This window comes from Pseudomonas entomophila, from assembly GCF_013523125.1.
Lineage (GTDB): Bacteria > Pseudomonadota > Gammaproteobacteria > Pseudomonadales > Pseudomonadaceae > Aquipseudomonas > Aquipseudomonas entomophila_B.
The window spans coordinates 1-54,313 of sequence record NZ_JAAMQJ010000036.1 but is presented as its reverse complement, the minus strand read 5'-3'; the positions used below and the strand labels follow the sequence as shown (position 1 = coordinate 54,313).

The window sequence follows — 54,313 nt, the reverse complement described above, 5'->3', positions numbered from 1 at the left end:
GCCTCCTCGAATAGGCCTAATACATAGATGCAACCGGGTCCCTTTGTTCAAAACAGCAGGAAAAGCGGGTAGACAATGTAGGCGAGTCCATACATAGGAGCGGCCCCTGTGCCGCGATTGGGCCCGCAGGGCCCACAGAGCCGTCAACGCGGTGAGGCCCGGGTCAACCTGGAGAACGGCGGCTGCTCACATTCACAAGCGACCGCCGCGTTGATGCATGCCTGGAAATCGATCGCCGCCAGACCTCAAACCCTGGCGACTATCGTCACGCTCTGCGCACGACAGCATGGCGGCGGAGCTGCATGCAGGGCGCTGCAAAAGTCCGTCACAGGTGTCCAGTGACGGTCACTTGCCCAGCCGCCGCAACTCATCCGACTCCACCACCCGCACACCGTCCTGCTCCTCCAGGGCCAGGCGCCACAACGCCCGCGCCAGGACGCAGGCTTCGATCCCGTGGTACTTGCCCGGCACCAGGCGCGACAGCGGTGCGGCGATGCGCTCGGCCAGGCGTGGCTCCAGGCGCTCGCCGATGAGCAGCGAAGGGCGAGCCAAGGTCAGCTGCGGCCAGCCCTGCGCGCGCAGCGCTTGCTCCATCTCGCCCTTGACGCGGTTGTAGAAGATCGACGAGTCCGGGTCGGCGCCGATGGCGCTGATCACCAGCAGGTGCCGGGCGCCCAGTGCACGCGCACGGGCGGCGAAGGCCACCACCAGGTCCAGGTCGATCGTGCGGAAGGCCTCTTCGGAGCCGGCCTGCTTGAGCGTGGTGCCCAGGCAGCAGAAGGCGATGTCCACCGGACCCTCGAGCTGCTCCAGGACCTGGGCCGGTTCGCCCACGGGGTTCTCGAGGTGAGGATGGGCGACCAGCGGGCGCCGGGTCGGGGCCAGCACACGACTGACGGTCGGCTCGTTCAGCAGGCGGTCGAGCAGGTGCTCGCCGGTCAGCCCAGTGGCGCCGGCGAGCAGGACGTGCTGAGGGATCAGGTGCATGGCGGTTCTCCCAAGGGGCGCAGCGCGGTCTAGCGGCGGACCGTGCTGCTCGCGTGTGACGGGGCCGGCGTCGAAGCAACGTTGCGCAGGGCGTCTTCGGCTTGCTGGTGACGCAGCCGCCGCCAGTGTGCGAGCACCGGCTCCGGTGCCCAGATCTGCGGTTCGGACGCTTCGAAACCTTCCTTCTGTTCCCGTTCGGCAACGCTCTGGCGCGCCAGTTCAAACGCCTGTTCGAGGTCGTCGGTCTGGTTCAGCGCCTGGGCGAACAGGGCATCGCCGAAGTAGGTGAAGTCCGCCTCTTCCGAGCAGCCGAACGACACCCGGTCGGCGCGTGCGGCGGTCATGATCAGGGTGTGTTCGTCCTTCAGTGGCGCCAGGTAGCCGCCCGAATAGCAGGCAGAAATCACGATCACCTTGTTGCGCGACTTGAGCGGCGCCAGGGCACTGGCCAACTGATCGGCCGACAGGTCGGCCAGTTGCAGGCGCGGCTGGTCCAGGACCAGTTGATGGTCGCTGCTGCCGTGGCTGGTCAGGTAGATGAACAGCAGGTCGTTCGGCCCACTGCGCTCGGCCAGGGTGCGTGCGGCACGGGTCAGGGTCTCGCGGGTGGCCATCGGGCGGTCGGCCAGGTGGTCGCGGTGGTTGACCAGGGTCACCTGGCTGCGCGCGCCGAAGCGCACCTTGAGCAGGTTGCTGACGTAGTCGGCCTCGCGCAGGAACACGCTCTGCTGGCCATCGCCGGCCACCACCAGGCTGTAGAGCTGGATTGTCTTGCCCGACCGGGCGACCGCGTTCAGCGCCTTGTCCAGCAGCGTGCCCTGGTTGAGCAGCGCCAGCTCGAGCGGGTCGGGCAGCAGCGCGCCTTTCTCGTCGCGCACGCGCACGCCATTGCGCCATTGCCCGCTCTCGACCCGCCCGTCGGCCAGCAGCAGGCGGCCATGGCCGTCATACGCGTCGTTGTCGAAGCCGCCGACATACTGGCTGCCGTCGGCCAGCTGCAACCGGCCTTCGCCGCTGAACCGCCAGTCGCGGAAACCGCCCTTGTAACGGCTGCCGTCGCTGCCGAGCAGTTCGCCTTCGCCGGTCAGCGCGCCATCCTTGAAGGTGCCGATCCAGACATCGCCGTCGGCATTCTCGTAACGGCCACGGCCTTCCAGGCGGCTGTCCTTGAACTCGCCGATGTACTGCTCGCCCTCGACACTGTTGTAGGTGCCGCTGCCCTGCAGCAGGCCATCGACGAACTGGCCGCTGAACTGGTTGCCGCTCGGGTCGCTGCGCATGCCGGTGCCGTTGGGTTTGCCGTCGCTGAACAGGCCCTGGTAGCGGCTGCCGTCAGCCAGATCGAGCTGCCCGGCGCCCGAGTACTGATCGTCCTTGAACTGGCCGCGGTAGGTCGCGCCATGTTCCTTGAGCGTGCCTTCGCCATCACGGCGCCCGTGCTTGAAGGTGCCCGCATAGTGGCTGCCTGGCGTGACCAGGTCGCCCAGGCCGTGGAACAGCCCCTGAGCGAATTCGCCGCGGTACACCTCGCCATTGCTGCCGTGCCATTCGCCCTGGCCGTGCCATTGGCCATTGACGAAGTTGCCGGCATACCAGCTGCCGTTGGGGTAGTCGATGCGCCCTGCACCCTGCAGCAGGCCGTCCACCACCTCGCCGCGGTAGCGGCCGCCGTCTGGCAGGCGGGCGTCGGGCGGCGCGAGCGACTCGCCCTCGCCACAGGCGGCGAGCAGCAGGATCAAGGACAAGGGCAGCAATGGGCGCATGGCGGTTTCCGGGCACAGGATGGCGCGAGTATGCCGCAGAACGGGCAAGCGCAGACAGTCACCGAACGTCTGGCGACGGCTGTGTTCGGACGAAGCGTGGCCTTGCCGTAAAGAAGGGAGGGCATGGTTATAATGCCCCGTCATGCGAAGGAGGTCCTCGATGCTGTTGCGCGGTCTGACATGGCTGGTGCTGTTCCAACTGGTGGGCACGGCACTCAACCACCTGCTGGTCCCGGTCTTGCCCGGGCCGATCCTCGGCCTGCTGTTGCTGTTGGTGTTCCTGATGCTGCGCGGCGAGGTCGGCACGCCGCTGAGCGAGGCTTCGGCCAGCCTGCTGCGCTACCTGCCGCTGCTGCTGGTGCCGCCTGCGGTAGGGGTGATGGTCTACGCTGCTGCCATCGCCGCCGACTTCTGGGCGATCGTCGGCGCGCTGGTGCTGTCGTGCCTGGTGACCCTGGTGTTCGTCGGCCTGCTGATGCAACGGCTGATGCGCCGTCACGCCCACCCCGAGGACCGCCCATGATGCTCGACTGGCAAGGCGCGGCGGGCGCCGTGACCCACCACCCCCTGTTCGGTATCGGCGTCACGCTAGGGGCCTATCAACTGGCCCTGGCGCTGTACGAAAAGACCCGCTGGATCTTCCTGCAGCCGGTGCTGCTGTCGATGCTGCTGGTCATCGGCGTGCTGCTGGCCTGTGGTATCGACTACCGTGAATACCGGCGCAGCACCGAGATCCTCAACATCCTGCTCGGGCCGGCGACGGTGGCCCTGGCCGTGCCGCTGTACCTCAACCTGCGACGCATCCGCCAGTTGTTCTGGCCGATCCTGGTCACGCTGGTGCTCGGCGGCGTCTTCGCCACCGGGGCCTGTGTGGCGCTGGGGTACGGGTTCGGCGCCGAGCACATGATCCTGATGACCATGGCGCCCAAGTCGGTGACCTCGCCCATCGCCATGCTGGTGGCCGAGCAGATCGGCGGCGTGGCGGCCCTGGCGGCGGTGTTCGTGCTGATCACCGGGGTGCTGGGGGCGATCTTCGGCCCGGCGCTGCTGACCCGCTGCGGCGTGCGCAGCCCTGAAGCGCGCGGCATGGCCCTGGGGGTGACCGCCCATGCGGTGGGCACCTCGGTGGCCCTGCAGGAAAGTGACGAATGCGGCGCCTTCGCGGCGCTGGCGATGAGCCTGATGGGCGTGGCCACGGCGGTGTTTCTGCCGCTGGCGGTCAGCCTGGCGACCTGAGGAATGACGATGAGCCTACCGCTGTTTCCCCTCGACACCGTGCTGTTTCCCGGCTGCTGGCTGGACCTGCAGATCTTCGAGGCCCGTTACCTGGACATGATCGGCCAGTGCATGAAGCAGGGCGATGGCTTTGGCGTGGTCTGCATCCGCGACGGCGAGCAGGTCGGCAAGGCACCGCTGGCGGTGGCGCCGGTCGGCTGCGAGGCGGTGATCCGCGACTTCACCCAGCAGGACAACGGTCTGCTGGGCATCCGCGTCGAGGGCCGCCGACGCTTCGAGCTGATCGACACCCAGGTCGACAAGCGCCAGCTGATGCAGGCCCAGGTGCGCTGGCTGGACGAGATGGCCGACAGCCCGCTGGCCGAACAGGACGACGACCTGCTGGCGCTGCTGATGGCCCTGGGCGAGCACCCGATGATCGAAGCGCTGGGCATGCCCACGGCGGTGACCGGGCGTCAGGCGTTGGCCAACCAGTTGGCCTACCTGCTGCCCCTGATGGACGAGGACAAGCTCGAGTTGCTGGCCATGGACGCGCCCGGGCAACGCCTGGACCGCATCCAGGCCTTGCTCGAGCGCTTGCAGGGCGAGCTGTTCGCCTGAGCTGCGTGGCTCAGGGCAGCGGCGCGTCGAGCAGCTCGTAGCGGTAGCGCGCCACCGCATCGGGCAATGCGTACAGCGCGAAGAACGACAGCAGCGCCACACAGGCCGGCACGATCAGCCACCAGACCCGCGGTGCCAGGGCCGGCAGCGGCTGGTGACGCTGGACCAGGGCCAGGCTGGTAGCGCAGACGCAACAGGCCAGCAGCGAGCCGGCGAGGATGTCGGTCGGCCAGTGCGCGCCCAGGTAGACCCGCGAGGTGGCGATCGCCAGGGCCGGCAGGCAGCCGAGCACGACCCAGGTCAGGCGCAGGCGCACCGGCTGGCTACGCCCGGCCAGCACTGCGATCGTCAGGAAGAACGCGAACGAGGCCGAGCTGTGGCCGCTGGGCATGCTGTAGCTGGTCAGCGGGTCGCTCAGCACTTCCGGGCGTGCGCGGGCGAACAGCCACTTGAGCGTGCCATTGGCCACGGCGGTACCCAGCAGCGTGCCGCAGGCGAACAGCGCGTGGCGCCATTGCCGGGTGATCAGCAGCAGCGCGGTGAGCAGGCCGGCCAGGACGAACTGGGTGCGGAAGTCGCCGAGCCGGGTGATCACCACCATGACCTGATCGAGCGTCTGGCGGCGATGCTCCTGGATCAGCGTCATCACGCCCTGGTCGAAGTGCAGCAGGTACGGCCAGCCCAGGAACAGCGCCGCCAGCGCCACCAGGCTGACACCGGCGATCAGGCGCGTACCATGCCGTTGATGGCGCACGCTGCTGTTGATGCTCAGACCGATCAGCACCGCCAGCACGCCGGCGATGGTCCCGGCTTGCAGCCAGAAGCCCTCGGGCAAGGGCAGGCGCATCGCCGCGCCAGTGGCCCAGCCGGGCAGCAGGTAGGCGACCGACCAGCCGGCAGCGGCCACCACGCTGACGCCGATGAAGCGTGCCAGCGGCATGTCGAACATCCCGGCGACCATGGGCAGCATCGGCCGCAGCGGGCCGATGAAGCGGCCGACCAGCAGGCTGGCGATGCCGTAGCGGTGGAAGTAGGTTTCGGCGCCGCCGATCCACTCCGGGTGGTCGCGCAGCAGCGGCAGTTGTCGGATGTTCTGGTGGAAACGCCGGCCCAGGGTGTAGGACAGGGCATCACCCAGCAGGCCGCCGGCGAACCCCAGCAGCAGGGTTTCGCTCAGCGACAGCGCGCCACTGCCGGCCAGCACCGCCACCGCGAACAGCAGCACCGTGCCGGGGACGATCACCCCGGCGATGGCCAGGCATTCGATGCAGGCCACCAGAAAGATCGCGACGCCAAGCCATTGCGGGTTGGCGCTGAGCCAACCCGTCAGGCTGTCGAGCCATTGGCCCATGTTCAGCTTCCTTGTTCGAGTATGAAGAAGTCCCGGCCTTCGACCTGGCCACGCCGAAGCGGGTTGCGCGTGCAATGGCGGGCGTACTCGGCATCGACGAAGCGGTAGGGCAAGTGCTCGTCGCGACCCTGGGGGATGCCCAGGCGGGTGGTCTGGATGATGCGTCGAACCTCGATGCCGCAGTCCTCGACGTAGAACCGCTCCGGGTCGAAGCGCTGGGCATCCCATTGCGGCACTTTCAGGCCCAGCGCCTTGCACAGCAGGGTCTGACCGGCACACAGGCGCTCGGGCGGGCGGACCTGGCCGCTGGCGTCCGGGTTGTTGAGCTGCATCCGGGCGAGGCTGTTGGCATCGGACACGGCATCGACCCACGGGTAGGCGGACTTGATCAGCACCGCATTGCCCGGGCCGTGGGCGCTGAAGTTCACCGAGTCGCCGCCGCGGGCGTAGTACATGTAGATGTGCCCGCCATCGAGAAACAGCGCCTTGCGCTTTTCGGTGTAGCCCAGCGACGCATGGCTGCCCTTGTCGGACAGGTAGTAGGCCTCGGTCTCGATGATCCGCGCCGCCAGCCACTGGTCGCCTTGGCGGTGGCGGATGACCTTGCCCAACAGGGCCTGGGCCAGTGTCTGGGCATCACGGTCGAAGAACGTGTCGGGCAGGGCGACCGCGGGGCAGGGGGCATCAGGCATACGGTCGGCTCGGCTGGGCGGTGTGGGGATCATAGCAAGTCGTCGGTGTCCGGTGGATGAGGTCTCGTGCGCGAAACGCGTTCAGTTGCCTAGACCGCAGGAGGTGGAAAAACTCACCGGGCCGATTGTATCGAGGCACGTCTTGGATGAGCGGCCCCACAAGCTGCTTGCGCAGCCATGCCTACATTGACGGCTGCAGAGGTCTGGGTGGGAGCTGGCTTGCCAGCGATAGGGCCCTGCCAGGCGCCGCATGCGATCGGGCGTGTACGGAGTAGAAAAGACAGTTGCTCCCCCAGGCGCCGCGACTGCCTGTCGCACGGCAGCGGATGGGCGGCCCCTGTCGGGGCGCCGGACCGGCTGCGGTTGGGCCGGCTGGGTTTCCCCTAGGCGTGATCCCACCCCGTTCAAGGAGGCGCTTCACGGTCTTCAGGTCAACCCCGGTTACATCTTTCATACAGATTATTCCTACACAACCTCTGCCATCGGCCTGCCACCGCTGGGCGTATACCCATGCGGCAGTTATAATCAGCCGCTTTCCCCATCGCCAAGACACAGAACCCATGACTGAGTCCGTTCTTGACTACATGGCCCGCCTCGGTCAGGCCGCCCGTGAGGCCTCCCGCGTGATCGCCCGTGCCAGCACCGCGCAGAAGAACCGCGCGCTCAACGCGGCCGCCGACGCCCTGGACGCCGACCGTGAGGCCTTGGCCGCCGCTAACCAGCGCGACCTGGACGCGGGGCGCGCGAACGGCCTCGACCCGGCCCTGCTCGACCGCCTGGCGCTGACGCCGGCGCGTATCGACGGCATGATCGCCGGGTTGCGCCAGGTCGCCGGGTTGCCGGATCCGGTGGGGGCGATCCGTGACATGAGCTACCGCCCGTCGGGTATCCAGATCGGCAAGATGCGCGTGCCGTTGGGCGTGATCGGGATCATCTACGAGTCACGCCCGAACGTGACCATCGATGCGGCGAGCCTGTGCCTGAAGTCCGGCAACGCCACCATCCTGCGCGGCGGGTCGGAAGCGATCCACTCCAACCGGGCCATCGCCGCCTGCATCCAGCGCGGCCTGGCCGAGGCCGAGTTGCCGCCCGCCGTGGTGCAGGTGGTCGAGACGACCGATCGCGAAGCGGTCGGCGCGTTGATCAGCATGCCGCAGTTCGTCGACGTCATCGTGCCGCGTGGCGGCCGGGGCCTGATCGAGCGCATCAGCCGCGACGCACGCGTGCCGGTGATCAAGCACCTGGACGGCATCTGTCACGTCTACGTCGCCGAGCACGCTGACCTGGACAAGGCCTGGCGCATCGCCTTCAACGCCAAGACCTACCGCTACGGCATCTGCGGCGCCATGGAGACCCTGCTGGTCGATCAGCGCGTGGCCTCGGCCTTCCTGCCGGACATGGCCCGCCGCTTCCAGGCCAAAGGCGTCGAGCTGCGCGGCTGCGAGCGTACCCGCCAGTTCATCGAGGCGGTTCCGGCCAGCGAGGACGACTGGAGCACCGAGTACCTGGCGCCGATCCTGTCGATCCGTGTGGTCGAAGGCCTGGACGCGGCGATCGAGCACATCAACCACTACGGCTCGCACCACACCGATGCCATCGTCACCGAACACCAGGGCCAGTCGCGACGCTTCATCGCCGAGGTCGATTCGGCCTCGGTGATGCTCAACGCGCCGACCTGCTTCGCCGACGGCTTCGAGTACGGCCTGGGCGCGGAGATCGGCATCTCCACCGACAAGCTGCACGCCCGTGGGCCGGTCGGGCTGGAAGGGCTGACCTGCGAGAAGTACGTGGTGATCGGTGACGGTCAGCTGCGCGGCCAGGAGCTCTGCTGAGGTGAGCGGGGCGCAGACGGTGCGACGCGTCGGGATTCTCGGCGGCACCTTCGACCCGGTGCACATCGGCCACCTGCGCGGTGCGCTGGAGGTGGCCGAGTTCATGGACCTGGACGAGCTGCGCCTGCTGCCCAACGCCCGCCCGCCGCACCGCGACACGCCACAGGTGACGGCCAACGACCGTCTGGCGATGGTCCGGCACGCGGTGGCGGGTGCCGAACGTCTGAGCGTCGATGCACGGGAGCTGTCGCGCGACAAGCCGTCGTATACCATCGACACCCTCGAGTCGATTCGCGCCGAGCTGGCCCCGGGCGATGCCTTGTTCCTGCTGCTGGGCTGGGACGCCTTCTGCGGGCTGCCGAGCTGGCACCGCTGGGAGGAGCTGCTGCAACACTGTCACATCCTGGTGCTGCAACGCCCGGATGCCGACGTCGAACCCCCGGACACGCTGCGCAACCTGCTGGCAGCGCGTTCACAGAACGATCCCACCGCGCTGCCAGGGCCGGCGGGGCACATTTCGTTCGTCTGGCAGACACCGCTCGCGGTGTCGGCCACACAGATCCGACAGCTGCTGGCCAGCGGCAAATCGGTACGGTTCCTGGTGCCGGACGCAGTACTGGCCTACATCGAGGCGCACGACTTGTACCGTGCGCCGAACTGAAGGCGCGCCACGCGCCTCATCCAATGAGTTGAACGAGTTTTTATGACCAAGCAGAACATTACCGGCGAAGAGCTGGTCGAGCTGGCCAAGTCGGCCCTCGAAGACGTCAAGGCCCAAGACATCCAGGTCATCGACGTGCGCGACAAGCACAGCCTGACCGACTACATGATCATCGCCACGGGTACCTCGACCCGCCAGATCAACGCGATGCTCGAAAAGACCCGCGAAATCGTCAAGCAGAAGGGCGTGCAGCCACTGGGCGAAGAAGGCAAGGGCGACAGCGACTGGGTCCTGCTGGACCTCAACGACGTCATCGTGCACATGATGACCGCTGCGGCCCGTCAGTTCTACGACCTCGAGCGCCTGTGGCTCGGTGCCGAGCAGAGCCGCGCGGCCGACGGCAAGCACCACAGCCCGGAGCACACCCACAGCTACGCCGACAACCTCAAAGATCGCGGCTGAGGACGGGTCGTGCGTCTACGCCTGATCGCGGTCGGTTCGCGCATGCCTCGCTGGGTGGAGGACGGTTGGCACGAGTACGCCAAGCGTCTGCCGCCCGAGCTGGCCCTGGAACTGGTGGAGATTCCACTCAACACCCGCGGCAAGAACGCCGATGTCGCGCGCCTGATCCGTCAGGAGGGCGAGGCCATGCTGGCCAAGGTCCAGCCGGGCGAGCGGATCGTCACCCTCGAAGTGCACGGCAAGCCGTGGAGCACCGAGCAGCTGGCGGTCGAACTGGACCGCTGGCGGCTCGATGCGCGCACTGTCAACCTGATGGTCGGTGGCCCCGAAGGCCTGGCGCCAGAGGTCTGCGCGCGCAGCGAACAGCGCTGGTCGCTGTCGCCGCTCACGCTGCCGCACCCGTTGGTAAGGATACTGATCGGCGAACAGCTCTATCGCGCCTGGACCGTGCTGTCCGGGCATCCTTACCATAAATGAGCCAATAAGCCTTCCCGATGTCGCAGCCGATTCGTCTCAAGGACCACGAGAAGGACGCCCGCCTGGTGCGCAATCGTGTCGTGGTCGGCGCGAGCGCGGTCATGCTGCTGGTGTGCGTGCTCATCGCGCGGCTGTATTACCTGCAGGTGATCCAGTACGACTATCACTCCACGCTGTCGGAGAACAACCGGGTGCACGTGCAGCCGATTCCACCGACCCGGGGGCTGATCTTCGACCGCAACGGCGTGATCATCGCCGACAACCGGCCCAGCTTCAGCCTGAGCATGACCCGCGAGCGGGCCGGGAACTGGCAGCAGGTGCTCGACGTGATCGTCGAGGTGCTGGAGCTGACCGAGGACGATCGCGCGCTGTTCGAGAAGCGCATGCGCCAGGGGCGCCGGCCGTTCGAGCCGGTGCCGATCCTGTTCGAGCTCGACGAAGAACAGATCGCCCGCGTGGCCGTCAACCAGTTCCGCCTGCCCGGCGTCGAGGTGGTCGCGCAACTGGTGCGCCATTACCCGCAAGGGGCGCATTTCGCCCACTCGGTCGGCTACGTCGGGCGTATCAACGAGAAGGAACTCAAGACCCTCGACCCGGTGAACTACAGCGGCACCCACCACATCGGCAAGACCGGCATCGAGCGCTTCTACGAGCCGCAGCTGCATGGCCAGGTGGGCTACGAAGAAGTCGAGACCAACGCTCGTGGTCGTGTGCTGCGGGTGCTCAAGCGTACCGATCCGAAGCCCGGCCAGGACATCGTCCTGAGCCTGGACATCAAGCTGCAGGAAGCCGCCGAGGCCGCACTGGCCGGCCGCCGGGGCGCCATCGTCGCCCTGGATCCGCGTACCGGCGAGGTGCTGGCGATGGTCAGTCAGCCGAGCTTCGACCCCAACCTGTTCGTCACCGGCATCAGCGTCAAGGCCTATGCCGAGCTGCGCGACTCGATCGATCGCCCGCTGTTCAACCGCGTGCTGCGCGGGCTGTATCCACCCGGCTCGACGATCAAGCCGGCCGTGGCCATCGCCGGCCTGGACAGTGGCGTGGTGACGGCGGCCAGCCGGGTGTTCGACCCCGGCTATTACCAACTGCCCAACTACGACCACAAGTACCGTAACTGGAACCGCAGCGGCGATGGCTGGGTGGACCTGGACACCGCGATCATGCGGTCCAACGACACCTACTTCTACGACCTGGCGCACAAGATGGGCATCGACCGACTGGCCAGCTACCTGAACCGCTTCGGCATCGGGCGGCGGGTCTCTCTGGACATGTTCGAGGAATCCGCCGGGCTGATGCCGTCGCGCGAATGGAAGCGTGCCACCCGGCGCCAGGCCTGGTTCCCCGGCGAGACGCTGATCCTCGGCATCGGCCAGGGCTACATGCAGGCCACGCCCCTGCAACTGGCCCAGGCCACCGCGCTGATCGCCAACAAGGGCAAGTGGAACCGTCCGCACCTGGCCAAGACCCTCGAGGGCCAGCCGCCGGTGGACGACGACCCGATGCCGGACATCGTCCTGCGCGACCCGTCCGACTGGGCCAAGGTCACTCACGGCATGGAGCAGGTGATGCACAACGCCCGCGGCACCGCGCGCAAGGCGTCGGTCGGTGCCCAGTACCGCATCGCCGGCAAGAGCGGCACCGCCCAGGTGGTGGCGATCAAGCAGGGCGAGCGGTACGACCGCAACAAGCTCCAGGAGCGCCACCGCGACCATGCCCTGTTCGTCGGCTTCGCCCCGGCCGACGATCCGCGGATCGTGGTCTCGGTGATGGTCGAGAACGGCGAGTCCGGTTCCGGCGTCGCCGCCCCGGTCGTGCGCCAGGTGATGGATGCCTGGCTGCTCGACGAACAGGGCCACCTCAAGGCCGAATACGCGCCAGCCACCGTCGCCCAGGAAACGGCCCCGTGAAGAACAATTTCGATCGCATGCTCTCCAGCGAGGACGTGATGCGTCGACGCGCCAGCTTCTTGCAGCGCATCCACATCGACGGTCCTCTGCTGATCATCCTCCTGACCCTGGCCGCCGGCAGCCTGTTCGTGCTGTATTCGGCCAGCGGCAAGAACTGGGACCTGCTGCTCAAGCAGGCCAGCTCGTTCGGCCTGGGCCTGGCCTCGATGTTCGTCATCGCCCAGCTCGAGCCACGCTTCATGGCGCGCTGGGTGCCCCTGGCCTACCTGGTCGGCGTCCTGTTGCTGGTGGTGGTGGACGTCATGGGCCACAACGCCATGGGCGCCACGCGCTGGATCAACATTCCGGGGGTCATCCGCTTCCAGCCCTCGGAGTTCATGAAGATCATCATGCCGGCCACCATCGCCTGGTACCTGGCCAAGCGCACCCTGCCGCCGCACCTCAAGCACGTGATGATCAGCCTGGTGCTGATCGGCGTGCCGTTCATCCTCATCGTGCGCCAGCCCGACCTGGGCACGGCCCTGCTGATCCTCGCCTCCGGCGCCTTCGTGCTGTTCATGGGCGGGTTGCGCTGGCGCTGGATCCTCAGCGTGGTGGCCGCGGCGGTGCCGGTGGCGGTGGCCATGTGGTTCTTCGTCATGCACGACTACCAGAAGCAGCGCGTGCTGACCTTCCTCGACCCGGAGAGCGATCCGCTGGGCACCGGCTGGAACATCATCCAGTCCAAGGCCGCGATCGGCTCGGGCGGGGTGTTCGGCAAGGGCTGGCTGCTGGGCACCCAGTCGCACCTGGACTTCCTGCCGGAAAGCCATACCGACTTCATCATCGCCGTGCTCGGCGAGGAGTTCGGCCTGGTGGGCATCTGCGCGCTGCTGCTGATCTACCTGCTGCTGATCGGCCGCGGGCTGATGATCACGGCCCAGGCCCAGACCCTGTTCGGCAAGCTGCTGGCAGGCAGTCTGACCATGACCTTCTTCGTGTACGTGTTCGTCAACATCGGAATGGTCAGCGGCCTCCTGCCCGTGGTGGGCGTGCCGCTGCCCTTCATCAGCTATGGCGGAACTTCGTTGGTGACGCTGCTGTCAGCGTTTGGCGTTTTGATGTCGATCCACACGCACCGCAAATGGATCGCACAGGTTTGAATAAGGTGAACACTCATATGCAAGCAGTGCGTGGCTGGGCAGCCCGTTGTATGCCGTGGATCGGCGCGATCGGGTTGGTGGGCGCCGTCCAGCAGGCCATCGCCGGCGACTATGACGGCTTACCGCAGGTCGCCGACTTCATCGGCGAGATGACCCGCGACCATGGCTTCGCCAGCGAGCAGCTGGAGGGCGTGTTCAGCGAGGTCCAGCGCAAGCAGTCGATCCTCGATGCCATCTCGCGGCCGGCCGAGCGGGTCAAGCCGTGGAAGGACTACCGGCCGATGTTCCTCACCGAGGCGCGCGTCGCCCGCGGCGTGGACTTCTGGCGCCAGCACGAGGCCGTCCTGGCGCGCGCCGAGCAGACCTATGGCGTACCGGGCGAGGTCATCGTGGCGATCATCGGCGTGGAGACGTTCTTCGGCCGCAACACCGGCAACTACCGGGTGATCGATGCGCTGACGACCCTGGGCTTCGATTACCCGCCCCGGGCGGCATTCTTCCGCAAGGAACTGCGCGAGTACCTGCTGCTGGCGCGCGCCGAGCAGCTCGATCCGCTGGTGCCCAAGGGCTCCTACGCCGGTGCCATGGGCCTGCCGCAGTTCATGCCCAGCAGCTTCCGCGCCTATGCCGTGGACTTCGACGGCGACGGCCACATCAACATCTGGACCGACCCGGACGACGCCATCGGCAGCGTGGCCAACTACTTCAAGGCCCACGGCTGGGTCGCCGGGCAGCCGGTGGTCAGCCGCGCCGTGGTGCTCGGCGAGCGGGTCGACGAAGGCCTGACACCGGGTATCGAACCGGCCAGCACCGTGGCGCAGTTGCGAGCGCTGGGCTGGTCGAGTCAAGATGCGCTGCCCGACGACCTGTCGGTGACCGCCTTCCGCCTGGACGGCGAACAAGGCCCGGAATACTGGATGGGCCTGAAGAATTTCTATGCGATCACTCGCTACAACCGCAGCGTGATGTATGCCATGGCGGTGCATCAGCTATCGCAGCAGCTGGTTCAAGCCCGGGGTATCAAGTAATGCGTGCACCGAACATCGTCACTTCCTTCAAGTTGCTCACCTGCCTGGCCCTGGGCCTGGCCGTGGCCAGCTGCTCGTCCAGCCGTCCCACCGCACCGAAGGCCAAGGGGCCGTCGGTGGTGCGCGCCCAGCCAGGGTTGGACATCAACCGTGCGCACAAGGACGGCGCGCCCTGGTGGGACGTGGACGTGAGCAAGATCCCTGACGCCACGCCGACGCTGCACACCGGCAACTACAAGGCCAATCCTTACACCGTGCTGGGCAAGACCTACTACCCGATGCAGGACTTCCGCGGCTACCGCGCCGAAGGCACCGCGTCCTGGTACGGCACCAAGTTCCACGGTCAGAACACCGCCAACGGCGAGGTCTACGACCTCTACGGCATGAGCGCGGCGCACAAGACGCTGCCGCTGCCGGCCTACGTCAAGGTCACCAACCTGGACAACCAGCGCAGCGTCATCCTGCGGGTCAACGACCGCGGACCGTTCTATTCCGACCGTATCATCGACCTGTCCTACGCGGCGGCCAAGAAGCTCGGCTACGCTGAAACCGGCACCGCGCGCGTGCGCGTCGAGGGCATCGACCCGCAACAGTGGTGGGCCTCCCGGGGTCGTCCGGCGCCCCTGGTGCTCAATGAGCCGCAGGTTGCCCAGGCCCAGCCGATCACGAAGAGCACGGGCACGGTAGAGCAGTGGACACCGCCGCCCCAGCAGCACGCGGCTGCCGTGGTACCGGTCCAGGTGTCCAGCGGCGCGGTGCCGAGCAACAACGGCGGCCTGTTCCTGCAGGTCGGCGCCTTCGCCAACCCGGACGCTGCCGAGCTGCTGCGGGCCAAGCTCAGCACCATGGTCAGCGCGCCGGTGTTCATCAGCTCCATCGTGCGCAACCAGCAGACGCTGCACCGCGTGCGCCTGGGCCCGATGAACAGCCAGGGCGAGGTCCAGCAGACCCAGGACAGCGTACGCCTGGCCAACCTGGGCCAGGCCAAGCTGGTCACGGACTGAGGCAGCTGTAAGCGACGAGTGGCAAGCTGCAAGCCAAGGCGAACGGCGTTGTTGCACGCTTTTCGCTCTAGTAGGCTTTGGCGGCGCATGGCAAGTGGCAAACAGGATCACCACCACGGTTCGCTCTTGCTTGCAGCTTGCAGCTTGCAGCTTGCATCTATGCCTGGCTGCCGCTGCTCTTCCATGTACAATGGCGGCTTTTGCCCACCAGCCGCTGGCCTTTGAACAGGCTGCCTTCGGGCAGCGAGACCATTAGCCATTTCGAGAGACGGATGAACATCACCTCTATTGCCAAACGCCTTTGCCTGCCCGTTCTGCTGCTGATCGCTCCCGTGACCTTCGCGGCCGAGCAGATGATGCCGGCGCCCCCGCAACTGGCCGCCAAATCCTATGTGCTGATGGATGCGTCCAGTGGCAACGTGCTGGTCGAGAACAATGGCGACGAGCGCCTGCCGCCGGCCAGCCTGACCAAACTGATGACCGCCTACATCGCCACGCTCGACATCCGTCGCGGGCAGATCGGCGAGAACGATCCGGTCACCGTCAGCGAGAACGCCTGGCGCACCGGCGGTTCGCGGATGTTCATCAAGGTGGGTAGCCAGGTGACCGTCAGCGACCTGCTGCACGGCATCATCATCCAGTCGGGCAACGACGCCAGCGTCGCGCTGTCCGAGCACATCGCCGGCAGCGAAGACGCGTTCGCCGACATGATGAACAAGACCGCCGCCGACCTGGGCATGGGCAACAGCCACTTCATGAACCCGACCGGCCTGCCGCACCCGGAGCACTACTCCTCGGCGCACGACATGGCCCTGCTGGCGCGCGCGATCATCAACGAAGACCCGGCGCACTACGCGATCTATTCGCAGAAAGAGTTCTTCTGGAACAACATCAAGCAGCCCAACCGCAACCTGCTGCTGTGGCGCGACAAGACCGTCGACGGCCTGAAGACCGGCCATACCGAGGAAGCCGGCTACTGCATGGTCGCCTCCGCCGTGCGTGACGGCCAGCGCCTGATCGCCGTGGTGTTCGGTACCAACAGCGAGCAGGCCCGTGCCGCCGAGACCCAGAAGCTGCTGACCTACGGCTTCCGCTTCTACGAAACCCAGACCTTCTACCAGAAGGGCACCGAACTGGCCCAGTCGCCGGTCTGGAAAGGCGCCACCGGTCAGGTCAAGGCCGGCCTGGCCAACGACCTCACCCTGACCATGCCCAAGGGTCAGCTCAAGCGCCTGGCGGCGTCCATGAGCCTGAATCCGCAGCTGACCGCGCCGATCGCCAAGGGCGACGTCATCGGCAAGGTCGAGGTCAAGCTGGACGACAAAGTGGTCCACAGCGCCGACCTGATCGCTCTCGACGCGGTCGAGGAGGGTGGTTTCTTCCGCCGTATGTGGGATAGCATTCGTCTGTTCTTCTACGGGTTGTTCAACTGATCCGTGACCTGCATGCCTCCGCGCGCCGCGCGGGGGCTTTGTTGTCGCCACGCCTTGCGAGGCCGTATCCGCCATGAGCGAAGCAGACGTCAAGTCGCACAAAATCGAATTCCCCTGCGAGGACTACCCGATCAAGGTGATCGGCGAGACCGGTGTCGGTTTCAGAGACAGCGTGATCGAGATCCTCAGCAAGTACGCCAAGGTCGACCTGTCGACCCTGGCCGAGCGCCAGAGCAAGGAAGGCAAGTACACCACGGTGCAGCTGCACATCGTCGCCACCAGCGAGGACCAGTTGCAGGACATCAACAGCGCCCTGCGCGCGACCGGCACCGTCAAAATGGTGCTGTGATGTCCGCCTGTCTCGGTGTTCGCGTGCTTGGCCTGCAGCCCTATGAACCGGTGCTGGCGGCCATGCGGCGGTTCACCGAGCAGCGCGATGCCTCGACTGCGGACGAGGTCTGGCTGGTCGAGCATCCGCCGGTCTTCACCCAGGGGCAGGCCGGCAAGGCCGAACACCTGCTGGTGCCGGGCGATATCCCCGTGGTCCAGAGCGACCGCGGCGGACAGGTGACCTACCACGGGCCAGGTCAGCTGGTCGCCTACCTGCTGCTGGACGTGCGTCGCCTGGGTTTTGGCGTGCGCGACCTGGTCAGCCGCATCGAACGCAGCCTGATCGAGCTGTTGGCCGGGTATGATGTCCAGGCCGCCGCCAAACCGGACGCGCCAGGCGTCTACGTGAATGGCGCCAAGATCGCCTCCCTGGGGCTGCGCATCCGCAACGGTCGCGCGTTCCATGGCCTGGCCCTGAACGTGGACATGGACCTGGCGCCGTTTCGCCGAATCAACCCTTGCGGCTACGCCGGGCTGGCCATGACCCAGCTGCGCGATCTCGCGGGGCCGATCGAATTCAACGAGGTCAGCACAAGGCTGCGCGAACAGCTGGTCAAGCACCTCGACTATGCCGAGCAGACGACCCTCACGGGCGGAATCGACTGATATGACTATTGTGCAAGAAGCCGTGCCTCACCTGATCCCGACCACCGATGCCACGGCGCGCCCTGCGCCGCGCAAGGTCGAGGCGGGGGTCAAGCTGCGGGGCGCCGAGAAGGTGGCGCGCATCCCGGTGAAGATCATCCCCACCGAGGAGTTGCCGAAGAAGCCCGACTGGATCCGCGTGCGCATTCCGGTGTCGCCCGAGGTGGATCGCATCAAGCAGCTGTTGCGCAAGCACAAGCTGCACAGCGTCTGCGAAGAGGCCTCCTGCCCGAACCTGGGCGAATGCTTCTCCGGCGGCACTGCGACCTTCATGATCATGGGCGACATCTGCACCCGTCGCTGCCCGTTCTGCGACGTCGGTCACGGTCGACCCAAGCCGCTGGACGTGGACGAGCCGAAGAACCTGGCCGTGGCCATCGCCGACCTTCGCCTGAAGTACGTGGTGATCACTTCGGTGGACCGCGACGACCTGCGCGATGGCGGTGCCCAGCACTTCGCCGACTGTATCCGCGAGATCCGCGCACTGTCGCCGGGCGTGCAGCTGGAGACCCTGGTGCCGGACTACCGTGGGCGCATGGACGTGGCACTGGCCATCACCGCGGCCGAGCCGCCGGATGTGTTCAACCACAACCTCGAGACCGTGCCGCGCCTGTACAAGGCCGCGCGTCCGGGGTCGGACTACGACTGGTCGCTGGACCTGCTGCAGAAGTTCAAGCAGCTGGTGCCGCACGTGCCGACCAAGTCGGGCCTGATGCTCGGCCTGGGCGAGACCGACGAGGAAGTGATCGAAGTCATGCACCGCATGCGCGAGCACGACATCGACATGCTGACTCTGGGCCAGTACCTGCAGCCGTCGCGCAGCCACTTGCCGGTGCAGCGCTTCGTGCACCCGGACACCTTCGCCTGGTTCGCCGAGGAAGGCTACAAGATGGGCTTCAAGAACGTCGCTTCCGGGCCGCTGGTACGCTCCTCGTACCACGCCGACCAGCAGGCGCACGAGGCCAAGATCAAGCTCTGATCGCCGGTAGCCTGCGAATGCCGGCGCACGTCGACAGACGGCGCCGGCATTGTGCTGTCTGGAGGGGTCGCATACGGCCTGTGGCAATGTGGTGAAGCAGCCGTCGCTGTCGCGGGCAAGCCTGCTGCCACACCTATGGTCATGCCGCTGGGTGCTGGCGATCGCTCAGTCCCCTGTGGGAGCGGGCTTGCCCGCGATAGCGCCAGCCCCGCCACTGCCTGACTGAGCATGCAGGTATTCCCGATGCCCTGGCCCCGACCGCTACTGTATGGTGAACCCCCTTCAACCCCGCCGCACCGCGGTCATCGCGCAAAAGGACGCCTCGCATGTCTCTCGCTTCCGTTTCCCGGCTGCCCAAAGCACTCAAGGCCAATGCCTGTTTCGCCATCGTCGCACCCGCAGGCCCGGCCCGACTGGACGCCGAGCACGCGCGCCTCTGGTTCGCGCAACGCGGCTACCGTTGCCGGCTTTTTCCCGGGGTGTTCCAGACCGAAGGCTATCTGGCCGGTTCGGACGAGCAACGCCTGGCCGACCTGCACGCGGCCTTCGCTGATCCTGATATCGATGCGATCCTGTGCATGCGCGGTGGCTACGGCAGCATGCGCCTGCTCGACCGGCTGGACTTCGACCTGCTGCGCGCCCACCCCAAGCCACTGATCGGCTACAGCGACATCACCGCGTTGCACACGGCCCTCCATCGCCATGCCGGGTTCCCGACATTCCATGGCGCGATGCTCAACGCCGACCTGCTGGGCAACAAGCAGCCACCGACCAGCAGCTCCCTGTTGCAGCAGCTCACCGGGGTGTTGAGCCAAGGGTCGATCATCGAGCATCCACGCGAGATGGCGCTGACCAGCGTGGTACCCGGCGTGGCCACGGGACCTCTGGTGGGCGGCAACCTGTCCATGCTGGGTGCGACCCTGGGCACCTGCGCCGAGGTCGAACTCGAAGGTCGCCTCCTGTTCATCGAGGACGTGAACGAACCGCTCTACCGCGTCGATCGTCTGCTCACACAGTTGCGCCTGGCAGGCAAGTTCGAGGGAGTGAACGGGGTGTTGGTGGGGGACTTCGCCGGCATCACCGTGGCGGCGCTGACGCCCTTGCTGCACGACATCTTCGGGCCGCTGCGCATTCCGGTGCTGGCCGGCTGGCGCAGCGGGCACTGTGACCCGAACGTGTGCCTGCCCTTGGGGGCCGAGGTGACGCTCGACAGCAGCGCCGGACGTGTGTCGTTGAACCAGGCTCTTTTCGACGCCTGATCACGCAATGGCCTGCACGGACGCAGACCCTTGCACGACCCACTCAACGCTGGCGCAGGTTGTCGAGCAAGGGATGGGTCGGGTATCCATCGGCAGGCCAGCCCAAGGCCTGCTGGGCGTTGCGAATCGCCTTGCGGGTATTGGCGCCGATGATACCGTCGGCGTTGCCGGCGTCATGACCCCGTGCATTGAGCAGGTTCTGCAGCTCCATGCGTTCGCTGCGGGTCAGCGGCTTGTCGTCCTTCGGCCAGCTGCCGGCGATGAAGCCCCAGCCCGAGAACCGATCGCCCAGCAGACTGACCGCCAGCGCATACGAGGAGGAATTGTTGTAGCGCAGGATGGCGCGGAAATTGTCCAGCACCAGGAACGCCGGACCACGTGCGCCAGCCGGCAACAGCAGGGCGGCGGACAATTGCTGACTGCCGTCGGGCAGGCGCGTGCCCTTCGGTAGCTGTACACCCATCTGCAGCCACTCGCTCACCGTCTTGCGCTGCGTGCCATCGGCCTGCCAGTAATCGAACCCGCTGGGCACCTGCACCTCGAAGCCCCACGGCTGGCCGCGCTTCCAACCCGAGCTTTGCAGGTAGTGCGCGGTCGAGGCCAGGGCATCGGGCGTGCTGTTCCAGATGTCGCGCCGGCCATCACCGTCGAAGTCCACCGCATGGGTGTTGTAGGTAGTGGGGATGAATTGCGTCTGACCCATGGCGCCGGCCCAGGAGCCTCGCATGGCCTCTGGCTGGATGTCACCGTTCTGCACGATCTGCAGGGCGGCGATCAGCTGGTCATGGGCGAAGGCCGGACGGCGCCCTTCGTAGGCGAGGGTGGCCAGCGAACGGATCACCGACTTGCTGCCCTGGAACTGCCCGAAGTTGCTTTCCATGCCCCAGACCGCGACCAGGATCTGCCGGTCGACCCCGTAGCGCTGTTCCAGCTGCCCGAGCAGCGCAGCATGCTGCTCGAGCAAGGCCTTGCCCTTGCGCACACGGACGGGCGACAGGGCGCCGTCGAGGTAGTCCCAGACCGGGCGGGTGAACTCCGGCTGGCTGCGGTCGGCCTTGATCACGTCCAGATCTGGCGTGACACCGGCGAAGGCCGCGTCGAAGACGCTGGCACGAATGCCGGCTTGCAGGGCCTGTTCGCGAAATTGCGCTTGCCATTGCTCGAAGCTCTGCTGCGGCTGGATCTCGGTATCGGACGGCGTGGCAGCGCTTGTCTGCGGGGCCGCAGGCACGCTGGCCGGTTGCGACGTGGCGGGCAGCGGCACCGCATCGGCGGCCGTGGGCTTCTCGGCGCACGCCACCAGCAGGATGAGGCTGGTGGCGGCCACCAGTTGACGAGGCTGTCGACGCAGAGAAAGACAAGAAAGCATGCACGAATCCAGAAAATGCAGATTAGGTGAAGACCATATCATGCTCGGGCGGTTCGTGCCTCACGCGGCCAAACGGCAAGAAGCCTCCCAATCTCTCGATTGGAAGGCTTCGCGGCGGTAGCTGCCTTTGCCCTTGCCGGCGCGTTCCTGGCGACAGCGGAAAAGTGGCTGGGCGACGATCGACTTGGCTTTGTTGGGGCGGGTGGTACCGGACTTCTTGCTCATGGGCTGGGCCTCGTGAGGGGGTTGCGAAGCGCACTGTAGAGGGGAGGGGGTGCGGGGGCTAATTGATTGTATGCATCGAAAGCTTGAGGGCGACTGATTGCCGAGTACGGGTTACGCTAACGGGGACCACGTCGCCGTTTTTAGGGGCGAGGAACTGTTTTTTTCAGTCCATGTAGCCATGCATTGACGGTTTTATGGGCCCTGCGGACTATGCCTTTCAACGTCTTCGGAAAAAGCCCTGAGACAGGGTCATGGTTGCATCCACAGCTTCACCGGCATGATACAGGCAAGCGCAGTTCTCCTGTGGGCGCGGGCTTGCCCGCGATGGCGTCCGGCCCATCACCGCCTGCATCGCGGGCAAGCCCCCACAGAGGAGATGAACCGCTCTGCCAGATCGGCGATGTGGTCCACATCGTCTTAGGCAAAGACGTTGAAAGCCCTGGCCCTGCGGGCCCAATCGCGGCACAGGGGCCGCTCCTACACCCGTAGCCCCACCGCGGGGTTGCAGGCTATCGCGGTCACCTGTGGGGGGGGGCTGTGCCGAGATTGGGCTCGCAAGGCCCATGAATCCCGCCACGCCATCTGGCAGATCAGCGCTACAGCAATGATCAGCAGGATAACCCCATCGGGCACCCGTTCGAGCCCGTCACTGCGCCGGCAACGACACCCGCTGACCCGCCATCAACAGTACCAGCCGCGCCAGACCGACCCAAGGGCAGCCCTCTGACTGGCCCTTGATCTGCGCATCGATCCGCTGAGCGTCCACCAGCAACTGGTTCCAGCGCTGTGCCGACAACCGTTGCAACGCCTTGCCCACCAGCGGTCGGCGCTTGTCCCATACCGGCGGCTTGGCCTGGCTGAAGGCCTTGTCCAGGGGAATACCCTGGCTGAACTGCTGGGCGATACCGGCCAGCAGGCGCAGCTCGCGGGCCAGGGCCCAGAGGATCACCGGCGCTTCGACCCCTTCACCGCGCAACCCTTCGAGCATGCGCAGGGCATGGCTCGCCTCGCCCTTGATCACCGCATCGACCAGCCCGAAGACATCGAAACGCGCACTGTCGGCCACCGCCGCCTGCACGGTGTCCACCGTCACCTGGTTGCCCTCGGCCAGCAGCTTGAGCTTTTCGATTTCCTGGGCGGCGGCGAGCAGGTTGCCCTCCACCCGTGCGGCGATCAGATCGACCGCGTCACGCTGCGCCGACAGCCCGGCCCGCGCCAGGCGCTGGTTGATCCATTGCGGCAACTGGTGCGCATCCACCGGCCAGATCTGCACGAACTGGCACTGCGGGCTGTCGATCAGGGCCTTGCCCCACTTGGACTTCTGCGCGCTGGCATCGAGCCGGGGCAGGCTGACCAGCAGCACGGTGTCGTCGGCTGGCCGGCTGACGTAGTCGATCAGGGCGGCTGCGCCCTTGTCGCCCGGCTTGCCGCTGGGCAGCCTGACTTCCAGCAGGCGCTTCTGGGCGAACAGCGACAGGCTCGCGCCGGCGAGCAACAGGTTGCCCCAGTCGAAGTTGGCATCGGCGGAGAACACCTGGCGCTCGTCGTGGCCCTGATGGCGCGCGGCGGCGCGAATGGCGTCGGCGGCTTCCTGGCACAGCAACGGGTCGTCGCCGCTGACCACGTAGACGGGGGCCAACGCGCCTTGCAGGTGCTTGTCGAGTTGGGCGGGGGCGAGTTTCATGGGCGGGAAAGGCGGGGCACCCTGAGGTGCCCCGCCTGGCATCACTGAACCGGCAGTTCCAGAGGCGACTGCTGCGGCGTCTCATCCTGAGCGCGGCGCGCGTCTTCCAGCGCCTGGGCCTGCGCGCGGGCACGGGCGTCGGCGTCCTTCTGCAGCTCGTCCAGACGCGCAGGCGTCAGCAGTTGCAAGCGCACGATCATGGCCTGGATCAGGTCACGGCGCATTTCCTTGCGCACCTGAGCCGCTTCCTGGTCGCCGCCGGTGACGTTGTTGCCGTCACGGGTGTAGACGCGGCGCACGGTGACCTTGTCCGACAGCAATTCAGCGTTGTTCAGGCCGGCGATGGTGTAGTTCAGCACCGTGGTCAGCTCGTAGTCGGCCGAACGGCTACCACCGGCATAGGTGGCGGCGCGCTGGTTCTCGTCCTCGCGGGTCAGGATCAGGCGGTAAGGGGCGCTGCTGCGCACGGCCACACCGTCGTTCTCCAGGGCCTGGCGCAGCTGCTTCACGGTGTCGCCATAGGCGTTACGGGCGCTGACGTCCAGCTCGCGCAGGCTCAGGTCGGCTTCGCCGGTACCGCGCAGCTGGAAACCACAGGCGCTCAGCAGCACGGCCAGGCCCACTACCAGCAGATTGCGTTTGATCATGTTGTTGCTCCCTTCTGGGCCGATTCCGCCTGCCTGCGCCGTTCGCAGACAGGCGTTGCCATCAATTGGCGACGATGTTGACCAGCTTGCCTGGCACCACGATGACCTTGCGGATGGCCAGGCCTTCGGTGAAGCGCAGTACGTTCTCGTTGGCACGGGCAGCGGCTTCGACCTCTTCGCGGCTGGCGCCGGCCGGCATCTCGACCTGGCCGCGCAGTTTGCCATTGACCTGGACCACCAGCACGACGCTGTCCTGCACCAGGGCCTGTTCGTCCACGGCCGGCCAGGCGGCGTCGATCACCGGCTGGGCATGACCCAGCTGCTCCCACAGCACGTGGCTGATGTGCGGGGTGATCGGGGCCAGCAGCAGGGTGACGGCTTCCAGGCCTTCGTGCAGCAGGGCTCGGTCCTGTGCGGTGGCCTGCGGGGCCTTTTCCAGCACGTTCATCAGCGTCATCACCTGGGCAATGGCGGTGTTGAACTTGTGGAACTGGCCCACGTCGGTCCCGGCCTGCTTGATGGCGACATGGATGGCACGGCGCACGACTTTCTGCGCATCGTCCAGCGCGGCCACGTCCAGCGTGCCCGGCAGGCCGGCGCTCACGTGGGCCTGGGCCAGACGCCAGACGCGGCGCAGGAAGCGGCTGGCGCCTTCGACACCGGCATCGGACCACTCCAGGCTGGCGTCGGGCGGCGAGGCGAACATCATGAACAGGCGGCAGGTGTCGGCGCCGTAGACCTCGATCATCGACTGCGGATCGACGCCATTGTTCTTCGACTTGGACATCTTCTCGGTGCCGCCGATTTCCACCGGCAGGCCGTCGGACTTCAGGCGAGCGCCGATGACCTTGGCCTTGGCGTCACGCTCGATCTCGACATCGGCCGGGTTGAACCAGTCCTTGCCGCCGTTGCTGGCCACACGGTAGTAGGTGTCGGCGACCACCATGCCCTGGGTCAGCAGGTTCTTGAACGGCTCGTTCGAGGTGACCAGGCCTTCGTCGCGCATCAGCTTGTGGAAGAAGCGCGCGTAGAGCAGGTGCAGGATGGCATGCTCGATGCCACCGATGTACTGGTCCACCGGCAGCCAGTGGTTGGCCGCCTTGGGGTCGACCATGCCGCCTTCGTAGTGAGGCGAGGCGTAGCGGGCGAAGTACCAGGACGACTCGACGAAAGTGTCCATGGTGTCGGTTTCGCGCTTGGCCGCGGCGCCACAGGTCGGGCAGCTGCAGTCGTAGAACTCGGGCATGCGCGCCAGGGGCGAGCCGGCGCCATCGGGCACCACGTTCTCCGGCAGGGTCACCGGCAGCTGGTCTTCCGGTACCGGCACGTCGCCGCAGTTCGGGCAGTGGATGATCGGGATCGGGCAGCCCCAGTAGCGCTGGCGGCTGATGCCCCAGTCGCGCAGGCGGAACTGGGTGCGCGACTGGCCGAGGTCCTTGCGGATCAAGGCGGCTTCGATGGCGTCGAAGGCACCTTCGAAGTCCAGGCCGTCGAACGCGCCGGAGTTGATCAGCTGGCCATGCTCGCCGTAGGCCGGCAGCCAGTCGTCACCGACCGTGTCGCCCGCGCTGGTGCGCACCACGGCCTTGATCGGCAACTGGTACTTGCGGGCGAACTCGAAATCACGCTCGTCATGGGCCGGGACTGCCATCACGGCGCCGTCACCGTAGTGCATCAGCACGTAGTTGGCGACCCAGACCGGCAGCTTCTCGCCGGTCAGCGGGTGCTCGACGAACAGCGACGTCGGCATGCCTTTCTTTTCTTGGGTGGCGATGTCGGCTTCGGCGACGCTGCCGCTCTTGCAGGCGTCGATGAACGCCTGCAGCTCAGGATTACCTTGGGCGGCCTGGGTGGCCAGCGGGTGCTCGGCGGCCACGGCCACGTAGGTGGCGCCCATCAGGGTGTCGGGGCGCGTGGTGAAGACCTTCAGCGCGCCGGCATGGCCGATGCTGGCCAGGTCGTGGGGGAACTGCACTTCCATGCCGCGCGACTTGCCGATCCAGTTGCGCTGCATGGTCTTGACCTGCTCGGGCCAGCCTGGCAGCTCGTCGAGGCTTTCCAGCAACTCGTCGGCGTAGTCGGTGATGCGGAAGTAGTACATCGGGATCTCGCGCTTCTCGATCAGCGCGCCCGAACGCCAGCCGCGGCCGTCGATGACCTGCTCGTTGGCGAGCACGGTCTGGTCGGCCGGGTCCCAGTTGACGGTGCCGTTCTTGCGGTAGATGACGCCCTTCTCGAACAGACGGGTGAACAGCCACTGCTCCCAGCGGTAGTAGTCCGGCTTGCAGGTGGTCACTTCACGCGACCAGTCGATCGCCAGGCCCAGGCTCTTGAGCTGGGTCTTCATGTACTCGATGTTCTCGTACGTCCACTTGGCCGGCGCGACGTTATTCTTCATCGCGGCGTTTTCCGCCGGCATGCCGAAGGCGTCCCAGCCCATGGGCTGCAGCACGTTCTTGCCGAGCATGCGCTGGTAGCGGGCGATCACGTCGCCGATGGTGTAGTTGCGCACGTGCCCCATGTGCAGCTTGCCGCTCGGGTACGGGAACATCGACAGGCAGTAGTAGGTGTCCTTGCCTGGCTGTTCGGTCACGGCGAACGACTGGTTCGCTTCCCAGGCGTGCTGGGCGGCGGCTTCGATTTCACGGGGCTGATATTGTTCGTGCATGGCTACTTTGCGCTGAGAGATGAAAGACCCTGTCCAGGCAGCGAAAACCTCGCTGCGACGGCAATCCGGCGTCGGTGGAGTGAACGCCGTAGCATACATGAGCGCCGCCTACCGTGGGAAACCCTGATTGCGTCGGGCCGTGCCGATGGCCGTTGGTCGCGGCGTCCGGCTGCCGGCGCAGGTGCCGCTAAGCTCAGGGGTGCATGAGACTGTCATCCCCAACGAGGTGCCCGCATGGGAGAGCCGCACACCCCCCAATCCCCAACCGATGTCTATGAACGTCTGATCGACCGACTTGGCCTAGCCCTGGAGACGGCCCGCACGTCGGTGCGATTGCGTGACGAACAGCCGACCGAACTGGAACTGCGCGGCCTGAGCCGTGCCGAGTACGACGTGCTCAAGGCGTATCTGAACGCGCTGCCCCCGCATCAGGGCCTGGCGGCCGAAGCGCCCCGACAGCGTCCCGCCAGACGCACCGCCGAGGTCGTCTGGCTGCGCGATCGCAAGCGCCGCGACACGTCGGCCCGCGCACAACGCCTGCCGGCGCGCTGACCGCTCTCGGCACCGGGCCACGTCTTGTGGCCGGGTGCCGATCCCCCTAGGCTGCGTGCACCGAGACGAGGTGCACCATGCCGATCCGCTTTCTCCTCAAACACCTGCTGCTACCCCCTGGGTCGCTGTTGCTGCTGGTCCTGGCCGGCCTGTGGCTGCGTCGCCGTCGCCCGCGCCTGGCCCGCGCCTGCCTGGTACTGGGGGTGGGCGGGCTGTGGCTGATGAGCCTGCCGCTGGTGGTGCAGCAGGCAGCACGGCTGCTCGAGCGTGAACCGCCGCTGCCCCTGGCGCACTGGTCGACGCTGGCGTCCCAGGCCCAGGTCATCGTGGTGCTCGGTGCGGGGCGCGAGCGGGGCGATCCGGCCTGGGGCGGTGAAGACCAGCCCACCGGCGTGGCCCTGGAGCGCATGCGCTTCGCCGCACAACTGGCCAAGGCCTCAGGGCTGCCGTTGCTGACCAGCGGCGGCCTGCACTACGGAACACCACCGAGCGAGGCGCGGTTGATGGCCGAGCGTCTGCAGCAGGATTTCGGCGTCCAGGTGACGTGGGAGGAGGGTGCCAGCCGAACGACCTGGGAGAATGCCCGCTTCACGGCCGAACGGCTTCGGCCGCTGGGCATCGACCGCGTGGTGCTGGTGACTCAGGCCTGGCACATGCCCCGTGCACGCTGGAGTTTCGAGGCCAATGGCCTGACGGTCGTGCCAGCACCGGTGGGCTTTCTCGGCCATGCACCGGTGGGACCTTTCGCCGGGCTGCTCCCGGAAAACCGAGCCGTCTGGCGCAATGGGCAACTGCTCAACGAGGCGGCAGGCCTGGTGGGCTACCGCCTGTTCCAGGGCCGCTAGACGCGACCCGTACGACGCCGGGCAAGCGCCGCCCAGCCCAGCAGCCCGGCGCAGACCAGCGCCAGGGGCCAGGAGCGCCAGCGCAGGTAGGGCGTCAGGTCCTGCATCGGCACGACGTCACCGTACAGCACGGCCTGCTGGAACTGCGGTACACGCTCGGTGATCCGGCCGAACGGGTCGATCAGCGCGGTGACGCCGTTGTTGGTGGCGCGGATCATCCAGCGCCCGGCCTCCAGTGCACGCATCTGCGCCATCTGCAGGTGTTGCAGCGGGCCGATCGAAGTGCCGAACCAGGTGTCGTTGCTGATGGTCAGCAGCAGGTCGCTGCGCGCGGCCAGGCCGGCGGCGAACTCCGGGTAGACCACCTCATAGCAGATGTACGGCGCGATCGCGTGCCCCTTGGCCTGCAACAGCGCCTGCTGGGCCGGGCCCCGAGCGAAGTCCGACATCGGCAGGTTGAAGAACTCGATCAGCCCGCGCAGCATGTCCTGCAAGGGCACGTACTCGCCGAAGGGCACCAGCTTCTGCTTGAGGTAGGTGCCTTCGCCGCCGCCGGCCACGGTGATGCCATTGTAGTAGCGGCGCTGGCCATCGACCACCTCGCGCACCGGCACGCCAGTGATCAGCGCGGACCGACGGTCCGTGGCGAACGTCCCCATCATGTCGATGAAGCCCTGGGCCTGGTCCTTGAGCACCGGCACTGCGGTTTCCGGCCAGACCAGCAGGTCGACCGGCCGCGAGGCGACACTCAGGTCGCGGTACAGCGCCAGTTGCGCATTGACGTGCGCCGGGTCCCATTTCAGGTCCTGTTCGACGTTGCCCTGGATCGCGGCCACCGACAGCGGCTTGCCCGACGGTTGCGTCCAGGCGTGACCCTTGAGCGCCCAGCCGATGGCCCAGGGGGCGATCAGCAGGGCCAGGCCGCCTGCCAGCAGCGCGCCCCGCGCACGCAGGCGCGGCAGGTTGCACAACAGCGCCGCACTCAGGGCCAGCACGAACGATACCAGCCAGACGCCGCCCACCGGGGCCAGCCCGGCCAGCGGGCCATCGAGCTGGCTGTAACCGGCATACAGCCAGGGGAAGCCGGTCAGGAACCAGCCGCGGAACGCTTCCTGCAACAGCCACAGGGCAGCGAAGCCCAGGGCATCGGCCAAGGGCGCCTCGCTGCGCCGCAGCCAGCGCGCCCAGAGCCAGGCCGGCAGGGCGAAGAACCAGGCGATGGCCGCGAAGAACGCCAGCAGCAGCAAGGTCGCCAGCAAGGGCGAAGCGCCGCCGTAGGTGTTGATGCTGACATAGATCCAGCTGGTGCCGGCGCCATACAGCCCGAAGCCGTAGCACCAGCCACGGCCCAGTGCCTGGCGCGGGCTGAGCGAGCGCAGGCCGAGGTAGAACAGGGCGATCGCCAGGACGGCGAGTGGCCAGACGTCGAACGGCGCCAGGGCCAGGGACGTGCTGGCGCCGGCCGCCACGGCCAGCAGGTTACCGGGCCAGCCGGGGCGGGTGATCCAACGCATGACTATCCTTGGCGGTTGATGGGGGTCAGACGCAGCAGGTGGATGCGGCGGCTGTCGGCGTTCAGGACGCGGAAGCGGTAGGCGCCGATCTCGGTGGTCTCGTTGCGCTTGGGCATGTAGCCGAAGGCCTTCATGACCAGCCCGCCGACGGTGTCGAATTCGTCGTCCGAGAAATCGCCGTCGAAGGACTCGTTGAAGTGCTCGATCGGGGTCAGCGCCTTGACCAGGAAGTCGCCGTTGGGCAGCGGCTTGATGTAGCTGTCTTCCTCGACGTCGTGCTCGTCCTCGATATCGCCGACGATCTGCTCGAGCACGTCCTCGATGGTCACCAGGCCGGCCACGCCGCCGTATTCGTCGATGACGATGGCCATGTGGTTGTGGTTGGCGCGAAACTCGCGCAGCAGCACGTTCAGGCGCTTGGACTCGGGCACGAAGGTGGCCGGGCGCAGCAGGCTCTTGATGTCGACGCTGTCGCCGTTTTCCCTGAGGATCAAGGGCAGCAGGTCCTTGGCCAGCAGCACGCCGAGCACGTCGTCGTGGCTCTCGCCGATGACCGGGTAGCGCGAGTGCGCCGCGTCGATCACCGCCGGCAGGAATTCGCGCGGCGTCTGGGTGGCGCGGATGCTGATCATCTGCGAACGCGGCACCATGATGTCGCGCACCTGCAGGTCGGCGACCTGGATGGCGCCCTCGACGATGGCCAGCGCTTCGCTGTCCAGCAGTTTGTTCTGGTGGGCTTCGCGCAGCAGCTCGAGGAGCTCCTGGCGGTTCTTCGGCTCATGGGCAAAAGCCTGGGTCAGTTTGCCCAGCCATGACTTCTGCCCATTGCTCGATCGGTCTTCGCTCATGGCGGTTACTCGTGATCCTTGCAGGTATCGGGGTGTGAAGAGTCGGTGTCGTCGTCGGCGTACGGATCGGGGTGGCCGAGCTCCGCCAGCAGGGTGCGCTCCAGCGCCTCCATTTCCTCGGCCTCATCGTCGTCGATGTGGTCGTAGCCGAGCAGGTGCAGGCAGCCGTGAATGACCAGGTGCGCCCAGTGCGCCTCCAGGGCCTTGCCCTGTTCGGCGGCTTCGCGCTCGACCACCGGCACGCAGATCACCAGGTCGCCGAGCAGCGGGATGTCCAGCAGTTCATCGGGCACGTCGGCCGGAAAGGACAGCACGTTGGTGGCGTAGTCCTTGTGCCGGTAGGTGTGGTTGAGCGCGCGGCCTTCGTCGAGGTCGACCAGGCGAATGGTCATTTCGGAGTCGGCGCTGCGCTGGCGCAGGGCCAGCTCGCACCAACGGCGGAAGGCGGCGTCATCGGGTGCAGCGGCCTCGGTGGCACGCTGCAGATCGAGTTCAAGCATCTTTGCCGCGCACCTCGGGCTGAGCCTGCTGGGCGTCGAAACGCTCGTAGGCCTCGACGATGCGCTGCACCAGCGGATGGCGCACCACGTCCTTGGGCTGGAAGTGCGTGAAGCTGATGCCGGGTACGTCGCGCAGCACCTCGATCACGTGGGCCAGCCCGGACTTGGTGCCACGGGGCAGGTCGACCTGGGTGATGTCGCCGGTGATGACTGCCGTGGAGCCGAAGCCGATCCGGGTCAGGAACATCTTCATCTGCTCGAGGGTGGTGTTCTGGCTTTCGTCGAGGATGATGAAGCTGTTGTTCAGGGTGCGGCCACGCATGTACGCCAGCGGCGCGATCTCGATCACCTGGCGCTCGATCAGCTTGGCCACGTGCTCGAAGCCGAGCATCTCGTAGAGGGCGTCGTACAGCGGGCGCAGGTACGGGTCGATCTTCTGGGCCAGGTCGCCCGGCAGAAAGCCGAGCTTCTCGCCCGCTTCGACCGCCGGACGCACCAGCAGGATGCGGCGCACCTGTTCACGCTCCAGCGCATCCACCGCTGCGGCCACGGCCAGGTAGGTCTTGCCGGTACCGGCCGGGCCGATGCCGAAGTTGATGTCGTTGGCCAGGATTTCCTTCACGTAACGCTGCTGGTTGGCACCGCGCGGGCGAATCGGGCCCTTGCGCGTGCGCAGCGATACACTGACTTCGTTCGTTGCCGGGGTTTCGAGGGCTTCCACGGTCGACTCCTGCAGGTACAGGTGAACCATTTCCGGCGACAGCTCGGTCGCTTTCGCTTCGCGGTAGAGCCTGCGCAGCAGCTGTTCGGCGGAAAAGGTGGTCTTGGGTTCGCCAATGAGCTCGAACTGGTTGCCGCGGTTGCGGATCTCGATGTCCAGACGCTGTTCGATCAGGCGCAGGTGCTCGTCGAACTGTCCGCACAGGTTGGCGAAACGATGGGCCTCGAAGGGCTCGAGGATGAAGCGATGGGGTTCTATGGGTGCGTTCAAGGTAGTCTTGGGCCGCTCGCCGGCTAGGGAATGTAAGATCAAGAATAACCCTTGATCGGCAGTGGCGAAAGGTCCACGGCGATCAAGGGTTGCCAAGGGTCGCTCATGCTGTTTGGAGCGCGTCAGGGCGCGAGGGTTTCAAGGGTCGGGACAGCCAGGCGAGGCGCTGTCTGCTATGCTGCGCGCCCTTTTTCCGCACCGTTGACCTTGCCGCCATGACCAAACGCGACGCGCCGCTGTTCAAAGTGATTTTCCTCAACCAGGGCCAGGTGTTCGAGATGTACGCCAAGCAGATCTACCAAAGCGACCTGTGGGGGTTCCTGGAGGTCGAGGAGTTCGTCTTCGGCGAACGTACCCAGGTGGTGGTCGACCCCAGCGAAGAAAAGCTCAAGGCCCAGTTCGACGGCGTGGTGCGCAGCTTCGTGCCGATGCATGCCATCGTGCGCATCGATGAGGTGGAGCGGGTCGGTGCGGTGAAGATCAGCGAGGCCAGGCCCACCGGCAACGTCATGCCGTTCCCGATGCCGCTGCCGGAGAAGTGACACCCGGGCTGAACCGCGTGCCGCTCAGGGCAACGGCGAGAAGGGGGTGCGGCCGTCGGCGCTCTGCAGTTCCAGCAGGTATTTGCGGAAGATCTGCCCCAGCACCTGGGTCGCCCGCTCGAGTTCTTCGCGCGGCATGCTGGCCGACACCTCGTCGGCCATGTCCAGGGCATCCTCGGCACCGTTGACCGCCGCCATCTTCAGCAGGATGTAGGCCTGCACGTTGTTGGCCGCCACCCCTTCACCCTGGAAGAACATCGCCCCCAGCTTGGACTGCGCCTCGGCATGGCCGAGCAGCGACGCTTGCTCGTAGTAGTCCAAGGCCTTGTGCAGGTCCTTCGGGACCTGGTCGCCCGCATGGTACAGCTCGGCCAGCTCGTACTGCGCCTGGGCGTCGCCCGAGGCCGCCAGTTGCTCGCACGCCTTGAGCGCCCTGTCCACGTCCTGCGGCCGGGTGTCGAACGTGCAACGTCCCGTGGTCGGGATCAGCAGCGAGTTGCCGCCTTCCGCCAGGGTCGACAGGGGCTGGAGGAGCAGCAGGCAGCCCAGGCTGAGGGCGCGGCCGGTGCGGTTCATGGGGATCGACTTACCTCTGCAAAGCTGCGGCCAATGTCTCTGGGGGCTCATTATGGGATAAGCCACCCGTACCTTACAAAGTTTTACTCGATTTTCTGGCGGCGGCAGGGACAAGTTCCCTGACCACCGGCGCATGGGCGCGGTGGTCGGGGGCACCGCTCACTCATTTCAGCGCAGCGAAGGCCTTTTCCGCGGCGTCCAGCGTGATCTTCAGCTCGGTCTCGCCATGGGCGATCGAAGTGAAGCCGGCTTCGAAGGCGCTCGGTGCCAGGTACACGCCACCCTCGAGCATCAGATGGAAGAAACGCTTGAAGCGTTCCGCATCGCTGCCCATCACGTCGTCGAAGGTGACGATGTCGTCGGCGCCGGTGAAGTACAGGCCGAACATGCCACCGGCCTGGGTGGTCACGAACGGCACGCCCGCGGCATCGGCGCGCTGCTGCAGGCCGTCGAGCAGGCGGCTGGTGAAGGCGCTCAGCGCGTCGTGGAAGCCTGGGCGGCTGATCAGGCGCAGGGTGGTCAGGCCTGCGGCCATGGCCAGCGGGTTGCCGGACAGGGTACCGGCCTGGTAGACCGGGCCCAGGGGCGCGATGCATTCCATGATCGCGCGCTTGCCGCCGAAGCAGCCCACCGGCATGCCGCCGCCGACGATCTTGCCGAAGGTCGACAGGTCGGGGGTGATGCCGTAGTGGCCCTGGGCGCCACCGAGGGACACCCGGAAGCCGGTCATCACCTCGTCGAAGATCAGCACCACGCCATGCTGGTCGCACTGCTCGCGCAGGCCTTCGAGGAAGCCCGGTGCCGGCGGCACGCAGTTCATGTTGCCGGCCACCGGTTCGACGATGATGCAGGCCACGCTCTGGCCGACGTCGGCCAGGGTCTGCGCCACTGCGCCCAGGTCGTTGAACGGCAGGGTCAGGGTGTGCTTGGCGAAGTCCGCTGGCACACCGGCCGAGCTGGGCACGCCGGAGGTCAGCAGGCCGGAGCCAGCCTTGACCAGCAGGCTGTCGGAGTGGCCGTGGTAGCAGCCTTCGAACTTGATGATCGCGTCGCGGCCGGTGTAGCCGCGGGCCAGGCGGATGGCGCTCATGGTCGCTTCGGTGCCGGAGCTGACCATGCGCACCATTTCCATCGACGGCACCAGCGAGCAGACCAGGTCGGCCATCTCGGTTTCCATCGCGGTCGGCGCGCCGTAGGACAGGCCGTGCGCCAGCTGGCGACGTACCGATTCCAGGACGTCCGGGTGGCCATGGCCGAGGATCATCGGCCCCCAGGAGCCGACGTAGTCGACGTAGCGTTTGTCGTCTTCATCGATGACATAGGCGCCTTCGGCGTGCTTGAAGAACAGCGGCGTGCCGCCGACGCTGCGAAACGCACGCACGGGCGAGTTGACGCCACCGGGGATGTGCTTCTGGGCTTGGGCGAACAGGGATTCAGAACGGGACATAAAAGGCTTCTCTCGAATCAGGAGGCGAACAGGGCATTGAAGGCGCGGGCGCGGCGGGTGACGTCTCGCGCGTCGTCGGCACCGAACAGGCCGTGGATCACCGCCAGCAGGTCGGCACCATGGGCGACCAGCGGGGCGGCGTTGTCGAGGGTGATGCCGCCGATCACCGCGATCGGCAGTGGCAGGTCGGCGCGCGCCTGGGCCAGCAGGTCGAGGCTGGCCGCCGGGGCGCCGGGCTTGGTCATCGAGTGGAAGAAACGGCCGAAGGCGACATAGCTGGCGCCTTGTGCCACCGCATCCTGGGCCAGGTCGAGGCGCGCATGGCAGGTCGAGCCGATCACCGCCTGTGGGCCCAGCTGCGCGCGCGCCGGGTGCAGCGGGCCGTCGGTCTGGCCCAGGTGCACGCCGACGCCCAGTTGGGCCGCCAGTGCCAGGTCATCGTTGATCACCAGCGGCGTGTCGTAGCGCTGGCACAGCTCGCGCAGGGCCTCGGCTTCTTCACGGCGGCGCGAGGCATCGCCACTCTTGTCGCGGTATTGCAGCAGCGCCAGGCCGCCTTCGAGCGCCGCTTCGACGTGCGACAGCAGCCGCCCGGCCAAGAGCTGGCTGTCGGTGATCGCGTACAGGCCGCGTCGTGTCATGTCGTCCTCGCGTCGGGTCAGGAACAGAAATCCAGCGGCAAGCGGCGGGGCACGTACTGGCCCCGGCCCAGCTGTTCGGCGTCGCGCAGCGTGCGCCAGGTATAGTCCAGGGCGCTGCGCACCGCGCTGTGCAGCTGCTCGCCTTGCGCCAGGCGGCCGGCCAGGGCGCTGGCCAGAGTGCAGCCCGAGCCGTGGTAGCTGCCGGGCAGGCGCTCGCAGGTCCACACCTGGCAGTCGCCGTCGCGGCTGTAGAGGCGGTTGTGAATCTGCTGCTCGTCGCCATGCCCGCCGGTGATCAGCAGGTGCTTGCAGTAGGGCAGCAGCTTTTCGGCGCACTGGTCCGCCGTGCCGTCCGGCAATTCGGCGAGAATGCGGGCTTCAGGCAGGTTGGGCGTGGCGATCGTCGCCAGCGGCAGCAGGCGCTCGCGCACGGCGTAGCCGACCTCGTCCTTGCCCAGCCGCCCGCCGCCACCGGCGCGCAGTACCGGGTCGCAGACCATCGGCAAGTGCGGGTGTGCGCGCAGCAGCTCGGCGACCGTGTCGACCATCTCGAGCGAGCCGAGCATGCCCAGCTTGACCGCCGCCACGCTGGAGTCGGCGAGCACGGCATTGGCCTGGGCCAGCACCCACTCGCGGTCCAGCACCCGGAAATCGGACACATTGACGGTATCCTGGACGGTCAAGGCGGTAACGGCGGGGGCCGCATGGCAACCTTGGGCGATCAGGGCTTCGATATCTGCCTGCAGGCCGGCGCCACCACTGGGGTCATGGCCGGACAGACAGAGGACAACGGGGCGAGAGCTGTAGATAGTCATGGAGGGCGAGCTTACCACCAAACGTTTCCAGGTGCCTCCGTCCCAGGGTGGTGGCGCCTGGCCTGTAGCCCCCGTGTGACTTATGCCTTGAGGATCGAGCCCGGCGCTGCTTCACTGTCCTGACCTGTCCCCCGGATCGGGAGTCGTCCCATGACCCTGCGCACGTTCGCCGAGACCCACGCGGTCACCAACCAGCCGCCGCCGCTGGACGGCGCCAACCTGTACCGGCTGGACCTGCCGTTGCAGCAGGGAATACGGCGCCACGGGGCCGCCTGGGCCGAGGCGCGGCTGGACACTTACGGCGCGCTGGCCGGCGGCCCGCTGATGGAGGCCGGCCTGCTCGCCGAGCGTCACCCGCCGCAGTTCAGCAGCCACGACCGCTACGGCCACCGCATCGATTGCGTCGAATTCCACCCGGCCTACCACACCCTGATGCGCACCGCCGTCGAGCACGGCTTGCCAGCGTTGCCCTGGGTCTCGCCCGGCGAGGGCGCGCAGGTCGCCCGCGCCGCGCTGGTTTACCTGCACATGCAGGGCGACGCCGGCAGTGGCTGCCCGCTGACCATGACCTTCGCCGCCGTACCGGCCCTGCAACGCCAGCCGGGCCTGGCCGCTGACTGGCTGCCGAAGGTTTTGGCACCGACGTACGACCCGCGCAACGTCGGCGCGGCGCACAAGGCCGGGGTCACCCTGGGCATGGCCATGACCGAGAAACAAGGCGGCACCGACGTGCGCGCCAACACCACCCGTGCCTGGCCGGTGGGCCAGCCTGGCCCTAGGCAGGCCTATGAACTGGTGGGGCACAAGTGGTTCTGCTCGGCGCCGATGAGCGATGCCTTTATGACCCTGGCGCAGACCGATCAGGGCCTGAGCTGCTTTCTGCTGCCCCGGCACCGGCCCGACGACAGCCGCAACCTGCTGTATATCCAGCGCCTGAAGGACAAGCTCGGCAACCGCTCCAACGCCTCCAGCGAAATCGAGCTACGCGGCGCCCTGGCCTGGATGGTCGGTGAGGCAGGCCGCGGCCTCGCCACGATCCTGGAGATGGTCAGTCTGACCCGCTTCGACTGCGTGCTCGGCTCCAGCGCCCTGATGCGCCAGGCGCTGACCCAGGCCACCCACCACTGCGCGCACCGCCAGGTCGGCGGGCGTCCGCTGGCCGAGCAGCCCTTGATGCAGAACGTGCTCGCCGACCTGGCCCTGGAGAGCGAAGCGGCCCTGGCGCTGAGTCTGCGCCTGGCCCAGGGCCTCGATCACCCGACCAATCCGCGCGAGGTGGCCTTCGTGCGACTGGCGACGGCGGTGGGCAAGTACTGGGTCTGCAAGCGCGCCCCAGGCATGATCAACGAAGCTGCCGAATGCCTGGGCGGCGCCGGCTACGTCGAAGACAGCGTGCTGCCACGGCTGTACCGCGAGGCGCCAGTCAACTCGATCTGGGAAGGCTCGGGCAACGTGCAGTGCCTGGACGTGCTGCGTGCCCTGGCCAAGACGCCGGCATGCGCCGAGGCCCTATGGCACGAACTGGACGGCGGGCATGGCGATGCGCGGCTGGCGCGGCACGTGACCGCGTTGCAGCAAGCGCTGGCCGACCTTGAGGACCAGACTTACCGCGCCCGCCAACTCAGCGAGGCCATCGCCCTGGCGCTGCAGGCCAGCGCGTTGCTCAAGGCCGGTGACGACACGGTCAGCGAGGCCTTCATCGGCAGCCGCCTGGCGCCGGGCGGACATGCCTACGGCTGCCTGCCACGCGGGGTCGACGTGCGGGCGCTGCTGGCGCGGGCGACGCCGGCCTGGCCGGTCTGAGAGGGGGATGTATTTACCGGTGAACCTAGGCAAGATGGAGCGCCTGCACGTCCAGACAGGAAACACAGTGTGAGCCAAGCGTTCGTTGTCGTTGATACTCCAGAGCAGGCCGTCGACCGTCTCGCGGCGCTGCATGAACAAGCCACCGGCGCCCTCAGCCAGGCCCTGAAACGCTACCTCAAGGACCGCACCGAACCGGATGCCGACGAGCGCGCGCTGTACCGCTACCCGGCGCTGCGACTGACCTACTACTGCCAGGGCGATGCACCGGTCACCACCCGGGCCTACGCCAAGGTCCAGGTCGCCGGCACCTACAGCGTGACCATTACCCAGCCCAAGGCCTTCCGCAACTACCTGCTCGAGCAGCTGCGCCCGTTGATGAGCGACTTCAGCGTCACCGTCGAAGTCGGCGCCAGTGCCCAGGACATTCCCTACCCCTACGTGGTCGAGCAGGGCGACGAGCTGGCCGGCAGTGGTATCACCGCCGCCCAGCTGGCGCGGGTGTTCCCCAGCACCGACCTGTCGGCGGCCACCGATGACATCGCCGACGGCCTGCACGACTGGGACGGCGCCGAGACCTTGCCCCTGGCACTGTTCGATGCCGCGCGCGTGGACTTCTCGCTGCGTCGCCTGGTGCACTACACCGGCAGCGACTGGCGGCACGTGCAGCCGTGGATCCTGCTGACCAACTACCACCGCTACGTCGACCAGTTCATCGCCCACGGCCTGGAGCAGCTGCGCCAGGACCCGCGCTTCGTGCGCATGGTGCTGCCCGGCAACGTGGTGATCGAGAAGGACGTGCCGGACGACCAGGTGCAGGCCCTGGTCGCCGGTGTGGTCTGGCACCGCTTCCAGATGCCGGCCTATCACCTGATCGCCGCCGACGGCGACGGCATCACCCTGGTCAACATCGGCGTCGGTCCGTCCAACGCCAAGAACATCACCGACCACCTGGCCGTGCTGCGGCCGCACTGCTGGCTGATGATCGGCCACTGCGGCGGGCTGCGCCAGTCGCAGACCATCGGCGACTACGTGCTGGCGCATGCCTACATGCGCCGCGATGGCATCCTTGACCGCGTGGTGCCGCCGAACATCCCCATCCCGGCCCTGGCCGAGGTGCAGCTGGCCTTGCAGGAAGCGGCGGCGCAGGTCACCGGCGAGCGTGGCGACCAGCTCAAGAAGCGCCTGCGCACCGGCACCGTGCTGACCTACGACGACCGCAACTGGGAGCTGCGCTGGGCCCAGGAGCGCCCGCTGATCAACCTGTCGCGCGCCGTCGCCGTGGACATGGAAAGCGGCACCATCGCTGCCCAGGGCTATCGCCTGCGGGTGCCCTACGGCACCTTGCTGTGCGTCTCGGACAAGCCGTTGCACAGCGAGATCAAGTTGCCCGGCTCGGCCAACGCCTTCTACAACCGCGCCGTCAGCCAGCACCTGAAGATCGGCATCGCCGCCCTCGACCTGTTGCGCACCGAGCTCGATGCCCTGCATTCGCGTAAACTGCGCAGCTTCGATGAGCCGCCGTTCCGCTGAGGTTGCATGCCACCGCCGTCCCGTCCCACGCCGCGTCGTCCCTCGACGCGGCCCACCGGCCCACGCCGCCCGGCCAAGGCCGCGCCCGCTGACACGCGGCTGATCCTGTTCAACAAGCCGTTCGACGTGCTGACGCAGTTCAGCGATGGCGAAGGGCGCGCCACGCTCAAGGACTACATCGACGTGCCCGGCGTGTACCCGGCCGGTCGCCTGGACCGCGACAGCGAAGGCTTGTTGCTGCTGACCAACGATGGACGCCTGCAGGCGCGCATCGCCGACCCCCGGCACAAGTTGCCCAAGACCTACTGGGTGCAGGTGGAGGGTGAGCCGAGCGACGAGCAGGTACAGCGCCTGCGCGACGGCGTGCAGCTCAACGACGGCCTCACCTTGCCCGCCGAAGCGCGACGCCTGGACGAGCCGACCCTCTGGCCACGCCACCCGCCGGTGCGCTTTCGCAAGAGCGTGCCCACGTACTGGCTGGAGCTGATCATCCGCGAAGGCCGCAACCGCCAGGTCCGACGCATGACCGCCGCCGTCGGCCTGCCGACCCTGCGCCTGGTGCGCGTGCGTATCGGCGACTGGACCCTCGACGGGCTCGAGCCTGGGACGTGGCGGGAGGGCGGGGTTTAGCGGCAAGCTACAAGTTACAAGCTACAAGCGGACGTTGGCGCGGTGGGTCAGGTGTTGACAGGACGTTGATGCAGCGCTGACGCTCTGGCTTGCAGCTTGCAGCTTCACCGCAAGTGGGTCAGGGGCATCTCGGTGCTGGCCAGCACCTGGTTGAGCACGAAGCTCGAGCGCACGCTGGTGACGCCTTCGATACGGGTCAGGCTGCCCAGCAGCAGCTTCTGGTAATGGTCCATGTCGGGCACCACGACCTTGAGCTGGTAGTCGGCGTCGATGCCGGTCACCAGGCAGCATTCGAGCACTTGCGGCAGGCTGCGGATCGCCGCCTCGAAGGTTTCGAAACGCTCGGGCGTGTGGCGGTCCATGCCGATCAGCACGTAGGCGGTCAGGCTCAGGCCCAGTTTCTTGCGGTCGAGCAGCGCGACTTGGCGCGCGATGTAGCCATCGTCTTCCAATTGTTTGACCCGGCGCGAGCACGGCGAGGGCGACAGGCCGATGCGTTCGGCCAGTTCCTGGTTGGAGATGCGCGCATCGCGCTGCAATTCGGCAAGGATACTCAGGTCGTAACGGTCGAGTTTGCTCATGGGAGAAGCCTTTTCTATCTGAATTGCGGCGAATTATTGATCTTGAGTCAAAAATTGCGCAAGCCCTATTTAATTCAGCAATCTTCGCAATCCCCTGCCGCCCTCGATCCCTTATCGTTATCCCCAGAATCACTGCCCGGACATCAGTCCACGGCGACCGACCTTATGCAGGCGGTTGCGGCCAGACGCTCCCACAGGAGCCGCCAGGCCCCCGGGCTACGCCCCGTCCAGAAGACGAGGCGAGGTGAGCCGACGCCACAAGCGTCGAGCACGGACTCCATCTTCCAAAAGGGAGGCCCTCGGGCCTCCCTTTTTTCATGTCTGAAAGGCGTCTGCGCGTGCTGATGGCGTTGTAGACTGCGCCTTATCGAACGATCTCCCTGTCGAGGGCAATTCCATGATGTCGCGTGTATGGCAGTGGGCGGCACTGACGCTGTGTTGCATGGCCGGTGGTCAAGCGGCCTGGGCCCAGGACCCGAACGCCGGGCCAGGCCCCGGCCATTCCCCGTTGCAGTCGCGCGACGAAGTGCGCCAGACCCAGCCGCCACGCCCAGGGTATTACCAGGACATTCCACGGCGTCCGGGCGATGGGCGTGAATGGCAGGCAGGTGGTCCCGGGCAGCGTCCTGGCGAGGGATGGGGAGGGCGGCCTGGCGAGCCTGGAGATGGCTGGGGACCAGGGCCGCGCTATCGTCCGGGCCAGGCCATCGGGCAGTTTCCCGATCGCTACTGGAGAGTGCCCTATCGCGGGCGGGAGTATTTCTTCTCGGGGGGTTACTGGTACCAGCCCCAGGGACCGGGCTACGTCGTGGTGCGTCCACCATTCGGCGCGCGGGTCGGCTACCTGCCGCCCTATGCCCGTGAGATGTGGGCAGGCGGTACGTTGCTGTACGGCGTGGCCGATGCCTACTACCAGTACCGACCCGAGAGCGGGGAGTACGTGGTGGTCGATCCGGCGCAGGTGGGCCAGGTGCCTGCGAGCGGCGAAGGGCAGGGCACCGGCTACGACGTCATCGCCTACCCGGCGCAGGGGCAGCCGCCCCAGCAGCAGGAACAGGATCGCTACCAGTGCCATCGCTGGGCGGTGGAACAGTCAGGGTTCGATCCGGCCGGTGCGGGGTATGCACCGCCTGGTGACGGGGCGCAGGTGTACAGACGCGCGTTGGGGGCGTGTCTGAGCGGGCGGGGTTATAGCGTCAATTGAGGCGCAGGCCGTGACGTCGTGGTGCTGAGCGTGCTTTGCTCAACCGCCGCCACGGAGTCGCAGGTTTTACGGCCCCTGCGGGCCCGATCGCGGCACAGGGGCCGCTCCCACACGGAGACAGCGGTGCCCTGACAAATCAGCGTCGCAGCTCACCCACCTGTAGGAGCGGCCCCTGCGCCGCGATCGGCCCCGCAGGGGCCGCAAACCCAGCCACGCCATTCATCCGGCGAACGCCTCCCACCCAGCCCAACCCTTCACACCGGATCCGCATGCACCATCACATCCGCCTGTGGATAACGCTCCCTTATCCGTGCCGATGCCTCGACGCACACCGCATGGGCCTCATGCAACGGCAATGCCCCAGGCAACTCCAGATGCACCTGGACGAACCAGCGATGCCCTGAAACCCGCGTGCGCAGATCATGCGCCCCCACCACGCCCGGCAGCCCACACACCAGCACCCGCATCTCCTCGGACACGTCACTGGGCAGTTCCTTGTCCATCAGGATGCCGCCACTCTCGCGCGCGATCTGCACCGCGCTCCAGAAAATGTACACCGCAATCCCCAGGCCGAACAACGCATCGAGCTGCGGCCAGCCGAAGCGCGCCAGCAACAGGGCGACCAGAATGCTGCCGTTGAGCAGCAGGTCGGAGCGGTAATGCAGCGAGTCGGCGCGGATGGCCGTCGAGCCGGTGACGCGCACGACCTTGCGCTGAAACGCCAGCAACCCCACCGTCAGCACCAGCGACAGCAGCATCACGCCGATACCGGCCGTGGTGTTGCCCAGCGGCGCGGGCGCCTGCAAACGCTCCGCCGCTTGCACGGCGATGATCACCGCACTGGCGCCGATGAACAGCGCCTGGGCCATCCCGGCCAAGGCCTCGGCCTTGCCATGCCCGTAGCGATGGTCGTCGTCGGCGGGCCGCAAGGCGTACTGCACCGCCAGCAGATTGAGCAAGGACGCCACCGCGTCCAGCACCGAGTCGGTCAGCCCGGCCAGCAGGCTGACCGAGTCGCTGAACCACCAGGCCAGCGCCTTGCTGATCACCAGCACGCAGGCCACGGTGAGCGACGCCCGCGTGGCCAGGCGCAGCAGGCGCTGGTGCTCGGCGCTCGGGGTCATGCCCAGGCTCCGCGTCGCGGCGAGGTCACGCCGCCGGCACCGTGTTCAGCGCCGCCAACTGCTCGACACTGCCGCGCTGCTGGATCAGCCGCGGATCGTCCAGCGGCAGGCGCTGACCCAGCTCGGCCTCCAGGATCGCCTGCAGCTTGAGGCGGTCCACCTGGCCATCGGCATCGATCGCCGGGCGCAAGGTGGCCGGGTCGACCTGCGCGGTGACGCCGCCTGGGTAGTAGATGGCCCCCGTGGCGAAATCGATGCCGAAGGCGATCAACCCCGGGATCACGTAGAAGAGCAGGCCGACCGCGTCCAGGGCCACGATCACCGGGTCGACCCGGCCATCGATCTGACCGCGACGATCGGGGTAGAACAGGGTGCCGCAAGCGGTCAGCTGCGTGGCGATCAGGGCGCCACCGATCAGGCGAGTGGGAATGCGCATGGGAGTCTCCGCAAAAAAGGGCGCAACGAGGCGGGCAAACGCCGGCCTCCGTGAATGGGACCGTGACGAGTCAGGCCCGGTTCGCCGTTATACTGGTCCGCTCGCCTGAGGACCACCATGATTTCACTCCCGATCGATACCGTGTTGCCCGCCCTGCGCCACGCCCTTGAGGCACGCCACGAGGTCGTGCTCGAAGCGCCGCCCGGCGCCGGCAAGACCACCCGCGTGCCGCTGGCCCTGCTCGATGCCCCCTGGCTGCACGGCCAGACCATCGTCATGCTCGAACCCCGCCGCCTCGCCGCACGGGCCGCCGCCGAGCGCATGGCCAGCGAACTGGGCGAGCGGGTCGGTGAGACGGTCGGCTACCGCATCCGGCTGGACAGCAAGGTCGGGCCGAACACGCGGATCGAGGTGGTCACCGAAGGTATCCTCACCCGTCGCCTGCAGGACGATCCGGCCCTGGAGGGCGTGGGGCTGGTGATCTTCGACGAGTTCCACCTGCGCAACCTGGACGCCGACCTGGCCCTGGCCCTGGCGCTCAACGGCCGCGAGCTGTTGCGCGAGGATCCGCCGCTGAAGGTCCTGTTGATGTCCGCGACCCTGGAGGGCGAACGCCTGTCGCGCCTGCTCGATGACGCGCCGATTGTCACCAGCGAAGGGCGCATGCACCCGGTCGACATCCGCTGGGGGCGGCCGACGCAACCGGGCGAATTCATCGAGCCACGGGTGGTGCAGGCCTGCCTGGAGGCGCTCGACGAGCAGACCGGCAGCCTGCTGGTGTTCCTGCCGGGCCAGGCCGAGATTCGCCGCGTGCAACAGGCCCTGGACGAGGCGCTGGGCCAGACGCCCCAGGTGCAGGTCTGCCCCTTGCACGGCGAACTCGACCTGAACGCGCAACGGGCGGCGATCGACCCGGCGCCGGCTGGCCAGCGCAAGGTGGTGCTGGCCACCAACCTGGCCGAAACCAGCCTCACCATCGAAGGCGTGCGGGTGGTCATCGACGCCGGGCTGGAGCGCACGCCGCGCTTCGACCCGCGCAGCGGCATGACCCGTCTCGACACCCAGCGCATCTCCCGCGCCAGCGCCACCCAGCGCGCCGGCCGGGCCGGACGGGTGGAGCCGGGCGTGTGCTACCGGCTGTGGTCACAAACCCAGCACGAACAGATGGCCGCCTTCAGCGCGGCCGAGATCCTCCAGGCCGACCTGGCCGGGCTGGCCCTGCAGCTGGCCCGCTGGGGCGTCGAGCCGGACCAGCTGACCTGGCTCGACGCTCCGCCCAGCGCCGCCTTCGCCCAGGCCCGCGACCTGCTCGAGCGCCTCGGTGCGTTGCAGCCTGGAGGCGGTCTGTCCCGGCATGGCCAGGCCATGGCCGAACTGCCCGCTCACCCGCGCATCGCCCACGTGCTGCTGCGCGGCCATGCCCTGGGTCTGACCCAGCAGGCTTGCGACCTGGCCGCCCTGCTGGGCGAGCGCGACATCCTGCGCGGTGGCGGGGCGGACGTGCACAGTCGACTGGCTCTGCTCGCAGGCGACCAACGCTTGCCCCGAGGTGCGCAGGGCAGCACCCAGCGCGCCCGGCAACTGGCCCGGCAGTACCGCGCGCACCTGCGCGGCGCTCCCGGTGACAGCGTGAAAGACCCAGAGCACCCCCGCTGGGCCGGGTGCCTGCTGGCGCTGGCCTACCCGGACCGCGTCGCCCGCCAGCGTCAGGCCGGCGGCGGCGACTACCGCCTGGCGAACGGTCGCGCCGCGCAGTTCGGCGAACCCGACGCCCTGATGAAGCACGCCTGGCTCGCCATCGCCGACCTGGGCAGCCGCCAGGGCCAGCGCGAAGAACGCATCTACCTGGCCGCCGACCTCGACCCGGCGCTGTTCGAGACGGTCCTGAGCGAACAGGTGCGCCAGGTCGACATTCTAGAATGGGACGAACGGGAAGGGGCGCTGCGCGCCGAACGCCAACGCAAGGTCGGCGAACTGGTACTCGACCGCCAGCCCTTGCCCGACCTGGATGCCGACGCACGCGCCCAGGCCCTGGCCGGGCTGGTCCGCCGCAAGGGCCTCGAACTGCTGCCTTGGACACCGGAGCTGCGCCAGTGGCAAGCCCGCGTGGCACTGCTGCGCAGCCTCGACCTCGCCCAGACTGGCACCAGCGACTGGCCCGACCTGAGCGACACGGCCTTGCTCGCCTCGCTGGAACAGTGGTTGGCGCCCTACCTGGGCAAGGTCACCCGACTGAGCCATTTCGCCCAGCTCGACCTGTCCTCGATCCTGCGCAACCTGCTGCCCTGGCCCCTGCCGCAGCAGCTCGACAGCCAGGCGCCGCAGACCCTGGCGGTGCCGTCAGGGTCGAACATCCGCATCGACTACAGCGAGCAGCCACCGGTGCTGGCCGTGCGCTTGCAGGAACTGTTCGGTCTGGCCGAGACGCCGCGCATTGCCGGTGGCCGTCAGGTACTCAAGCTGCATTTGCTGTCACCGGGGCGCCGGCCTGTGCAGGTGACCCAGGACCTGGCGAGCTTCTGGCGCACCACCTATGACGAGGTGAAGAAGGATTTGAAGGGGCGGTACCCGAAGCATTACTGGCCGGATGATCCGTTGGTGGCGGAGGCGACGGCGCGGGCGAAGCCGAGGAAGGTTTGAAGATTTGGCAGGGTGTTTCAGGCAGCGCGTTAAGCGAGGGCTCGAGTCGATGCGTGCTGGAGTTCTGAAACACCGCGATAGGGGGGTGTTTCAGAAATACTGTATGGCGGCAGACGCCTCAAGAGCGTCGCAGTCATGTGCTGGGAAACATCGACTCCAGCACGTCCATCATCATTTCACTGCAGCCGACGTCGATGAGGAATCGCGTCATGAAAGCGCGAGGCGCGCTGCTCTTTCAATTGTTTGGATCCCGTTTAAAACGGGCGCCTGAGCTCCGCAAACAGACTGAAATCTGTAGCGCATTGCATAAAGACTCTCTGACGCAAAGAAGCCAATCATGCGTGCAGGGCTGAAACACACGAGGTGCGAGTACTCTCACTCAGGATGCCCAGCGCTTAAACAAAAAGAAGATAAGTTGGACGTGTCCTTCAACACGCCGTTTCATGACCCACACAGTGACAGGGCGTACGCTCGTCCATGGAGCCACCACACCTGATCATCGCCTCCAACGAGCCTGGCGCTTGCGGGCGACGTGTCGATGCCTTCGCTGAACGCCAGGCCCTGTCGTTTCCCCACAGGAGCTTCCCATGCGCAGGGATTACCTCGCCTTCTTCATCTCGCTGTTCCTGTCGAGGCTGGCCGATCAGATCCTGTTGTTCATCGTGCCACTGGTGGTGTTCCAGACCACCCAAAACGTGTCCTGGGCAGGGCTGGCTTTCTTCGTCGAGTCACTGCCGCGCTTTTTCGCCTTCCCGGTCTGCGGAGCGCTATGCGACAAGTATTCGCCTGTCAGGATCCTGCACATCAGCCAAGTGTACCGGGCCGTGTTCTGCGTGGTGGCGATGGCGCTCCATGGCGTCTTCGGTGGCCTTGGCTGGGTGGTGGCTCTGTCGGCGCTGTGTGGCGTGTTGACCACGCAAGGCCTGATGGCGCGCGAAGTGCTCATGCCGCATGTCTTTGCGCATTACACCTACACCAAGACCTTGTCGTATTCGCAAATCGCCGATCAGACGGGGCTGGTCCTAGGACCGTTGGTGGCGGCGTTGATGCTCGAGGTGTGGTCATGGCCATGGGTGGTGCTCTGGGTCGCGGGTGTGTTCTTGCTGGCGGACGCGAGCATGCTGGTATGGCAGCGCTTGAGCTGCATCACATTCCAGGGGCTCGATCCACGGCAGGACATTTGGCGACAGCCTTTGAAGATCGCTTTGGGCCATATCCTGCGCCTGACAGCGCTGAAGAAGGTCATCACGCTGGCGGTAGGCGTCAACCTGGTCGTCGGGGTCACCTTGGCCACTTCAGCGGCCATGGTCATCGGCCAGCACGGCGCCGGCAAGGACAGCTATGCCGCGTTGCAGACGGCAGGGGCCGTGGCGACCATCGTGATCCTGTTCGTGCTGGCTCGCGTCGTGCTGTCACTGCGGGTACTCGGCGGTGTTGGCTACTGCATGATCGTAACCGGTGGGCTCCTCACGGCACTGAGTCCGAGCCTGCTCGGTTATGGGGTGGGCTTTCTGCTGATCGTCGCGTTCGACAAGATGTTCAACGTCTACATGCGCACGATTCGCCAGCGGGTGATACCGCCCCAGGACTTCGGGAAGACCGTTGGCGTGATGACGCTGTTGAACAATCTGTCCCAGCCACTGGCGGGTTTGCTGGTGGCGTTGTTGGCTGCGCCCTTGGGGGCACGGTACGTCATTCTGATCGTGACGGTGATGGCGGTGCTGTTGGGGGCAGGTGCCGTGGCGCATGTTGGGAGAAGGCACCACGGCGTCCCGCTCTCTGAACTCGATCACGGTGCAGAGGCTATTCGAGCACAGGACGAAGAAAGCTCCTCTCGTAGCTCATGATGAACTTCAACGTTGTCGCTTCTTCCACCAGACGCACACACTCGGGATCGTGTGCTGCTGCTTGCCGGTACTGCTCGTACTCGGCAAGGGTGGCGAAGCTAAAGAGGCAATAGGCGACGTTGTTGGCGCCTTCGGCCGGTAGGAAGTAGCCGTGATGCTGTCCTCCCAGGCGCTCTACTATCGAGATCCATGCGCGTGAATAACGCTCGAATGCACTGACCTGGTAAGGATCGATGAGGTAGCGGACATGGCAGGTGATCATGAAAAGACGTCCTTGAGTGAGCGTGCTTGATTCCACAGGCATCGACAGCGCGCAATAGTGGTGACGATAAGTCAGGTGGTCGATTTTTTAACCAATCAGCCCGTGTCATCTCCCATATCTCGGCTTTCATCGGACCAGAGACGAACGTTCGTTCCTGCATGTCGACCAGGCGCATGCCCTCGTGTTCGGACACCCTGCGAGACGTGTGGTTGGCAATCGCCTTGGGTACCTGCATGACCGGACGCGCCAGTGTCTTGAACCAATAGTCGTTGACGACCCGGCACGCCTCACGCATGTAGCCCTTGCCCCACCACTGCGGGGCGAGCCAGAAACCTCTGTTGTTTCCAGGCTGGTCGTACAAGCTGATGCTGCCCAGGGTGCAGCCAGCCTCGTCGCGCTTGCGGATCATCCAGTGCCACTCGCGACCTGCCGCCATGGCAGGCAGGGCGATATCCCGGACATAGATCAGCGCCCCATCGTCCGGGTACGGCCAGGGGCCACGGCTGTCCAGGTAGCGAACCACTTCCCACTGGGGAAATAGCGCTTGAATGAGCGGGGCATCATCCAATCGAAGAGGCGTGAGCGTCAGCCGATCGGTGATGAGGGTCGGGGGAGCATCCATGGCCGTTATTCCTGGGCATCGCTGTCAGGTTTTGATTATCTGTACCGAGCCTGTCCGTGTCGACCAGCCATGTGTCACCGGATGGGCAGCCCTGCGGTTCGATGTTCTGGTCTGTCCGGACGATTGAACAACGCCTGAAAGCTGTTCCTGCCAGGATCGAGTCAACGACCATGACCCCTCAAAAGCTGCTGACCTACCTTCCACGTGATCTGGTCGAGCCGATCACCCGTGATGTCGCCCAAGCGACGGCCTGGCAGATGCTTGGTCCTGAAAAGCGCCCACTAAATCCTGACGGCACGGGTGCCCGCGATGCAGCCGGCGCCTGACAGGCCCCTATCGCTGGCAAGCCAGCCCCCACCCAGATCTCTGCAACTTGTCGGTGTGGGCATGGCTGCGCAAGCAGCCTGTGCGCAGGCTTGCCCGCGATGCAGGGGCGCCTGACAGGCCCCTATCGCTGGCGAGCCAGCTCCCACCCAGATCTCTGCAACTTGTTGGTGTGGGCATGCCGGCCAACACGCAGTCCAGGCCCTGCGGCCCCTGCCAGGTGCACTACACCACTTCCTCGATCAGATACTCATGCAACTCACCTTCGCCCACCGTCAACGAATAGAACTGCCCGGGCTGGTGATGGGGCGTATCCGGCTCTGCCTTGACCTGGTGCCCCTGCTGATCGCGCCAGCGGCAGATCAGCCGGCCGTCAATGCCCTCGAGCGGCTCGATCTTCCAGTGGTCGGTCACTTCGGCATGCTCGTACAGCCCCAGGTAGCCGTTGCGGCTGATGCCGAGTTGGCCACGTGCACGCGGACCAGTGCCCGAGATGCGGTAGTGCCAACGGTCCTCCGTGTGGGACACGTAGGTGAACTGCAAGACCGGTGGCCACTCGTCGCCGCCGGCCTGTAGCCAATCGTAGGCCGGGGCGATCCCCCAGCCGAACGTGTCCTGGGTGCGGCTGAAACGAAGCGGGAGGGCGCGGTCGCCTTGCAGGAGGTACACGCGGGCTCGGAAGGACGTGCCCGCCTGAAGCAGGGCGGATGGGGAGGCATGGGGCATGGGAAGGGCTCCTGTCGGTCGTAGGGAAGGGCACCGTGACGGTGCCAGGCGACCCTACAGACGGGCAGGACGAGGGCGAAGATTGAAGGGCTTCCGGGGTGCCGCCGGGCCTGGGCAGGCCGCAACGCAACGGCGGCGCGCAAGACCGTGGGGGATGTGCAGCCTGCTCACGCCGGACGCTGCCGCTCCTCGACCAGCATGAACAGGCGATACAGCACCACGACACTGAACAGCTGCAGGAAGCTGCTCACGCTGGACAGCGCCACCAGCCCCAGGTACGGCAAGTCCGACACCACCATGAACACGCCGATCTCCAGCAGCCAGATGGGCACGGTCGCTGCCAGCATGCAGAGCACGATGCGCAGGAACTGGCCCTGGGTCAGGCGCGCGCTCTCGCGCATCGAGTCGATCACCGGGCGGCCGCGCAGCACCAGCAGATACTGGGCGAAGGCCAGCCTGACCATCAGCCACACGCCGGGCACGATGAACAGGAGCAGGCCGGCCACGATCAGCAGCCCGCTGAGCCCCATTTGCAGCATGGCCTTGGGGTAGAACTGCGCCATGCGGTTGAACACGGCGCGCAGGGTGGGTGCCTTGCCCCGGCTGCGGGCATCGAGGTAGAGCATCAGCAGCGAGCTGTACATCGGATAGAAGACCAGGCCGACGATCAGCCCCTGGGACGCCTGCGCCTCTTCACCGAACTGCATGAGCCACAGGTGCAGCACCACCGACTCGATCACGATCAGGGGCAGACACAATCGGACAATATTCATCAGGTGTCGGCGGGAGAAGTACAGCGAGTCGCGTAAAACGGTCAAGACATCCATGGTTCCGGGTCGCCAGGCAGAAAGCAGGGCCTCACTTTAGCCCACAGCCCGGTCCTGACTGAAGAAAGTTTCACCCGGCGTGATTGAATCCCTGCGCGTCTTGCCCCATCTTCAGCACTGTCCGATGTCCAGGCACTGCATGAGGTAGCCCATGAACACTGAAGAACAAACCTTGATCGATGGCCTGTTCGGCCGTCTCCGGCAAGCCGAGGACGCCGGTCAGGCGCGCGATGCCCAGGCGCTGGCGCGGATCGAGGAGCACGTCCGTCAGCAGCCGGCGGCGCCGTACTACATGGCCCAGGCGATCCTGGTACAGGAAGCGGCGATCAAGCGCCTGGACGAGCAGAACACCAAGCTCGAAGCCGAGCTCAAGCAGCTGCGTGCCCAGGCCTCGGCGCCCCAGGCCCAGCAGGGCGGCGGCGGTGGTTTCCTGTCGAACCTGTTCGGCGGCGCCTCCCGCCCCGAACCTCAGCGTCCCTCGGCGCCGACGTCCGCACCTGCGCCAAGCTCGGGCGGCGGCTGGCGTGACGGGCCGCGCTCCAATTTCCAGGGGCAGGCACCGGCCCAGCCACAGGCCTCGGGCTTCGGCGCTGCGCCAGCAGCCGGGCGCGCGGGCGGCGGATTCATGAGCGGCGCCTTGCAGACCGCAGCCGGCGTGGCCGGGGGTGTGCTGCTGGCCCAGGGCATCAGCAGCCTGTTCCACGACAAGCCTGAGGAAGTGGTCGAAGTGATCCAGGACGAGCCCGCCCACGCCAGCGACAGCGGCGGCGGCTGGAACGACCAGGGTGAGCATGCCCAGGTGGCCGACAACGGCTATGGCAACGACCAGGGCGGGTTCGCCGACACCGACTACGGCAGCGACGAGGGCGGTGGCGACTTCTTCTCGGACGACGACAGTTTTGTCTGAGGTGCCTGGCCAGGCGATCCGTACCCCGCGGGTCGCGCTGTTCGCCGACGTGCAGAACCTCTACTACACCGTGCGCCAGGCGCACGGTTGTCATTTCGATTACAGCGCGCTCTGGGCCCAGGTCAGCCGCGAGGGCGAGATCGTCGAGGCCAAGGCGTATGCCATCGAGCGCGGCGACAGCAAGCAGCAGCAGTTCCAGCAGATCCTGCGCAACCTGGGTTTCGAGGTGCGCCTCAAACCCTTCATCCAGCGCAGCGACGGCTCGGCCAAGGGCGACTGGGACGTGGGCATCACCCTCGATGTGGTCGATGCCGCGCCCACGGTCGACCGGATCGTCCTGGCCTCCGGCGATGGCGACTTCGACCAGCTGCTGCAGCGGGTCGCCGAGCGCCATGGCGTCGAGACGGTGGTCTACGGCGTCCCGGGCCTGACCGCCAGCGCGCTGATCCGTGCCGCCGACCGCTACGTGCCGATCGAAGGACGTCTGCTGCTGCGGCGCTAGGCCTTGCGGCCGGCCGGGACGAGGTGCTCCAGGGGCACCCGCTGTTCGATCGGGCTGGACAGGATGATCGAGGTCTTGCTGAAGCCGAACTGGGCGATCTGGTCGATCACCGTTTCCAGCTCCTCCATCGAACCGACGGCGGCCAACAGCACCACGCAGGCATCGCCGGTGACCCGGTGACATTGGGTCAGTTGCGGGATGCGCGCCAGCGCTTCATAGGCCTGCGGGTTGCCATGGTGGCTCAGGCGCAGTTCGACCAGGCACTGGATCGGCAGGCCGATGCGGTCCAGGTTGACCTTGGCGGTATACCCGGTGATGACGCCCGTGGCTTCGAGCTTGGCCACCCGTTCGGCCACGGCCGGGGCCGACAGGTTGACGTGGCGCGCCAGCTGCGCGAAGGAGGCGCGGCCGTTTTCCAGCAGGGCGGCGAGGATCAGGCGGTCATAGCGGTCCATACGGTCTCGTGTGTGGGCTGTGGATTCGATGGCCAAAAGGCCACAGAACCGTTCATTCGAAGGTGGAGTGTCTCGGCAAACCCTGTTCGCAGCTTAAGTTTGCGCGCTGGCCTTTCTAAACTAAGCCACCTTCAAATGGATTTCGAGTACTGCCTCATGCCTGCCTCTTCGCGTTTGCCGTGGTTGTTGATCGGTGCCTTCCTGGCGCTCTACCTGGTCTGGGGGTCGACCTATCTGGCGATCCGCATCGGCGTCGAGTCCTGGCCACCGATGATGATGGCCGGCATTCGCTTCCTGGTCGCGGGCGGGCTGCTCTATGGGTTTCTGCGCTGGCGCGGTGTGCCGGCCCCGACCTGGGTGCAATGGCGCTCGGCGGCGGCCATCGGGTTTCTGCTGCTCAGCTGCGGCAATGGCGGCGTGACCCTGGCCGAGCATGCCGGAGTGGCCTCCGGCGTCGCGGCCCTGGCGATCGCCACGGTGCCGTTGTTCACCCTGCTGTTCGGCCTGTGGTTCGGGCAGCGCACCACGCGCCTGGAGTGGGCGGGGATCGTGCTGGGGCTGGTCGGCATCGGCCTGCTCAATCTGGGCCCGAACCTGCAGGCCAGCCCCATGGGCGCGGCGCTGGTGGTGTTCGCGGCGGCGGCCTGGGCGTTCGGTTCGGTGTGGAGCAAGCGCCTGCCGCTGCCCCAGGGCGCCATGGCCAGCGCCGCCGAGATGCTCGGCGGTGGCCTGGTCCTGCTGATCGGCAGCGTGCTGAGCGGCGAGCGTCTGACCCAGATGCCGTCAGCGGCGAGCTGGGCCGCCCTGGGCTACCTGATCGTGTTCGGCTCGATCCTGGCCTTCAGCGCCTACCTGTACCTGCTCAAGCACGTGCGCCCGGCGGCCGCGACCAGCTATGCCTATGTCAACCCGGCGGTCGCAGTCCTGCTCGGCATCCTCTTCGCCGGCGAGCGTATCGACCTCGAGGAGGGCCTGGCGATGCTGGTGATCATCAGCGCGGTGGTGCTGATCGGCCTGCCGCAATGGCGCCGCCGGAGCGTGCAGCCGGTGGCGGTGGACGGTGGCGAAATCTGCGAGCCGGGCAAGGCGTTGCGGTAGACTGCCGGCTTTGCTGAACCTCTACACGGTATTGCCATGACCTTCGCCACGCTCGGCCTGATCGAACCCCTGCTGCGCACGCTGCAACAGCGGGATTACACCACCCCAACGCCGATCCAGGCCAAAGCGATCCCCGCCGTGCTGGCGGGCCGCGACGTGATGGCAGCGGCGCAGACCGGCACCGGCAAGACCGCCGGCTTTGCCCTGCCGGTGCTGCAACGCCTGGTTCAGGAGGGCGGCAAGGTCGCCAGCAACTCGATCCGGGCGCTGGTGCTGGTGCCGACCCGCGAGCTGGCCGAACAGGTACACACCAGCGTGCGCGAATACGCCGAGCACCTGCCGGTGAGCACCTATGCCGTCTACGGCGGGGTCAGCCTCAACCCGCAGATGATGCGCCTGCGTCGCGGCGTCGATCTGTTGGTGGCCACGCCTGGCCGGTTGCTCGACCTGTTCCGGCAGAACGCGGTGACCTTCGGTCAGGTGCAGATGCTGGTGCTCGACGAGGCCGACCGCATGCTCGACCTGGGCTTCGCCGAGGAGCTGCGGGCGGTGTATGCCGCCTTGCCACGTCAGCGCCAGACGCTGCTGTTCTCCGCCACCTTCTCCGAGCAGATCCGCCTGCTGGCCGGTCTGGCGCTGAACGACCCGCTGAGCCTCGAAGTCAGCCCGCGCAACACCACCGCCAGTACCGTCAAGCAATGGCTGGTGACGGTGGACAAGAAGCGCAAGGCCGAACTGTTCCTGCACCTGCTGCGCAAGCACCGCTGGAAGCAGGTGCTGGTGTTCGCCAAGACCCGTAACGGTGTCGATCAGCTGGTCGAGCAGCTGCAGGCCGAGGGCATCAGCGCCGACGGCATCCATGGCGACCGGCCGCAGGCCACGCGCCAGCGCGCGCTGGACACCTTCAAGGCCCGCGAGATCCAGATCCTGGTCGCCACCGATGTGGCTGCCCGAGGGCTGGACATCGACGACCTGCCGCTGGTGGTCAACCTCGACTTGCCGATCGTCGCCGAGGACTACGTGCACCGCATCGGGCGTACCGGGCGGGCGGGCAACAAGGGCGAGGCGATTTCCCTGGTG

54 protein-coding genes and 1 pseudogene are annotated in these 54,313 nt (G+C 66.8%); 30 read left to right on the top strand and 25 right to left on the bottom strand.

The genetic code is table 11. The annotated features are described in order from the left end of the window. Window positions 1-345: 345 nt before the first annotated feature. Window positions 346-987, bottom strand: coding sequence for an NAD(P)H-binding protein (locus tag G7007_RS17145; RefSeq protein WP_181103553.1), 642 nt, complete (start codon window positions 985-987; stop codon window positions 346-348). 29 nt (window positions 988-1,016) lie between these two features. Beyond that, the gene (locus G7007_RS17140; RefSeq protein WP_181103551.1) at window positions 1,017-2,750 is read right to left on the bottom strand and encodes a C13 family peptidase; all 1,734 of its coding nucleotides are present in this window, start codon (window positions 2,748-2,750) and stop codon (window positions 1,017-1,019) included. 160 nt (window positions 2,751-2,910) lie between these two features. Between G7007_RS17140 and G7007_RS17135 the strand changes: the two genes are divergently transcribed. From G7007_RS17135 to G7007_RS17125, 3 genes are read left to right on the top strand one after another with little or no spacing between them, the layout of a single operon-like run. Beyond that, the gene (locus tag G7007_RS17135) at window positions 2,911-3,273 is read left to right on the top strand and encodes a CidA/LrgA family protein (RefSeq protein WP_181103549.1); all 363 of its coding nucleotides are present in this window, start codon (window positions 2,911-2,913) and stop codon (window positions 3,271-3,273) included. After that, a complete protein-coding gene (locus G7007_RS17130; RefSeq protein ID WP_181103547.1) occupies window positions 3,270-3,986 on the top strand; it encodes an LrgB family protein in 717 nt (238 codons plus the stop codon). Before G7007_RS17135 ends, G7007_RS17130 begins: the two co-directional genes overlap by 4 nt. A gap of 9 nt (window positions 3,987-3,995) precedes the next feature. Further along, a complete protein-coding gene (locus tag G7007_RS17125; RefSeq protein WP_181103545.1) occupies window positions 3,996-4,586 on the top strand; it encodes an LON peptidase substrate-binding domain-containing protein in 591 nt (196 codons plus the stop codon). Window positions 4,587-4,596: 10 nt separating this feature from the next. Here the strand turns inward: G7007_RS17125 and G7007_RS17120 are convergent, their stop codons facing one another. After that, window positions 4,597-5,937 (bottom strand): bifunctional DedA family/phosphatase PAP2 family protein, encoded by a 1,341-nt coding sequence (locus G7007_RS17120; RefSeq protein ID WP_181103543.1) that lies wholly within the window; start codon window positions 5,935-5,937, stop codon window positions 4,597-4,599. A 2-nt stretch (window positions 5,938-5,939) separates the two neighbouring features. Next, window positions 5,940-6,629 carry a DNA-3-methyladenine glycosylase gene (locus G7007_RS17115; protein ID WP_181103542.1) on the bottom strand — a complete coding sequence of 230 codons (690 nt, stop codon included), beginning with the start codon at window positions 6,627-6,629 and terminating at the stop codon, window positions 5,940-5,942. 560 nt (window positions 6,630-7,189) lie between these two features. On the opposite strand from G7007_RS17115, the gene G7007_RS17110 reads away from it, so the two are divergent. The 13 genes from G7007_RS17110 to G7007_RS17050 all read left to right on the top strand — a co-directional run bounded on the left by G7007_RS17110 (window position 7,190) and on the right by G7007_RS17050 (window position 19,848). Then, window positions 7,190-8,461, top strand: a complete 1,272-nt coding sequence (locus G7007_RS17110; protein ID WP_181103540.1) for a glutamate-5-semialdehyde dehydrogenase — start codon at window positions 7,190-7,192, stop codon at window positions 8,459-8,461. 1 nt (window position 8,462) lies between these two features. Continuing rightward, window positions 8,463-9,122, top strand: coding sequence for a nicotinate-nucleotide adenylyltransferase (nadD, locus tag G7007_RS17105; RefSeq protein ID WP_181103538.1), 660 nt, complete (start codon window positions 8,463-8,465; stop codon window positions 9,120-9,122). Window positions 9,123-9,164: 42 nt separating this feature from the next. Then, the gene (gene rsfS / locus G7007_RS17100) at window positions 9,165-9,584 is read left to right on the top strand and encodes a ribosome silencing factor (RefSeq protein ID WP_181103536.1); all 420 of its coding nucleotides are present in this window, start codon (window positions 9,165-9,167) and stop codon (window positions 9,582-9,584) included. Between the two features lie 9 nt (window positions 9,585-9,593). Continuing rightward, on the top strand, window positions 9,594-10,061 hold the full coding sequence (gene rlmH, locus G7007_RS17095; protein ID WP_181103528.1) for a 23S rRNA (pseudouridine(1915)-N(3))-methyltransferase RlmH: 468 nt from the start codon (window positions 9,594-9,596) through the stop codon (window positions 10,059-10,061). A gap of 17 nt (window positions 10,062-10,078) precedes the next feature. Further along, window positions 10,079-11,968 carry a penicillin-binding protein 2 gene (gene mrdA, locus G7007_RS17090; RefSeq protein WP_181103526.1) on the top strand — a complete coding sequence of 630 codons (1,890 nt, stop codon included), beginning with the start codon at window positions 10,079-10,081 and terminating at the stop codon, window positions 11,966-11,968. Between the two features lie 38 nt (window positions 11,969-12,006). Next, complete coding sequence (gene rodA, locus G7007_RS17085; RefSeq protein ID WP_060395556.1) at window positions 12,007-13,110, top strand: rod shape-determining protein RodA; 1,104 nt, start codon at window positions 12,007-12,009, stop codon at window positions 13,108-13,110. Between the two features lie 17 nt (window positions 13,111-13,127). After that, entirely contained in the window at window positions 13,128-14,138 is a 1,011-nt protein-coding gene (gene mltB, locus G7007_RS17080; protein ID WP_181103524.1) for a lytic murein transglycosylase B, read from the top strand. After that, window positions 14,138-15,142 carry a septal ring lytic transglycosylase RlpA family protein gene (locus G7007_RS17075; protein ID WP_181103522.1) on the top strand — a complete coding sequence of 335 codons (1,005 nt, stop codon included), beginning with the start codon at window positions 14,138-14,140 and terminating at the stop codon, window positions 15,140-15,142. Before mltB ends, G7007_RS17075 begins: the two co-directional genes overlap by 1 nt. Before the next feature lie 272 nt (window positions 15,143-15,414). Beyond that, window positions 15,415-16,575 (top strand): D-alanyl-D-alanine carboxypeptidase family protein, encoded by a 1,161-nt coding sequence (locus G7007_RS17070; RefSeq protein ID WP_181103520.1) that lies wholly within the window; start codon window positions 15,415-15,417, stop codon window positions 16,573-16,575. Between the two features lie 73 nt (window positions 16,576-16,648). Beyond that, window positions 16,649-16,924: a DUF493 domain-containing protein gene (locus G7007_RS17065; RefSeq protein WP_060392391.1), complete on the top strand. Its 276-nt coding sequence runs from the start codon at window positions 16,649-16,651 to the stop codon at window positions 16,922-16,924. Beyond that, window positions 16,924-17,571 carry a lipoyl(octanoyl) transferase LipB gene (lipB, locus tag G7007_RS17060; RefSeq protein ID WP_181103518.1) on the top strand — a complete coding sequence of 216 codons (648 nt, stop codon included), beginning with the start codon at window positions 16,924-16,926 and terminating at the stop codon, window positions 17,569-17,571. Before G7007_RS17065 ends, lipB begins: the two co-directional genes overlap by 1 nt. A gap of 1 nt (window position 17,572) precedes the next feature. Then, window positions 17,573-18,589, top strand: a complete 1,017-nt coding sequence (gene lipA, locus G7007_RS17055; protein WP_258198605.1) for a lipoyl synthase — start codon at window positions 17,573-17,575, stop codon at window positions 18,587-18,589. Window positions 18,590-18,915: 326 nt separating this feature from the next. Next, window positions 18,916-19,848, top strand: coding sequence for a S66 peptidase family protein (locus G7007_RS17050; protein WP_181103516.1), 933 nt, complete (start codon window positions 18,916-18,918; stop codon window positions 19,846-19,848). A 43-nt stretch (window positions 19,849-19,891) separates the two neighbouring features. Here G7007_RS17050 and G7007_RS17045 read toward each other — a convergent pair whose 3' ends face one another. The 5 genes from G7007_RS17045 to leuS form a co-directional block, all read right to left on the bottom strand. Continuing rightward, window positions 19,892-21,217 (bottom strand): lytic murein transglycosylase, encoded by a 1,326-nt coding sequence (locus tag G7007_RS17045; protein WP_181103514.1) that lies wholly within the window; start codon window positions 21,215-21,217, stop codon window positions 19,892-19,894. 60 nt (window positions 21,218-21,277) lie between these two features. Continuing rightward, on the bottom strand, window positions 21,278-21,442 hold the full coding sequence (gene arfA / locus G7007_RS17040) for an alternative ribosome rescue factor ArfA (protein WP_181103512.1): 165 nt from the start codon (window positions 21,440-21,442) through the stop codon (window positions 21,278-21,280). A 646-nt stretch (window positions 21,443-22,088) separates the two neighbouring features. Beyond that, window positions 22,089-23,126, bottom strand: a complete 1,038-nt coding sequence (holA, locus tag G7007_RS17035) for a DNA polymerase III subunit delta (RefSeq protein WP_181103497.1) — start codon at window positions 23,124-23,126, stop codon at window positions 22,089-22,091. A gap of 41 nt (window positions 23,127-23,167) precedes the next feature. Then, window positions 23,168-23,773 carry an LPS-assembly lipoprotein LptE gene (locus G7007_RS17030; RefSeq protein WP_181103495.1) on the bottom strand — a complete coding sequence of 202 codons (606 nt, stop codon included), beginning with the start codon at window positions 23,771-23,773 and terminating at the stop codon, window positions 23,168-23,170. A 61-nt stretch (window positions 23,774-23,834) separates the two neighbouring features. After that, the gene (gene leuS, locus G7007_RS17025; RefSeq protein WP_181103492.1) at window positions 23,835-26,441 is read right to left on the bottom strand and encodes a leucine--tRNA ligase; all 2,607 of its coding nucleotides are present in this window, start codon (window positions 26,439-26,441) and stop codon (window positions 23,835-23,837) included. 234 nt (window positions 26,442-26,675) lie between these two features. On the opposite strand from leuS, the gene G7007_RS17020 reads away from it, so the two are divergent. Beyond that, window positions 26,676-26,993, top strand: coding sequence for a hypothetical protein (locus G7007_RS17020; protein ID WP_181103490.1), 318 nt, complete (start codon window positions 26,676-26,678; stop codon window positions 26,991-26,993). Window positions 26,994-27,070: 77 nt separating this feature from the next. Next, entirely contained in the window at window positions 27,071-27,838 is a 768-nt protein-coding gene (locus tag G7007_RS17015; RefSeq protein WP_181103489.1) for a YdcF family protein, read from the top strand. Here the strand turns inward: G7007_RS17015 and lnt are convergent. Genes lnt through G7007_RS16995 form a run of 4 tightly spaced genes read right to left on the bottom strand, consistent with a single transcriptional unit; the run spans window position 27,835 to window position 31,691 of the window. After that, window positions 27,835-29,352, bottom strand: a complete 1,518-nt coding sequence (gene lnt, locus G7007_RS17010; RefSeq protein ID WP_181103486.1) for an apolipoprotein N-acyltransferase — start codon at window positions 29,350-29,352, stop codon at window positions 27,835-27,837. The two genes, G7007_RS17015 and lnt, sit on opposite strands and share 4 nt — an antisense overlap. A gap of 2 nt (window positions 29,353-29,354) precedes the next feature. Then, complete coding sequence (locus tag G7007_RS17005; RefSeq protein ID WP_181103484.1) at window positions 29,355-30,200, bottom strand: HlyC/CorC family transporter; 846 nt, start codon at window positions 30,198-30,200, stop codon at window positions 29,355-29,357. A 5-nt stretch (window positions 30,201-30,205) separates the two neighbouring features. Continuing rightward, window positions 30,206-30,700 carry an rRNA maturation RNase YbeY gene (ybeY, locus tag G7007_RS17000; RefSeq protein ID WP_181103482.1) on the bottom strand — a complete coding sequence of 165 codons (495 nt, stop codon included), beginning with the start codon at window positions 30,698-30,700 and terminating at the stop codon, window positions 30,206-30,208. Continuing rightward, complete coding sequence (locus G7007_RS16995) at window positions 30,693-31,691, bottom strand: PhoH family protein (protein ID WP_181103480.1); 999 nt, start codon at window positions 31,689-31,691, stop codon at window positions 30,693-30,695. The genes ybeY and G7007_RS16995 overlap by 8 nt, the downstream gene beginning before the upstream one ends. Before the next feature lie 215 nt (window positions 31,692-31,906). Here G7007_RS16995 and G7007_RS16990 point away from each other — a divergent pair, with 215 nt between their 5' ends. Continuing rightward, window positions 31,907-32,233, top strand: a complete 327-nt coding sequence (locus G7007_RS16990) for a DUF1820 family protein (RefSeq protein ID WP_181103479.1) — start codon at window positions 31,907-31,909, stop codon at window positions 32,231-32,233. A gap of 24 nt (window positions 32,234-32,257) precedes the next feature. Here the strand turns inward: G7007_RS16990 and G7007_RS16985 are convergent, their stop codons facing one another. From G7007_RS16985 to G7007_RS16970, 4 genes are all read right to left on the bottom strand, one after another. Continuing rightward, window positions 32,258-32,809, bottom strand: a complete 552-nt coding sequence (locus G7007_RS16985) for a tetratricopeptide repeat protein (protein ID WP_181103477.1) — start codon at window positions 32,807-32,809, stop codon at window positions 32,258-32,260. A gap of 163 nt (window positions 32,810-32,972) precedes the next feature. Continuing rightward, on the bottom strand, window positions 32,973-34,256 hold the full coding sequence (gene hemL, locus G7007_RS16980) for a glutamate-1-semialdehyde 2,1-aminomutase (RefSeq protein ID WP_181103476.1): 1,284 nt from the start codon (window positions 34,254-34,256) through the stop codon (window positions 32,973-32,975). A 17-nt stretch (window positions 34,257-34,273) separates the two neighbouring features. Then, complete coding sequence (gene thiE, locus G7007_RS16975; protein ID WP_181103474.1) at window positions 34,274-34,897, bottom strand: thiamine phosphate synthase; 624 nt, start codon at window positions 34,895-34,897, stop codon at window positions 34,274-34,276. 17 nt (window positions 34,898-34,914) lie between these two features. Next, window positions 34,915-35,712 carry a hydroxymethylpyrimidine/phosphomethylpyrimidine kinase gene (locus G7007_RS16970; protein ID WP_181103473.1) on the bottom strand — a complete coding sequence of 266 codons (798 nt, stop codon included), beginning with the start codon at window positions 35,710-35,712 and terminating at the stop codon, window positions 34,915-34,917. 150 nt (window positions 35,713-35,862) lie between these two features. Between G7007_RS16970 and G7007_RS16965 the strand changes: the two genes are divergently transcribed. From G7007_RS16965 to G7007_RS16955, 3 genes are all read left to right on the top strand, one after another. Beyond that, a complete protein-coding gene (locus G7007_RS16965; protein WP_181103471.1) occupies window positions 35,863-37,515 on the top strand; it encodes an acyl-CoA dehydrogenase family protein in 1,653 nt (550 codons plus the stop codon). Between the two features lie 69 nt (window positions 37,516-37,584). Next, window positions 37,585-39,048 (top strand): AMP nucleosidase, encoded by a 1,464-nt coding sequence (gene amn, locus G7007_RS16960; protein WP_181103470.1) that lies wholly within the window; start codon window positions 37,585-37,587, stop codon window positions 39,046-39,048. Between the two features lie 6 nt (window positions 39,049-39,054). Next, window positions 39,055-39,678, top strand: a complete 624-nt coding sequence (locus G7007_RS16955; protein ID WP_181103468.1) for a pseudouridine synthase — start codon at window positions 39,055-39,057, stop codon at window positions 39,676-39,678. Window positions 39,679-39,782: 104 nt separating this feature from the next. On the opposite strand, the gene G7007_RS16950 is transcribed toward G7007_RS16955, so the two are convergent. Then, window positions 39,783-40,259 (bottom strand): Lrp/AsnC family transcriptional regulator, encoded by a 477-nt coding sequence (locus tag G7007_RS16950; protein ID WP_060392414.1) that lies wholly within the window; start codon window positions 40,257-40,259, stop codon window positions 39,783-39,785. A gap of 397 nt (window positions 40,260-40,656) precedes the next feature. Between G7007_RS16950 and G7007_RS16945 the strand changes: the two genes are divergently transcribed. After that, window positions 40,657-41,463, top strand: coding sequence for a DUF6515 family protein (locus G7007_RS16945; protein WP_181103466.1), 807 nt, complete (start codon window positions 40,657-40,659; stop codon window positions 41,461-41,463). A gap of 254 nt (window positions 41,464-41,717) precedes the next feature. Here G7007_RS16945 and G7007_RS16940 read toward each other — a convergent pair whose 3' ends face one another. Both G7007_RS16940 and G7007_RS16935 read right to left on the bottom strand, forming a co-directional pair. Further along, window positions 41,718-42,587 (bottom strand): cation diffusion facilitator family transporter, encoded by an 870-nt coding sequence (locus tag G7007_RS16940; RefSeq protein WP_181103464.1) that lies wholly within the window; start codon window positions 42,585-42,587, stop codon window positions 41,718-41,720. 25 nt (window positions 42,588-42,612) lie between these two features. Continuing rightward, a complete protein-coding gene (locus G7007_RS16935; RefSeq protein ID WP_181103462.1) occupies window positions 42,613-43,023 on the bottom strand; it encodes a polyribonucleotide nucleotidyltransferase in 411 nt (136 codons plus the stop codon). Between the two features lie 117 nt (window positions 43,024-43,140). Here G7007_RS16935 and hrpB point away from each other — a divergent pair, with 117 nt between their 5' ends. Together hrpB and G7007_RS16925 are read left to right on the top strand one after the other, a co-directional pair. Beyond that, on the top strand, window positions 43,141-45,663 hold the full coding sequence (gene hrpB, locus G7007_RS16930; protein WP_181103461.1) for an ATP-dependent helicase HrpB: 2,523 nt from the start codon (window positions 43,141-43,143) through the stop codon (window positions 45,661-45,663). 587 nt (window positions 45,664-46,250) lie between these two features. Then, the gene (locus G7007_RS16925; protein ID WP_181103459.1) at window positions 46,251-47,510 is read left to right on the top strand and encodes an MFS transporter; all 1,260 of its coding nucleotides are present in this window, start codon (window positions 46,251-46,253) and stop codon (window positions 47,508-47,510) included. On the opposite strand, the gene G7007_RS16920 is transcribed toward G7007_RS16925, so the two are convergent. Continuing rightward, window positions 47,467-47,772: an NIPSNAP family protein gene (locus tag G7007_RS16920; protein WP_181103457.1), complete on the bottom strand. Its 306-nt coding sequence runs from the start codon at window positions 47,770-47,772 to the stop codon at window positions 47,467-47,469. The genes G7007_RS16925 and G7007_RS16920 overlap by 44 nt on opposite strands. A gap of 88 nt (window positions 47,773-47,860) precedes the next feature. Then, window positions 47,861-48,394, bottom strand: a pseudogene (locus G7007_RS16915) (GNAT family N-acetyltransferase); the annotation flags it as partial. Between the two features lie 56 nt (window positions 48,395-48,450). Here G7007_RS16915 and G7007_RS16910 point away from each other — a divergent pair. Further along, window positions 48,451-48,720, top strand: a complete 270-nt coding sequence (locus tag G7007_RS16910; protein WP_181103456.1) for a hypothetical protein — start codon at window positions 48,451-48,453, stop codon at window positions 48,718-48,720. A 223-nt stretch (window positions 48,721-48,943) separates the two neighbouring features. Here the strand turns inward: G7007_RS16910 and G7007_RS16905 are convergent, their stop codons facing one another. Together G7007_RS16905 and G7007_RS16900 are read right to left on the bottom strand one after the other, a co-directional pair. Next, the gene (locus tag G7007_RS16905; protein WP_181103454.1) at window positions 48,944-49,444 is read right to left on the bottom strand and encodes a hypothetical protein; all 501 of its coding nucleotides are present in this window, start codon (window positions 49,442-49,444) and stop codon (window positions 48,944-48,946) included. 167 nt (window positions 49,445-49,611) lie between these two features. After that, window positions 49,612-50,271: a YciC family protein gene (locus tag G7007_RS16900; RefSeq protein ID WP_181103453.1), complete on the bottom strand. Its 660-nt coding sequence runs from the start codon at window positions 50,269-50,271 to the stop codon at window positions 49,612-49,614. A 151-nt stretch (window positions 50,272-50,422) separates the two neighbouring features. On the opposite strand from G7007_RS16900, the gene G7007_RS16895 reads away from it, so the two are divergent. Both G7007_RS16895 and G7007_RS16890 read left to right on the top strand, forming a co-directional pair. Continuing rightward, window positions 50,423-51,178, top strand: coding sequence for a DUF2076 domain-containing protein (locus G7007_RS16895; protein WP_181103451.1), 756 nt, complete (start codon window positions 50,423-50,425; stop codon window positions 51,176-51,178). Between the two features lie 16 nt (window positions 51,179-51,194). Further along, window positions 51,195-51,680, top strand: a complete 486-nt coding sequence (locus G7007_RS16890; protein ID WP_308852307.1) for a LabA-like NYN domain-containing protein — start codon at window positions 51,195-51,197, stop codon at window positions 51,678-51,680. Here the strand turns inward: G7007_RS16890 and G7007_RS16885 are convergent. Beyond that, a complete protein-coding gene (locus G7007_RS16885) occupies window positions 51,677-52,135 on the bottom strand; it encodes an Lrp/AsnC family transcriptional regulator (RefSeq protein ID WP_181103447.1) in 459 nt (152 codons plus the stop codon). The two genes, G7007_RS16890 and G7007_RS16885, sit on opposite strands and share 4 nt — an antisense overlap. Window positions 52,136-52,291: 156 nt before the next feature. On the opposite strand from G7007_RS16885, the gene yedA reads away from it, so the two are divergent. Both yedA and G7007_RS16875 read left to right on the top strand, forming a co-directional pair. Next, on the top strand, window positions 52,292-53,233 hold the full coding sequence (yedA, locus tag G7007_RS16880; protein WP_181103445.1) for a drug/metabolite exporter YedA: 942 nt from the start codon (window positions 52,292-52,294) through the stop codon (window positions 53,231-53,233). Window positions 53,234-53,269: 36 nt separating this feature from the next. Beyond that, window positions 53,270-54,313: DEAD/DEAH box helicase (locus G7007_RS16875; RefSeq protein ID WP_181103443.1), on the top strand; the 1,044-nt coding region annotated here is incomplete at its 3' end.

Bases quoted from the DNA above. Each gene is read 5' to 3' on its own strand.
- mrdA (WP_181103526.1), top strand. From the start codon at position 10,079: ATGTCGCAGCCGATTCGTCTCAAGGACCACGAGAAGGACGCCCGCCTG.
- leuS (WP_181103492.1), bottom strand. From the start codon at position 26,441: ATGCACGAACAATATCAGCCCCGTGAAATCGAAGCCGCCGCCCAGCAC.
- G7007_RS16950 (WP_060392414.1), bottom strand. From the start codon at position 40,259: ATGAGCAAACTCGACCGTTACGACCTGAGTATCCTTGCCGAATTGCAG.
- G7007_RS17145 (WP_181103553.1), bottom strand. From the start codon at position 987: ATGCACCTGATCCCTCAGCACGTCCTGCTCGCCGGCGCCACTGGGCTG.
- G7007_RS17125 (WP_181103545.1), top strand. From the start codon at position 3,996: ATGAGCCTACCGCTGTTTCCCCTCGACACCGTGCTGTTTCCCGGCTGC.
- lnt (WP_181103486.1), bottom strand. From the start codon at position 29,352: ATGCGTTGGATCACCCGCCCCGGCTGGCCCGGTAACCTGCTGGCCGTG.
- G7007_RS16920 (WP_181103457.1), bottom strand. From the start codon at position 47,772: ATGATCACCTGCCATGTCCGCTACCTCATCGATCCTTACCAGGTCAGT.
- G7007_RS17050 (WP_181103516.1), top strand. From the start codon at position 18,916: ATGTCTCTCGCTTCCGTTTCCCGGCTGCCCAAAGCACTCAAGGCCAAT.
- G7007_RS16885 (WP_181103447.1), bottom strand. From the start codon at position 52,135: ATGGACCGCTATGACCGCCTGATCCTCGCCGCCCTGCTGGAAAACGGC.
- lipB (WP_181103518.1), top strand. From the start codon at position 16,924: ATGTCCGCCTGTCTCGGTGTTCGCGTGCTTGGCCTGCAGCCCTATGAA.
- ybeY (WP_181103482.1), bottom strand. From the start codon at position 30,700: ATGCTTGAACTCGATCTGCAGCGTGCCACCGAGGCCGCTGCACCCGAT.
- thiE (WP_181103474.1), bottom strand. From the start codon at position 34,897: ATGACACGACGCGGCCTGTACGCGATCACCGACAGCCAGCTCTTGGCC.
- G7007_RS16935 (WP_181103462.1), bottom strand. From the start codon at position 43,023: ATGCGCATTCCCACTCGCCTGATCGGTGGCGCCCTGATCGCCACGCAG.
- G7007_RS16965 (WP_181103471.1), top strand. From the start codon at position 35,863: ATGACCCTGCGCACGTTCGCCGAGACCCACGCGGTCACCAACCAGCCG.
- G7007_RS17115 (WP_181103542.1), bottom strand. From the start codon at position 6,629: ATGCCTGATGCCCCCTGCCCCGCGGTCGCCCTGCCCGACACGTTCTTC.
- G7007_RS17030 (WP_181103495.1), bottom strand. From the start codon at position 23,773: ATGATCAAACGCAATCTGCTGGTAGTGGGCCTGGCCGTGCTGCTGAGC.
- G7007_RS17020 (WP_181103490.1), top strand. From the start codon at position 26,676: ATGGGAGAGCCGCACACCCCCCAATCCCCAACCGATGTCTATGAACGT.
- G7007_RS16985 (WP_181103477.1), bottom strand. From the start codon at position 32,809: ATGAACCGCACCGGCCGCGCCCTCAGCCTGGGCTGCCTGCTGCTCCTC.
- G7007_RS17075 (WP_181103522.1), top strand. From the start codon at position 14,138: ATGCGTGCACCGAACATCGTCACTTCCTTCAAGTTGCTCACCTGCCTG.
- rsfS (WP_181103536.1), top strand. From the start codon at position 9,165: ATGACCAAGCAGAACATTACCGGCGAAGAGCTGGTCGAGCTGGCCAAG.
- G7007_RS17015 (WP_181103489.1), top strand. From the start codon at position 27,071: ATGCCGATCCGCTTTCTCCTCAAACACCTGCTGCTACCCCCTGGGTCG.
- G7007_RS17135 (WP_181103549.1), top strand. From the start codon at position 2,911: ATGCTGTTGCGCGGTCTGACATGGCTGGTGCTGTTCCAACTGGTGGGC.
- mltB (WP_181103524.1), top strand. From the start codon at position 13,128: ATGCAAGCAGTGCGTGGCTGGGCAGCCCGTTGTATGCCGTGGATCGGC.
- G7007_RS17070 (WP_181103520.1), top strand. From the start codon at position 15,415: ATGAACATCACCTCTATTGCCAAACGCCTTTGCCTGCCCGTTCTGCTG.
- G7007_RS17005 (WP_181103484.1), bottom strand. From the start codon at position 30,200: ATGAGCGAAGACCGATCGAGCAATGGGCAGAAGTCATGGCTGGGCAAA.
- lipA (WP_258198605.1), top strand. From the start codon at position 17,573: ATGACTATTGTGCAAGAAGCCGTGCCTCACCTGATCCCGACCACCGAT.
- G7007_RS16945 (WP_181103466.1), top strand. From the start codon at position 40,657: ATGATGTCGCGTGTATGGCAGTGGGCGGCACTGACGCTGTGTTGCATG.
- hrpB (WP_181103461.1), top strand. From the start codon at position 43,141: ATGATTTCACTCCCGATCGATACCGTGTTGCCCGCCCTGCGCCACGCC.
- yedA (WP_181103445.1), top strand. From the start codon at position 52,292: ATGCCTGCCTCTTCGCGTTTGCCGTGGTTGTTGATCGGTGCCTTCCTG.
- arfA (WP_181103512.1), bottom strand. From the start codon at position 21,442: ATGAGCAAGAAGTCCGGTACCACCCGCCCCAACAAAGCCAAGTCGATC.
- G7007_RS16900 (WP_181103453.1), bottom strand. From the start codon at position 50,271: ATGGATGTCTTGACCGTTTTACGCGACTCGCTGTACTTCTCCCGCCGA.
- G7007_RS16990 (WP_181103479.1), top strand. From the start codon at position 31,907: ATGACCAAACGCGACGCGCCGCTGTTCAAAGTGATTTTCCTCAACCAG.
- G7007_RS16895 (WP_181103451.1), top strand. From the start codon at position 50,423: ATGAACACTGAAGAACAAACCTTGATCGATGGCCTGTTCGGCCGTCTC.
- G7007_RS17140 (WP_181103551.1), bottom strand. From the start codon at position 2,750: ATGCGCCCATTGCTGCCCTTGTCCTTGATCCTGCTGCTCGCCGCCTGT.
- hemL (WP_181103476.1), bottom strand. From the start codon at position 34,256: ATGTCCCGTTCTGAATCCCTGTTCGCCCAAGCCCAGAAGCACATCCCC.
- G7007_RS16925 (WP_181103459.1), top strand. From the start codon at position 46,251: ATGCGCAGGGATTACCTCGCCTTCTTCATCTCGCTGTTCCTGTCGAGG.
- G7007_RS16940 (WP_181103464.1), bottom strand. From the start codon at position 42,587: ATGACCCCGAGCGCCGAGCACCAGCGCCTGCTGCGCCTGGCCACGCGG.
- G7007_RS16955 (WP_181103468.1), top strand. From the start codon at position 39,055: ATGCCACCGCCGTCCCGTCCCACGCCGCGTCGTCCCTCGACGCGGCCC.
- G7007_RS17065 (WP_060392391.1), top strand. From the start codon at position 16,649: ATGAGCGAAGCAGACGTCAAGTCGCACAAAATCGAATTCCCCTGCGAG.
- G7007_RS17120 (WP_181103543.1), bottom strand. From the start codon at position 5,937: ATGGGCCAATGGCTCGACAGCCTGACGGGTTGGCTCAGCGCCAACCCG.
- G7007_RS16905 (WP_181103454.1), bottom strand. From the start codon at position 49,444: ATGCCCCATGCCTCCCCATCCGCCCTGCTTCAGGCGGGCACGTCCTTC.
- G7007_RS16970 (WP_181103473.1), bottom strand. From the start codon at position 35,712: ATGACTATCTACAGCTCTCGCCCCGTTGTCCTCTGTCTGTCCGGCCAT.
- G7007_RS17045 (WP_181103514.1), bottom strand. From the start codon at position 21,217: ATGCTTTCTTGTCTTTCTCTGCGTCGACAGCCTCGTCAACTGGTGGCC.
- holA (WP_181103497.1), bottom strand. From the start codon at position 23,126: ATGAAACTCGCCCCCGCCCAACTCGACAAGCACCTGCAAGGCGCGTTG.
- rodA (WP_060395556.1), top strand. From the start codon at position 12,007: ATGCGTCGACGCGCCAGCTTCTTGCAGCGCATCCACATCGACGGTCCT.
- G7007_RS17130 (WP_181103547.1), top strand. From the start codon at position 3,270: ATGATGCTCGACTGGCAAGGCGCGGCGGGCGCCGTGACCCACCACCCC.
- G7007_RS17110 (WP_181103540.1), top strand. From the start codon at position 7,190: ATGACTGAGTCCGTTCTTGACTACATGGCCCGCCTCGGTCAGGCCGCC.